The organism is Chitinophaga barathri (assembly GCF_003807585.1).
Classification (GTDB): domain Bacteria; phylum Bacteroidota; class Bacteroidia; order Chitinophagales; family Chitinophagaceae; genus Chitinophaga; species Chitinophaga barathri.
In genome coordinates, this window is sequence record NZ_RMBX01000003.1 from 1 (window position 1) to 57,671 (window position 57,671).

The following is a 57,671-nucleotide window of genomic DNA, read 5'->3' on the forward strand; positions in this document are numbered from 1 at the left end:
GTCCGTAATAAACTCATTTACAGAATGTTTGCTGTCATAAAACGCCAAACGCCTTTTGATAAGAACTATTTAGCAGCGGCCTGAATTTTTTTTTGGTAGTCTCTTTATCTTAGAATACGCAATGACGGACTTTGCGCCAGCTTGGAGCACTAATGTGGAGGTTCAGCATCGAAGCAGGACGTTAGTCCGGATTCCAAACCTCTGCACTTTCATTGCAGAGAATTTTAGTGTTAAAATAGTACCGGGAGGCTCATAAAAAATCAGTAATCAGCTTTAATACCTCATCAAAATTTGTCTCCAGTGCCCAATGGCCACCATCAATGATATAGGTCTGGACATCCGGTAAGTCTTTCTTATAACAAGCAGCTTCTTTTATGTTAAAAAACACGTCATATTTGCCCCAGATAACCAGGGCCGGAGGCTGGTAAGTACGGAAATAGTCCTGGAAGGCAGGGAACATCCTGAGGTTATCCGCAAAATCACAATTCAGTTCCCACTGCATATCAATATTACCCGGCCGCTTCATAAGATCCCAGTCAATCATCCACAATTCCGGGCTGACCGCGGGCAGTAATTCCTCGGGTAATCCCGCTGTATATTGCGACCTGACGCCTTCTTCACTTAAGAACCCGGTCAGTTTTTCCTTTTTTTCGGGAGAGGGATTTTGCCAATAGTCTTTATATTCATCCCATTCCGGGCCAATACCTTCATCGTATGCATTACCGTTCTGGAAAATTAGCTTCTCTATCTTTTCGGGATGGTTGATACACATCCTCAGGCCAATAGGGCATCCATAGTCATGGAGATAAATAGAAAAGCGCTTCAGGCCTATCGCATCCGTAAATTTGTCCATGTACACGGCTATATTCCTGAAAGTATATTCAAACTTATCTTTATCCGGGAAAGCACTGAACCCAAATCCGGGAAAATCAGGGGCAACCAGGTAAAACCGGTCGGACAGGGCGGTCATCAGGTTTTTAAACATGACCGATGAGGTGGGGAATCCATGCAAAAGCAATAGTGCTGGATTTTTTCTGTCTCCGGCCTCCCTGTAGAAAATATCAATGCCGTCAACTTTAATTGATTTATTTAAGATTTGCCTGGCCATATGTTAGGTTATTGGTCCACAAATCTCCGCGAAAAACCATGCCATTTGAAATGTGGAGCTAAGTGCAACAAGTATACCCTGGCGCTACTGACGTTTATGAAGCAGACCGGCAAACAAAACTGCTGTAAAGCCAGCGATTATTCCATTACCCTCTTCAATAATTCCAATCCAAACCCCGAGATCAGCAAACGTTCCTTCCTGTTACCGAGTAATTGTTGTGTCCAGGTGGTGAAGCCGCCGTCCGCGATCTCCCATTCCTGCTCTTTTACCCGGATCACGACTTTGAATTGCAGGCCGGAATAGTAGTTGTTTTCCATGTTGTCCTCAATGGCTTCGACTTGCAGTCCGGGGAGCCGTTCCGTCAAATACCGGGTAATGGTTTCCACAAGGCCCTGGCCGTCCGTATATCCTTCACGGCGTTTAAAACGCAGGTGCATTTCGCCGATGCCATACACCTCTTTCAGCAGGGCCTGCCATGCCAGGGTATGTTTATACATGCTTTCGCATTCGAAGCGGTAACCGCCGCTGTCCGTACCGGCGGACACCAGGCAGGCGATCGTAAAATGCGGGGTAAAAGCTTTGGAGAGCGGCGGTTGCGTGCGGATGTGGCGCTGCACCGTACAAAGATCCATGTCCGAAGTGAAGCCCTGCTGTTTGTGCTCCGCGATGTGCAGCGCGAGCGCATTCGTAGCGTCCGCCAATACCTCCGCTCCTCTCGTGGCGCTCATAACCTTTTCCTGGTTTACGGTACCCAGCACGGAGCAACTGCCCAGCTGGGCCACCGGCGATAAGATCATTGCTTTAAAATGTACACCTTCCAGCACACGGAGCGCAGCCAGCTGTATTTCCGTCAATGCCACGGCATCCATATCCGAGGGTTTCACGAAACGGTTCTGTTTGTACAGGCTCAGCAGGCCCGGCGCAGTAAGGGCGGCCGAGCGGCGGTTGAACACTTCCAGCAGCAGGGAGTTAAAATCAGCCCCTGGCATCTCTGCCAGGGCATCAACGATATTTTTCCCCTTACATTTTTCGATGATGCGGTTTATAATTTGCTGATCCATATGCTATCATTCGTGATCTGAATTAATGTCGGATAATCACAAGGACCTGTGAAAAGCCAGGCATCCATTTACCTGAATTCACGGATCTCCAGCTTAGTAAAATAAGACAAACTTCCAGCGATATGTTTAGACTCGTCTTCACCGAGGTCCCGTACTATAAATATCTTATTATTTTCCCCTGAAACATAAATCCCATATATGGCTCTTCCCCACGAATTACTATATACACTAACCCTGATAAAATATACTGCCGGGTCTAAGGAGTACGCTCTCCCGTTTATATCGTATTCAATCTCACCCTTCCGCTGAATAGAAATATCAACGTCCTGTTTATACCTCCATAATTTGTACAACCAGATAAAAAGAATAATCGTTGCCGGAATCGAAATATTTCGTGTGCTTGTCCAAAACCCTTCAACAGTGAAGCCATTCGTAAACAAATACGAAAAGCCTATGGCCGCAAAGATCAATACTCCTGTAATATATCTAAACTTTCTCCCCCTGCGGGGTTTTGCCAGGCGCCATTCATCGCTCCCCATCGAAATTACATTCGTTATATTCTTTAGATCCATTTTTGCCGTTTCATTATAACTCCTAAAATACCAGATAAATTCATGAATTCAAGTAGTTGGCTTGAATAAAAGCAACAAACAGGATTTTCTTTAATTTTGCCCGCATGGACCCACTGAAGGAAATGTTCAACAAAGAGTTTTACCGGCATTTTGCAAAAGCGTTTGGCGAAGCGGACAGGAATTTTAATACCGGCGCATTTGTAAAAGACGTCACCCGCGACATGGAAGGGCTTTCCCTGAACGGCAGGCTGAGAAATACTTCCGTGGTGCTGCATAAACACTTGCCGGAAGATTTTCAAAAAGCCATCACGATCATCTACAAAGCCGCTCCTTCCCTTCAGACCGGCTACACCGCCCTGGTGCTCCCCGATTTTGTAGCCCTTTACGGTAAAGCTGATTTCGACCTTTCCATGGAAGCGCTCAAACACTTCACCCAACTTGGCTCTTCCGAATTTGCTATCCGCGAGTTCCTGAAAACGGACCTCAGTAAAACGCTGAAAGTGATGAACAAATGGGCGGAAGATAAAAACCCTCACGTCAGGAGGCTCGCCTCAGAAGGCAGCAGGCCCAGGCTGCCCTGGTCTTTTAAGCTGGATGAGATCATCAAAAAACCAACGCTTACACAACCCATCCTGGAGAAACTGAATGCGGACAACGAGCTGTACGTGCGCAAATCCGTGGCCAATCACCTGAACGATCATTCCAAAGACAATACGGCATATATGCTGCAACTGGTGAAAGCCTGGGACAAAAACCACCAGCATACCGCCTGGATCATCAAACACGCCATCCGCACCCTGATCAAAAAAGGTGACAAAGACGCGCTGATGATCTTCGGGTTCGGGGAAGATGTAAAAGTGAAGCTGCAAAAGTTTTCTATCGATAAAACCGCGCTGCGGCTGGGGGAAACGCTGCAATTCAGTTTCCGGCTGGCCAGTGAAAGCGATGCCCCGCAGAAACTCGTGATCGACTACGCCGTGCATTACGCAAAATCCTCCGGCGCTCTATCGAAAAAAGTGTTCAAGCTGAAAGAAGTGACCCTGCAACCGGGGGAAACGATCGATGTCAGCAAAAAGCAGTTATTCCAGGACCTGACCACGCGGAAACATTACGCGGGCAAACACCTGCTGGAGATCATCGTGAACGGGAAAATGATGGGGAGTAAGGGTTTCAGCCTGGAGGTCTGAGTTCTACCAGAATTTCCACCAGGGCCGTTTTGCTCCGGAGGCCTGTTGCGATCCTGCTTCCGGAAATGTCATTTCGGAAATATTTAAATCAACCCCTTCCCATTTTTCAGTTAAAGTTTTGCCGATCACGTCCTGTTTTACGAGATAATAATTCCTGTCCACCGGATCACTGAAGAGCTCAAAACCAAGCCCATTACAGAAATTCTCCAGGTCGCTCTGACCGAACCGCACGTTTGCGAATCCATATTCATCCTCACCGGGGAAAAACGCGCTTTCAAAAGGGAACAATTCGCCGCGGTCGATGTATTCTTCAGGATTATCGCCAAATCCTTCCAGCTCCCGCCTGAATACGCCATCTTCAAAAAGCAGCAGGTAATAATAGTCAGATGTGCTCTGCCCGATTATTTGCAAGGCCTGTGTCCGAAATTGAGCAGACATCATTTTGACCCAATCAGGTAGTTTGGAGAAGGAATTAAGGTGTACGCGCACCCAGCCGTTTTTCATATCCTCCGTTACCAAATAGCTGGGCAATGCCTGTTCATCTTCCAATATCAGCGAATAACAATTATCCAGTTCTTTATCGCCGCATGGCTCCGCTTCGCCGGTACCGGCAAGCTCTTTCAAAAACGAAGCTACTTCCTGATGATTGTCGTGTTTTACAAATAAATGCAGCCAGGTGCCCATAGGTGTATAGAGATTTTATGGGCTGAAAGTAATAAAAAAACCGGGGAAACCTCACAGCTCCCCGGTCGTGCACATTCAAATTTATTTCCTGAAATACTTCGCCTTGGAAGAAGCCGCCTGCTGCAGGGAACTGAGCGCCGCGCCCGATTCAATGCCAAGGTCCGCTTCGATCACATCCGCGCCCTGCCTCACCAGGTTCAGATAACCCGCTTCCAGCTCCGCCGCGGTGATCTTGCCGTTCATAAACTGCCGGTCGATATTGCGGGAGCTGCCCAAAATGCACATCGCTCCGCGTTTGTGTATCTCGCTGAACATGTTTTTGTCCTGTGGCATATCATGGCTCACAAAACCGATCATATTTTCCCAGGGCACGCCGCATTTGTCCAGCTCCGCGATCTGCTCCGGTTTGGCCGCCATTACTTCCATCACGATGTCTTTGCTCACTTTGTAACATTTCTGGATATCTTCGATGGAGTACGCGATAATGATCGCGCTGCCTTCCGCTTTATGCTCCACCACTTTGCCCGCCCGCACATCGATAGGTACATCCTTCGCGTCGATCACGAGGATGGTTTTGCCCTTCGCCCATTCCAACGCTTCATCCAGCGTGGGGATCGTGAAGTTGGTCAGATTGCCTTCCGTGTCTTTCAGGCGAAGTTTTTTCAGCTCGGCCAGCGTATGGTCCACGACTCTGCCGGTGCCGTTCGTAGTGCGTTCCAGGTTGGGGTCATGCATCAGCACGATCTTCCCGTCTTTGGTAAAACGCGGGTCTATCTCCAGCGTGGCCGGGCAATGAGAAAGGGTGTTCTCAAACGTTGCGATACAGTTTTCCGGAAACCCTTTACGCGGGCCGCCGCGGTGAGCGCTCACGAAAGGCAGGCGGTCCGGCGTGTATTTAAAGAAGTCTTTGATCTCCCCTGCGTTGCCGGTATGGATGGTATGCAGCTGCGCGGGCTGGCGGAAACCAAATATCATGGCCTGCATCAGCAGGAAAAGTACCGGTATAATGTATTTACTCTTCAACATGTCTGTTCATTATTTTTTATATGGAAAATACGATGCATCCGCTACTGTGGCTTTTTTCAGTATCTCTTCCACCTGCTTAACCGTTCCGGGATTGGCGGCGGCTACGTCCGTGGTTTCCGATGCATCCGTTGATAGGTCGTATAGCTCAGGTGGATTTATTTTCCCGTCGGGCATACTTTTGATGACGGCCTTCCATTTGCCCATCCTTACAGCGCGGCAGTCCAGCCAGTTCCTCGGCAGCGTGGCGCCAGGTTTGGCCCAGTCGTAATTGTAGGTGTAAAACTCCCAGTAAAGATACGGACGTTCTTTCTGCCCGGGTTTCCCCGTCCAGTTGTTGTACAGCGAGATGCCGTCTAAACCGGCGGGCGCTTTGATGCCGGCCGCTTCGCAGATAGAGGGCAGCAGGTCCCAGGCGGCGGTAGGCTGTGCGGACAGGGTGCCCGGTTCGATCTTCCCGGCCCAGTTCGCGATCAGCGGGCCGCGTATGCCGCCTTCGTACAGGCTGGTCTTTTGTCCCCGTGAAGCGCCGTTGCTTTTGAAGAATTTCCCGAAAGCGGGATTGGCGCCGTTGTCGCTGGTAAAGATGATAAGCGTGTTTTTGTCCAGGCCTTTTTCTTTCAGCGTTTGCAGGATGCGGCCAATGTCCGCGTCCAGCAGGGAGATCATGGCGGCGTAGTTTTTCATCTGCTCCGGCCAGTTTTTATCCGCATACGCTGAATTGTCCGGGATCACGTGTTTGCCATGCGGGATCGTGTAAGGCAGGTACAGGAAAAACGGTTCGTCCTTTTTGGTGTTGCCCAGGAACTGCATCGTTTTTTGTACGAACAAGTGGTGGCTGTATGCGCCTTCTTTTCCATCGGCGTTTTCCGGCAGCATTATTTTCCGGCCGTTCTCGTACAGGAAGGGCGGGTAATAGTTATGCGCCTGGATCTGGTCCAGGTATCCATAACTGTAATCGAAGCCCTGCTTTTCAGGTCCGTGCTGCTCCCCTCCCAGCCCCCATTTGCCGACGAGGCCGGTATGATACCCGGCGCTTTTCAGCAGCTCGGCTACCGTCACCTTTTCCGATGGCATGGGCGGGTCTTCCTGCTGATCCGTCAGGAAGTTGCCGCGTATCGCGGTGTGGCCGGTATGTTTACCGGTGAGCATAGCTTCCCGCGAGGGCGCGCATACTGTACTGCCCGTATAGTGGGAAGTGAACCGCATGCCGCCGCGGGCAAGCGCATCGATGTTTGGCGTGTGTATCATTTGCTGGCCATAGCAGCCCAGGTCCCCATACCCCATATCGTCCGCCAGTATGAGGATGATGTTGGGCTTTTCTGAAACCGTTTTGCCGGCGGGCGTGCCTGAAAAGCACAGCCCGGCCAGCAAAATGATACAGGATCCGCTGAATAATAATCTTTTTTTATGCATGGTTTATGGTTGTCCGTATAACACTCCGCGGCCGCCCGTGCCTACGTACACTTTCCCGAACACGGTCCTGTCCCCTGCCAGCGCTTTCACGCCCGCCGGGAATTTCTGTGTGCCGTTATCGATCTGGTCCCAGCCCGCGCCGAGATTGGTGGAGCGGTACAGCCCTTTGATGCCGCCGACGGTGCCGTAGGCGAACAAAGTGGGTGTGCTGCCGCCGCTGGCCGGTGCGCCCCAGGCAAAGGCCGTGCAGGTGGTGAGCGCGGTTACTTTGGTAAAGGTAGTGCCGCCGTTAGTGGTTTTGTACAAACCGTTCCCGTCCAGGCTCACCCATACTTCATTCGCTGTGCCCGGCCTTGCGGCTACGAACAGGTAGGAATTTTTGTTCGGGATGGCCGTGGCGTTCTGCTGCGACCAGGTGGCGCCGCCGTCTGTACTGGCGTAGAGGAAACCGGTTTTGTAGATGTAAAACTTGTTGCCGTCCACACAATCCGCTGTGATGGAAAAGTCTTTGCTCCACACATCGATGGCGTTTACCGCGCCGGTGGGCGCGCCCGTTGAAGCCGCCCAGCTGCTGCCGCGGTTCGTGCTGTAATACACGCCGCCGCCGGGGCTGCCGCCCGCGATGTACACCATCTTGTCAGGATTGGTGGAAGAGATGCAGATGCGGCCCAGCTTCACGCCGGAAGGCAGGGTGCGCGTGGTCCAGGAGGTACCGCTGTTCGAAGACGTTGCCAGGATGGTGCCGGTGCCGTCATTGCCGGAAGCACCCAGGATGGCAATGTTCGCCGGTTGCGTTTCGCAGTAGGAGATGCTGAAACCTTCGTTGATGTTGTACAATCTCGCGGAAGGATACACATCCACGTTGTCGTGCCTGAAGCCGAATACATCCGCCACGCCTGAGTACAGGGGCACTCCGCCCGGAGCGGAAGCGAGTGTGAGCACTACCGTTTCCTCATCGCCTTTGATACGGGTAGTGAAAGCTACAGAGCCGGTTGCCCATGCATTGGAACTAAACCATACGCCGAACCAGTCGGAATAATAAAGGTCTCCGTGGTGCAATGGATCAAAGGCCAGGCATGAGGTGGCGCTGGAAAACCAGCCGCTGGGCCACCAGGGAGCCTCCAGTGTTTTTACGATGGGAAGGGCCGCAGTGTTCATCTGTTCCCAGCTCGTACCGCCGTTTGCAGAGCGGTAGAGCGGATTATTAAAAGAAGAGTAGCGCTGGCTTACAGCGATTTTATTATGATCATACGTTTCTACCGCGATGCCGCAATAGTTTTTGTTGGTGCCGCCCGCAGGGGTGATGTCCGTCCAGGTGCTGCCGTTCCATACGGTTACGCCGGTGGAGTGCGCCACATACAGTTTACCGCCCATTACCACCATGCGGTTGGGCGAGGTGGGCGCGCCGGCCATGGCGGTGAAGGTGGTGCCACCGTCGGTGCTGCGGTAAATGCCGGTGCCGGGTACGCCTGCGTATACTTTCGCAGAGCGCCCGCTAACCGCGGTGGACGGGTCCGTTACCACGGTACGCACGCCTTTGGTGCCATTGGGCACGGAGGTGATCTTCGTCCAGGCCGCGCCGGTGTTTGTACTGCGGTACAGGCCATCTGTGCGTGTGCCCGCGTACACCACCGTGCTGGTGAGCGAATCTACGCTCAGGCATTCGCCTATCCAGCGGAGATCGCCATTGCCGTCGTAGGTGGTGGACATCAGTTTGGTCCAGTTGCCACCCTGATCGTCCGACCGGTACACACCGTCGTTCAGGGCGAGGTACACCCTGTTGGGCGCGTTGGCATCCAGTGCCATACCATCCACCCTGATAGTGCTGATACCGTCCAGGATGGGGATCCAGCGCTGGTTCGTACCGTCCCAGCGGTAGGCGCCGCCTACGTCCGTACGGGCATACATACGATTGGCCGTGTTCGGGTGGATAGCCAGGCCGGTGATGTACCCGCCGCCGCCGATCGCCACGCTGCCCCAGTTGTAGGGGATCACGGCCTGGATGGATGACACGCCGGAGCGTTTGCCGTCCAGTACTTCTTTTTCCAGTTTTTCACTCATCTTTTTGCATGAGTACGCACCGAGGATGGCCATGCTGATGGCCGCCACGATAGTCGCGGATAGTTTCATAAAACAAACTTTGGAGGTTAATGAATAGTGGTTTTCAGTCATCAGTAATTATCGTTCTGCAGGATCTTCGGGTTTTGTGCAATGACGCTTTGCGGGATGGGCATCAGGTAGTTTTTGGATTTATCGAAGGCGATCTTTCCGCCGCCTGCGTTTACTTTTTCATATACCGGTTTGCCGCCCACGACGGTGATCTTCATGGCGCGGAGCGGTTGCGCGAAAATGGTTTCGGCTGTTTTCCAGCGGCGGATGTCCGAGAATCGTTTGCCTTCAAAAGCCAGTTCCACTCTCCTTTCCCTGCGGATGCGCGCGCGCATCTCTTCTTTGGTAAGGTTCGCGGGCAGCTCGGGCAGGCCGGCCCTGAACCGCACTTTTTTCATGGCGGCATATACGGTCTCGTCCGGGCCCACGGCTTCGTTCTGCGCTTCGGCATAGTTCAGGAGCACTTCCGCGTAACGCCAGATGATGGAGTTGCCGCCGCTGCTGTTGCCGGGCACTACGCCTGGGTCCACCGCTTTTTTCATAAAATATCCGGTGCGGCCTTTACCACCCGCGCCGGAAGCGTCCAGCTCGTTAGGATTGTTTGCCACGCCCAGGCGGGTGTAAATGATCCCGCTTTTCCAGGGGGAGCCGTCGTAAATGATCGTAGCGGCAAAACGTTTGTCGCGGTTGTCGTAAGGGTGCTCGGGATCGTACATCGCGGAGCCTTCCGCTTCGGTCTTGCCATCCAGGAATTCGTAGTCGTCTACGAGGTTCTGCGTGGGGTTCACGGCGCCCCAGCCGCCGCCGTCCGATACCTTTACCGGGTTCCAGTATTTCTCTTTGATATTGCCTTTGATGTTCGCCGCGTACTGGATGTCGAAGATCACTTCCACATTGTTTTCATTGGCGGGCAGGAACAGCGCGCCGTAGTCGGAATAGAGGTCGTACCCGACGCCTGCTTCCATGATCTTTTTGTTGGTCGCGGCAGCGTCCGCCCATTTGGAGGCGTACAGTTCCGTTTCACCTTTTAAAGCCCATGCGGCGCCTTTGGTGGCACGGCCGGCATCTTTGGCCGCTACCTTCAGCGGAAGGTCCGCAGCAGCCTCTTCACACTCTTTCTGGATAAATGCCACACATTCATCCCAGGTGTTGCGGGGATTAAAGATGGCATCGCCCTGTTCCGCCTGGTTCAAAGGAATGGTGATGATGGGCACGCCGCCGTAGATGTCCATCAGGGATTTGTAAAAATAGGCGCGCAGGAACTTTGCCTGTGCCAGCATACCTTTTTTGGTCGCGTCATCGAAGTTTGAAGCGGATACGTTTTTGATGAACACGTTGCACTTCCGGATGTTCGTGTACATGTTTTTCCAATGCGGCGTGAAGATCGGCGTGGAGGGGCCATAGGAGCCCTGCGCGAAATTCTCGTAAGACGGGATGCCCGCCAGCGGGCCGCTGATGCTGTTGTCCGAGAAATTATCCAGCGGGTCGTTGCTGATCTCGGAGGGTACGTTGGTGAACACCGTGCTTTGCGGGCCGGGGTTCAGGTTGTTGTAAATATCGTTGAGGAACAGCCCCGCGTTTGTGGGTGTCTTCCATACGGACGCGTCGGTGAGCTGGTCTGTCGGTTCAATATCCAGTGAGTCGTCGCAGGAGGCCAGCATGATGCAGCAGCCTGCTATATAAAGAAGTTTCCTGAGTTTCATCGTTGTACGTTTGCTGGGTTAGAAATTGACATTTAAACCGAAGGAGAACACCTTCTGCTGGAAATAATAACGGGCTCTTTTGCTGGCGCTGCTTACGCCTATCTCCGGATCGAGGTATTTTTCACCGGAGAAAGTGAGCAGGTTCTGCGCGGCGGCATACAGCCTGAGGTTGGACATTCTCATCCTTTTCATCACGGCCTGGGGCAATGAATACCCCAGCTCGATATTTTTCAGCCTGATATAAGACCCGTCTTTCTGCCAGAAAGAAGATACCTGCTGGCTGTTCGTACTGGGCGAAGGCATGATCACCGGGTATTTGGCGTTCCTGTTCTCAGGCGTCCAGTAATCCAGCTGCTCTTCGAATATTTTTGCGCCGTTGAAAAAAGGCAGCGATGCTTCGTTAGTGAGCTGGAAACTGCTTTGTGTAGCGCCCTGCCACAGCATGCTGAGATCTATGCCTTTCCAGCCGGCGTTCAGGTTGATGCCAAAGATCACCTGCGGAAAGGCGGGATCGCCGATCACCACCTGGTCGTCGTCCGTGATCTTTTTATCCCCGTTCACGTCCTCGTAGCGGATATCGCCGGGGCGCAGGGTGCCGAACTGTTTGGGCGCCGCGTCTATCTCTTCCTGCGACTGGAAGAAACCGATGGCCCGCAGGCCGAACTGTGTATCCAGCGGCCGGCCGGTGCGGCTCCTGTTAGGGTTGTTTTTGGTGGCGGTGTTCTCAAACGTTTCCACCAGCGTGTTTTTGGCGTAGGAGAAGTTGATACCGCCGCCGATGGTGATACCGTTGCGGAGCGTATTGGTCGTATTGATGGAGAAGTCCAGCCCCTTGTTGTCCATAATGCCCGCGTTCACCTGCGAAATGCCGATACCGTATTCCACGGGTACTACCGCGGTAGGCGCCACCAGCATGTCCGAACGGCGTTCTTTGAAGAAGTCCAGCTCCACGCCGATCCTGCCCTGCAGGAACATGCCCTCGATACCGATGTCCGCCTTTTTCGCCGTTTCCCAGGTGATGTTGGGATTGGACTCAGCTCTTTCGAATACGCCCTGTACCTGTGAGAACTGCGTACCGCCAAAACCATAGCTGCTGTTCAGCCCGTAGCTGCTCAGATATTGGAAGGGCGAGCCCGCCAGGTTGCCCGAGATGCCGTAGGAGGCGCGCAGTTTCAGGTTGTCGATCCACTTGTAATTGTCTTTGATGAAATGTTCTTCAGACAGTCTCCAGCCCAGTGAAAAGGCGGGGAAAAACGCGAACCGTTTGCCCGGTGCGAAAAAATAATGCCCGTCGTAACGGCCGGAAAGTTCCACGAGGTATTTCGAAGCGTAGTCATAACCAAACCTGTACACAAAACCGAGTTGTTTGAAAGATCCGGAGGAACCGTTGTTGTCCAGGTCCGCTTTGGAAGAGCTGCCCAGCGACAGTTCATCCAGCGTCACCTGGTAGTTCAGGCGGGAAGCGCCGAAGGTATTGTTATCACCCTGGCGGAGCTCGGCCACACCCAGTGCGTTGATATTATGTTTACCGAAAGTACGTTTGTAAATGATGTACCCCTGCAGCGTGGTATTCACAGATTCGTCGAAGTCCTGGTTCAGCTGCGGTGAAGGCACGCCGGCTTTGGTTTCCACGAATTCATCCTGCGCGTTCAGCGACCAGATGCTATAAGGCAGCTGCCATTGTTTGCTGGTATTATAGTTTTTGTCGTAGGCGCCCACGGCCTTCAGCGAGAGGCCCGGCACAAAAGGCAGCTGCTGCTCGATAGAGAGTTGTGTGAACAGCATATTGCCTTTTCTCCTGTTGTAACCGCTTTCGTAGATGGAAGGCAGCAGGCCGTTGCCGGGCAGGCCGTTGCTGAATTTCAGCTGGTTGAGCAGCAGCGGGGGATTTTTGGTAACGGAGGTGTAAATGCCGGTGCCGCTCGTGGAACCGGGATTGTCCGTTACTTCCAGCGTGCCTTTTACGTCCAGCGATACCACGGTGGTTTTGGTGGCGTTCACGTCCACATTCGAGGCGAGGTTGTAGCGGCGGTATTTGATCACATCCACGGAGCCCTGCTGGTAGAGGTGGCCGAGCGAGCTGAAGAAACGGATCTTGTCCGAGCCGCCGGAGAACGTGAGGTTCTGCGAGGTCATGGGCGCATTAAAATCGATCACGTCCCTGAGCCAGTTGCTGTTCGGATAATGGTCGGGGTCGGAGCCGTCTTTATATTTCTGCAATTGTTCGTCCGTATAAGCGGGCGCCAGTCCGGCGTTTTTGTTGGCCGCGTTCAGCGTGCTGGCAAAGCCGTAGGAATCCAGGTATTTCGGGTACTGGGTGGGCCTTTGTATGCCGTACCAGGTATCAAAGCCAAGCTCTACTTTGCCCTGTTTGCCACGTTTGGTAGTGATGAGCACCACACCGTTTGCCCCGGCCAGGCCGTAAGGCGCAATGGCGGCGGCGTCTTTCAGCACGGAAATGCTTTCAATTTCGTTGGGATTGATCTGCGAAAAAGGACGCGGTACGCCATCCACAATGGTGAGCGCGCCATTCCGGGAACCGGTGGTGCCTACGCCCCTGACCCTGATGGTAGCGGCATCCGCGCCGGGCTCTCCGCTGCCCTGGAAGGCCAGGATGCCGGACACCCTGCCCGCGATGCTGTTATTGATATTCGCCACGGGATTACGGGCGATCTCCTGCCCTTTTAACGTGGACACGGCGGCGGTAGTGGATGCTTTTTTCTGTGTGCCGTAACCTACTACGATCACTTCGCTGAGGCCTTTCAACTCTTCTTCCAGTACAATATCGAGCAGGGTATGCCCGTTCACCGGTATTTCGCGCATCTGGAAACCAACATAGGAAACCATCAGCACCGCGTCTTCCGGCGCATTGATCTCAAAGCGGCCGTCCGGGTTTGTGACCGTACCGGAGGAGGTGCCTTTAACGATGATCGTCACACCGGGGAGGAAAGTACCTTTATTGTCTTTCACCACACCTTTTACGGTCAGGAACTTCATATCCGGAGAGGCAGTGATGGCGATCACGCTGTCTGACAATATCTTGTAATTCAGGTTGGAAGCGGCCAGCAGCGCAGTGAGCACGTCGGTCAGTTTCTGGTCGCCATTTGTACGGTAAGACACGGTCCTGCGCAGCCCGGCTTCCTTCGAGTTATAAAAAAAGCGGCAGCCGGTGGCCGATTCGATCTTTTCAAGTGCGTTGGAGAGTCTTACTTCTTTAACATTCAGCGAAAGCTTTATGTCTTTCTGTGAATATACTTTGGCAGACAACTGCATGCAAAATAGAAAAACAGCAAGTAGCGTCAGTCGCATAGTTCTATCAATTTGCTTGACATTCACATAATGGCATGAGGGACCATTAAGTAGATTTTTTTTCATACTTTTAGCTTTTATTGGTTTTTGGAAGCTGCTTTCTCAAGGGGCTCTTCCAAATAAAAATCAGTATACCGGAAAGGGGGATGTTGACGCATTCCTCTTTCTATTTTTTGTACGGCTGGCGGCTATCCTGCGCCCTTATTGGTGAATGATGATCCTGTCATTTTGTATGCTGTATTTAAACGGTGCTATTACCTGTAGAACTTTCAGCGCTTCTTCCAGGCTTTCATTTTTGAATATGCCGGTGAGCTGGTAATCTTTGATGTCTTCGTTTTTAATGACAATGGATACGTTGTAACGTTTTTCCATCATGGCTGCGAGGTCTTCGAACCGTTCTTCCCTGAATATTAATTTGTTTTCTATCCAGGCGGTTTCCACGATATCGTTGGTCTGCTGGTAAGGGATGATCTCCGTTACTTTCAGTTCCTGCTCCGCCTCCGCCTGTTGGGCTGCAGGTTTGCCCGCGTCCGGCGCGGCATTGCGCAGCACCAGCTTTTCGTTCGGCTTCATTCTTATTTTACGGGAGGGGTCTTTTTTGAGGGATACTTCCAATGCGCCTTCTATCAGCGTGGTTTCCGTGGTGGAGCCGCCGGCGTAGGCTTTTACGTTGAAGGAAGTGCCCAGGTCCGTGATATCCGCTTCCTGCGTATGGACGATAAACGTGTGATGGTCGTTGTGTTTAACTTTAAAAAAGGCCTCTCCCACCAGTGACACTTCCCTGTTCTCCAGGCTGAAATTCTTGGGATAAGTGAGTTTGCTGCCCGCGTTGAGCCATATTTCGGTGCCGTCGGCCAGCGTGATCTGCGTTTTGGAGCCCGGGGGCGCGGCGATCTCGTTCATGCCGTGCACAACCGTAGTTTTGCCGGGTTTGAACAGGGTAAGGCCGGCCCAGGCCGTGACCGCGATGCCCGCCACTACCGCGGCGATACGCACCAGGGGGGAATATTTCCGGATACGTGCAGGAGATGTTTCTTCCGGCCGTTCATCCTCGTATGGCGGAGTTTCCTGCCGTACATCCTCCAGCCTGCCGTTCAGGATGGCGTTCAGCTTCTCAGGCGCGGTGTGTGCATCCAGCAGCAGCTTGATCTCGTCTATAAATCCGTCAGTGACATTGTCCAGGTTGTTCACCGCCTGGATCAGTTCATAGGAATACCAAAGCTCGGGGTCTTGTTTGAGCAGTTCTTTCAGTTCCTTTTCTTCCTCAGCACTGATTGAGCGGGACAGCTGCCTGCCCATCAATAACCATACCCTGTTGGAATCTTTCATCTGGTTCATAATTGATCTGATAACTGTACCAGTTTACTATACGACTGTAAAGTGATTCCATTCTACTAAGGGAAATAAAAAAATATCTGAAGAAATTTTCCGGGGCCGGGAAGCCACTTTGGTAAGGGAGAATTATACTTCTTTGGAGAGGGTGCGTTCTTTGTTAAAGATGTTCACCGCCTGCACCAGCCTTTTGAGGGCTATGGCCAGTTGCACGTCGATGGTGTTCACGGAGATATTCAGTTTTTCGGATACGTCTTTGTTCCGCATGCCTTCCAGGCGCACCATTTCGTAGATCTGGCGGCAGCGGGGCGGCAGGGCGTTGATGGCGTTGCGGATGCAGTCGTACAGCTCCATGGAGATCACGAGGCTTTCAGGGTCCTCTGCCGTAAGATCCCGCAGGGGAATGCCGGAAAGAAGGCGCTGTTCTTTTTTCCAGCGGGCAAGCTGGTCCAGCGAAGCATTCCGCACGGCGGTGAAAAGATAAGCCCGGAGATTGCTTATTTCCACGATATTGCCTTTCATCTGCCAGACCTTCAGCAGCACATCGTTTACAATCTCTTCAGCCGGCTCTCTCGCCTTCAGGTAAGCGGTGGAAAAATCCAGCAGCGTAGCGTGATATTGGCTGTAGAGCAGCTGATAGGCTTCGCTTTCCCTGTTTTCGGCAATAAGATCCGTAAATACTTTGGTGATTGGATCCAACATAAAGTTGATTAGTCTGGTGTGCAATATCCACAATCAATATTAACTGAATGTGAAATGAATTTAAATTGCAACAACTCGCGGGAAACAACGTGGCCGGAAAAATACCGGGATAGATTTTGTGATCAGTCGGTTCAACAAATTTATACGTTTAGCGGAAAAATGCAAGGGGGAAATAAAAATACCCGCAAAAAGGATGCGGGTATTACTTCTTGTTGATGTTAACACCTTTTCAGGGCAGCTTACCCACTTCAATGCTGCTTACCCACTTCACATGCCTTGGCCCGGTCACTTTATCGTTGCTGCAGATCATTACAAAACGGCCGTCTTCAAGGATAGGTCCGCCATTTTCCTCGTAGATCAGGAATACATGATCGCCGGTGGGATTGTTATAAATATCGTTCCAGGCGTACAGCACGGTATAACCGTCTGTGGCCCTGATGGCGATGTAATATTTCCCTCTTTCCTTGGGTTTGGGCATGATGATGCCCGCACTGTCCAGGATGGTTTTGAGACGGATGCCGGTGAAGGAACGCAGCACTTTTTTGGTTTCGCCGGAGGAGCAGACGATATCCAGGTTGTTTCGGGTTTCCGGGCGGAAGGCGGCTACATTCCCCAGGGTGCAGACGAAAGGGTGGCGGATCAGTCCTTTTACGGCCACCTGCCCGGTAGTGTCCGGCAATATAGTGGCGTGGCCGGTAATTACAACCTGCAGCAGCAGGACGGTGAAAATGATCTTTATGTACATCATCGGAAAAATTATAAACGGGAATAATGAATGTTCAATTTAACAAAATAGTTCCTTCCCTGCTCAGGATAACCTTCCACAAGTGAATAGTTTTTATCGAAAAGATTGTTCACCCCCGCGATCACTTTTACCCACCTGTGCAGCGGGATCACGCCGGAAGCGTTGAGCAGGAAAAATCCGGGCGTCTTAACGCCATAACTCGTACTATACCGCGCCGTGTTATATTCCCCGTTCAGCATCACTTCCAGGGCATTGAGCGCATATATAACTGTTCCGGTTACACGATGATCGGGCACGTCGGTGAACCGTATCTGCGGCTCGCTGAGATTGCGGCGGCTGATATAAGCGTAATTGAGGCCCGCGTTCAAACCCTTCGTAACACGGTAATTCACGGATACTTCCGCACCATGAAAGGATGCCCTGCCTTTGTTCTGCATCTGCGAAAGCCAGCGGCCCGCCGCCGTATCGTATCGCACATTGTTCACTCTCTGGATCACGTTGCTGATGCGGGACAGGAATACGGCCGCCTGCAGCCGGAACCTGCCCAGCGCCGCATCGTCGTATTTCAGTTCATAATGCTGTGCATCTTCCGCATTCAGCCCGGGGTTAGGAACCGCAGTGCCGAGACGGTAGGAATAACGGTCTTTCATGGTAGCAAGCCTCGTCATGCGGCCAAAGGATGCTTCGAGGTGGCGGGCCGTGGAAAAATAATGCAGCAGGGCGGCCTGTACGTTCCAGGCGTCGTTCCGGCCATGAGGGAAACTGCTGATGGTTTTGGACTGGCTGTTATAGTCTTCCGCGCGTATGCCTTCCCGGAAATTCCAGCCCAGGCCCGCCTTAACCGTCCAGCGGGCGGATAGCCGGTGCTCATCCGTAATACCCGCGGCCAGGGTCCGGTCCGCCATTTCCCGCTCCGGCTCGCCCAGGTTATGTTCTTTATGCACGTCCTGTTTAAAGTGCACGGATGCCGTAAGATGGTTCGAACCGGACAGCGCTTTGCGGTATTCCGCATTGGCGCCGATATTATGGTCGTTGTACAGGCTGCTGAAGGCATACGGGCGGGTTTGTCTGGTATAGGAACCATCGTCGTAGCTGTCCAGCCGGTTGCGGAACTGGTCGTAATACAGGCGGAGCTTAAGATATCCCGCACTGTCCGTTTGAATATTGGCCAGGAAGTAGGCGCTGCGTTTGTTCCAGTAAGGCCATTGCCAGTAGCGGGGATTTTTGAAAAGGGAGTTCAGCGTATCCTGCCCTGCATATACGGGATTGCCTTTTTCGCCCTGCTGATCCAGGTAACCGAGGGCGTACTCGCTGCGGCGGTTGGGCCTGTATCCCAGTTTGAGGCTGAGTTTCATGTCCTTCGCGTCCACATGGTCCCTGTTGCCGCCGTCTTCGTTTTTTACGGGGGTAAACTTATCGGACAACTGGTAGCCGTTGCGTTTGTATACAGAAAGCCCCGCCTGGGCGTAAAACTTCCCGAAACGGCTACCTGCGTTCAGGAACCCGTCGTGCCCGCCTGAAAACCAGCCGCCGCCGGCCTGGAGATCCAGTTTGTGCACCGGTTGCACGGTGACAATATTAATGGCGCCTCCCATCGTGTTCGGGCCGTATAATACGGAGGCATTGCCTTTACTGACGGTGATCCGGGAAATATCATAGGTGGTGAAACGGGCGAGGTCCACATACCCGTCGTATGGCACGTACACGGGGATACCGTCTACAAAAACGGGGACCTGGCGCAGGTTAAAACCCCGGATGTATAGCACTGATTCGTTCCTGGGGCCAACGTTCCCGATGGTAATACCGGGAATGAGGTCCAGGGCTTTGGCGACATTCAGACGTTGATACCGCAGCATATCTGTTTTGTTGAGGGTGGAAAAGGTATCGGGCTCTGCTCCTTTCACTACTACCTCTCCCAGCCTGAAAACAGCCGGATTTTGGGCTTGGACGCCGGTATATATAATAAAGAAGAGGATCAATAGAAGGGAGCGTTTCATGATTACGTAGGTTTGGTTGATGACGACAAAATATACATAATAATTTATTCTATGTCACATTTTTTAATGATAATATTGTTAAAAAATGATGAAATTGTTTATATATATCATTTTTTTGAATCAATACTTCAGTTTTTCGTACACGTCTCGTTATTTTATTATAAAATTTCGAGGCATCGAAAAAATCAAGACGATCAGCTACAGGTGTCACAACAAAGTCATTTCACCCTTTTCTTCAAAAAAATTCCCAAATTCGAAAATCATTCCGCTTTCGTCATTGGAACTTTGCGCTCTCTTATTTTACACCACTAGAACGTCAGACCAATGATCAAAAGGCTACTTTTACTCTGTACCCTCCTCTTTTCAGTCACTGCAATATTTGCGCAGAACGCCTTTGTAAAAGGCACCATCACCACCAGCGACGGCAAACCCGCCGCCAACGTGACTGTCATGATTGAGCAAACCAAATGGGGCGCCATCAGCAACGAAAAAGGAGAATATCTTATAAAGAACGTGCGCCCGGGCGCCTGGAACCTGAAGGTTTCCGCGATCGCCGTGGCCAGCCAGACCAAACAGATCAGCGTGGCCGCGGGAGAAACCCTCCAGGCGGACTTCGTGCTGAACACCAGCTCCGCCCAGCTGCAGGAGGTGATCATTTCCACTAAAGGCCCTGTTAAGGAAAACAATATCGTGGCGAAAATGCCGCTGAAAAACCTGGAGAATCCGCAAGTGTATAACACGGTTTCCGCCGAGTTGATGAAACAGCAGAACATCACCACTTATGATGATGCGATGCGCAACGTGCCCGGTATCTCCCGCACCTGGGAATCCACCGGCCGCGCCGGCGATGGCGCCGCTTATTTTTCACTGAGAGGTTTTGACGCACAGCCCGCGCTGACCAACGGCCTGCCCGGTATGGTGAGCGGAAACCTGGACCCTGCCAACGTTGAAGCCATCGAAGTGATCAAAGGCCCTTCCGGTACCCTGTTCGGCGGCGCTTTTTACAGCTACGGCGGTATTATCAACACCATTACCAAAAAACCTTACCACAGCTTCGGCGGCGAAGTAGCTTACACTTTCGGCAGCTACGGGCTGAACAGGATAACAGCTGACATCAATACCCCGCTGAGCAAAACCGAAAAGATCGCGCTGCGTGTAAACACCGCTTATCATACTGAAAATACCTTCCAGGATGCCGGCTTCAAAAAATCCTTCTTCGTTGCCCCGGCCCTGAGCTACGAGGTGAACGATCGCCTGTCCTTCAGCCTGATGGCAGAAATCTACCAGGAAGAAAGATCGGTTGCCCCGGTGTTTTTCCATTCGGACCGTGTGACCCCGCTGGTATTTAAAAACATACAGGAGCTGGGCCTGAACGACAAACTGTCTTTCACCAGCAACGACCTCACCATCCGCAACCCGCGATTCAACATCCAGGGACAGATGGTCTATAAATTATCTGATGTGTGGACTTCCCAGACCGTGGTATCCCGCGCCCAGGTAAAATCCGACGGCTATTATTCCTACATCTGGGATGGCGCCGGCGGTGACGAATGGTTTGAACATTACATCCACAATGAAAACCAGACCACCTATACCACAGACATCCAGCAGAACTTCAATGCCGACTTCAAAATAGGCAGCCTGCGCAACCGCCTGCTCGTAGGCCTCGACTACTACGGCCGCAAAGTCATCGACAACGGCGGCGGCTGGGGCGTCATCCGGCAGGTAACACCCTGGGGCGATTCAAGGGATATCGATCCGGACAACCCGGTGTATCTCACCCGCGCTTCCGTGGACAACATGCTGAGTGGCCTGGACCCGATGATCGGTTCCAACATCGATAACTATTCTTACAGCGCATATGTTTCCGACGTACTGAACATCACGCCCGCACTGAGCGTAATGGCCAGCCTTCGCGCGGATTATTTTTATACGCCCGGCGATGGTGACGACGCCACTGAAGGTGACGAATACGATCAGTTCGCCCTCTCTCCCAAGTTCGGCATCGTATACCAGCCGATCCTGAACAAACTGTCCGTCTTCGCAAACTACATGAACGCTTTCATCAACGTAGCGCCGCAACAGAATTTCAACAGCCCCCAATACCAGGCTTTCAAACCCGAGCAGGCGAACCAGTGGGAAGCCGGCGTTAAGGCAAATCTTTTCTCCGACAAACTCCAGGCTATCTTGTCTTATTATGACATTACCGTATCGGACAGGGTACTGTATCCCCCGGCGGCAGATGCTTTCCAGGGCGGCAAAGCAGGCAGCAAAGGTATTGAGGTGGAATTAACCGCACAGCCCGTACATGGCTTTAACATCCTTGCGGGTTACAGCCATAACAAAACCGAAGTGCTGGAAGGCATGGGCACCGATTTCTACGCGGAAAAAGGCCGCGCTACCGGTGGCCAGGGCCCGCAGAACCTTGCGAACCTCTGGGCAACCTACAAGTTCAGCAACGGCACCCTCCGCAATTTCGGTCTGGGCATCGGCGGAAACTACGCCAGCGAATACCTGGTGGTAGACAACAGCGTGACCGGCCAGTTCTTCCTGCCCAGCTACACCCTGCTGAACGGAAGCGTGTTCTACAACGCAGACCACTTCCGTTTCACCCTGAACGTAAATAACATTACCAACGAACAATACTACATCGGCTACTGGTCCGTAAACCCGCAGAGAAGGCGGAACTTCGCCTGCAGCTTTGCGTACAAGTTCTAGGCAGCTCATTAACATTTGCAGAAAAGCCGTATGAAACGATTGATTCATACGGCTTTTTTGTATCTTGAAAGGCAGAATGCCATCTGAATGACAGCAGCACTAGCCAGAACAACCGGGGGCAAAAAAGCTTATTTTCGCCATCATAATACTACTGAAGGCAACGGCCGGGGAAGCCCTGGACATGGTAATGCCCTTTGCAAAAATAATCGTACCGCTCATGCTGCTCACCTGGTTCTGGACGGCATGGCGCATCAAACAGGAAACGGAACAGGAGGAAAAGTCAGAATAATATGGTAAAAATTACCTTTCAGATCACCGATACACCCACCGCAGACACTGGTCTGGATGCACTGGCATATATGGAGGGAGACATGCAGATCCACCTGCACAATACTTTATTTGTCAGCCTGCCGCGCACGCTCCTGCTGGACTTTGCGGGTTTCGCGCAGCGCTGGCTGGACAATCATGAAACTTCCCCCTCGGCCTACCTCCCCATGAACCAGGAAGAAGCCGTGCTCAGCATCGAAAAAGCCGGGGCCGGCCACTACCGGATCACGGCCGCTAATGCGGAGAAGGGGGATTTCCCACCGGTGAAGGAAGAACACGTTGCCGAAGCTTTCGCGAAGTTCCTGGATGAACTCGAAAAAGAACTCAGGAAATAAACACGCGGTAACGCCGGCGTGTATACGATATAGAGAAAACGAAAGAGGAGTTAATGTTATCCATTAACTCCTCTTTCGTTTATATCATTCGCCGGTAATTACTCTTCTTTGGCTTCAGCCAGGAAACTTACCACATCGCGTATTTCTTTTTTGGACAGCACAGCTTTCATATCCGGCATGGAAGAAGGCGAAAAGGTCTTTTTCACAATGTCCGCATTCGCGATCTCCTTTTCCGGTTCCAGCCCGTCCTTGATCTTCAGGCCATTTTTGGTTTCGCCATGCACAATGCCGGAGATCTTTTTACCGTCTTTCAGTTCCAGCGTTACCATCCCAAAACCAGGCGCCAGCCTTGCGCTGGGGGAAATGATCGATTCCAGTATCTGCTCGCGGGAAATGCGCTTCGCCACACCATTCAGGCGCGGGCCGGCGTTGCCTCCCCTGTCGTCGTAGGCATGGCATTTCATACACTGCGCGTTCTGATTACGGTAAAATATCTGCCTGCCGCGGTTCGGATCGCCGCCTTGCAGGCTGCTGGCATAAGAAGCCATCACTTCGTCCGGGGAAAGTTTGTTGCTGATCTCTTTATAACGGGCGGCCAGCGGACCGGAACGGGTGCTGTCTATCGCTTCGCCCAGCTCCAGGTAAAGGTCCGGGCCCAGCTTACCGGCGGCCATTTTATCCAGCAGCGCTTCAATGGCTTTGCCACTGTTGTCCAGCGGGAGTTTGCCCAGCGTGAGCATGGCGGCCTGCTGCTCTTCCCTGGTGCGGGTGTTGATCACATTGGCGAGCAGGCTCACGATCATGTCTTTCGGGATCGTCATTTTTTCCATCAGGTCCAGGCCAGTTACGCGCACGGACTTTTCCCTGTCCGCGAGCGCGTGCCTGATGCCTTTTTCCACCAGCGGGTCATTCAGCGCCACCAGCGATATTAATGATTCGGAGCGCATGGAGGGCTCGCGGTCCGACTGCAAAGCTGCCAGCAGCGGAGCGGCGGCGGATTTAATATCCAGCTGCCGGATGGCTTTCGCGGCGCTGATACGCACGGCCAATGATTTGTTTTTCAGCAAAGCGGTGAGCGCCCCAGCCGATTTGCCCGCCACCATCGCGGGATCCTTTTCCACGGGGCCACGCAGGCGGCCATCCACCCTGTCCAGCACGGATGGTTTAGCCCATACGGCTATCACATCCACGGCTTCGGCACGCATGGTATCGGGATTTTTATCGTTCAGGGAATAGTCTGTCAATGCCTGTAAAGCGGCTTCATTGCCCACGCGCAGGTTTGCACTGATCACGCGGCGGAGCAGCGCTTCATTGGTAAAATTTGTGGTGTTCAGCAGGCCTGCCAGCGCGGGCAGCGCATCTTTAATAGAAAGGTCGTCGTTGATCGCGCGGGCTGTTTCCGTTACGATGAACTCATCCTGGTCCTGCAGGAACACCGCGATGCCGGGATGGCTCATTCTTCTCAATGCCACTACCGCCGCGATCCTGACGGCTCTTGACGGGCTTTTGGACAGCGCAATCACAGGCTCCGCTTTGCCGATCCTTGCGAGGGCAAGGCTGCCGGCGTGGCGCAGATATACATCTTCGTCATTGTTCAGCTCCAGCATGGCTATAATGGGCTGAATGGCGGGCTCATACTGAATCCTGCCCAACGCCTCGGCGGCAAAGAAACGCGCGCGGCTGGCCGTGTCTTTCAGTACGGGAATGAGCGCGGCGCCCGCTTCACGGTATTTGATATCGCCCAGCCATTTGGCCGCCTGCGCCCTGATCTCGGGATCCGCATCTTTCAGCAGCGGCAGCAAAGCCGTAGCGTATTGTTTGTCTTTGCGCGCCAGCTGGCTGATGCCCCAGATGGCGTGTATCCTGCTCAGCTGGTTGTCCCCGGGCTGGAGTGCCTGTTTAAACAACTCCGCTCCTTTTTCGCCCCGTTTTACCAGTTCAAACTGCGCTTTCATTCTCACACGCATATCGGGGCTGCTGAGCAGCTTGCCCAGGTCTGTTTCTTTGCGGCTGCTAAAATCCGCTGCCAGCAGGGTTTTTACTTCATTGCGTATAGCCGTGCCCGCTGCATCTTTATGATCCAGCTTCCAGATGCGGCCATAGTTGTGCGTATCCCATCCTTCGATCCAGTCCGCCACGTACAACGCACCATCCGGGCCAAAGTCAAGACCGGTGGGCAATACGCCGCCCAGTACTTTTTTGTGATCGCCCAGTTCAAAACCCGCGCCTTTGGCGTTCAGCTTAAAACTGTGGATGCCGGAGCTGAAAGGCGAGCCTACAAACTCGGCGATAAAGAAAGTGTTTTTATATTCAGGGCTCAATGCGGTACCGGGATTGTACACCATACCGGCCGGACCGCTCACGAAGTTTGCAATGCAGGGCAAAATGTAAGCCGCCTGGCCTTCCCAGCGGGGCAGGTACATTTTTTCCTCCATCCACACTTTGTAGCTGTTGTTCAGCGGGTCGCGGTATTTACCGTACTGCCAGTTGCTACGCCAGCCAATGTCCGCGCCGTTCACCACGTACACCAGGCGTTCTTTTTCGCCGGGGTGGTCGCCGTCATTGTCTTCGCTGATGAGGTTACCATATTCGTCGAATACAAATTCATGGGTATTGCGGTTGCCATAGGCGAATACTTCAAAGTCGCTGCCATCCGGGTTCGAGCGGGCTATCACGCCACTGTTCGGATGTTCCCACTTCTGCCCGTCAGGGCCTGTGCCGTTAAAACCGATATCGCCGATCTGCCAGTAGATCCTTCCATCGGGCCCCATTTCCACACCGCTCATGCCATGCCCGCTGAAACCTACGTGAATGCCATAGCCATGGGAAAGAGATATTTTTTCATCCGCTATCCCGTCTTTGTTTTTATCTTTCATTTTCCACAGATCCGGGGCGATGGCAACATAGAGATCATCCCCATCCGCCAGCACGCCGCCGGCCACATCGTCCACTTCATTATTAAAGTCATCCACGACCAGCTGCGACTGATCGGCCACACCATCGCCGTTAATATCTTCCAGGCGGAATACATTGTCTTTTTCAATGGTAAGATCGCGCCAGTCGTGAGAACTGTCGCCGTTCAGGTCTTCCAGCCATTTGTTCCTGTCGCTGTTTTCGGGGGATAATTCCTTGTGCAGGAAAGCGCGGCGGTCTTCCACCGTTTGCAGGCTGATGGAGGGTATCTCCCAGTCGCGGTGGCCGCGGATGTCGAACTCGGAGTGTTTCTGACGGTTCGTGGTCGTGTAATACAACCTTCCCTGGTCATCGATATCAATGGCGATCGGTGAGATCACGAGGGAATCGATGCCCCAGAGTTTGAGCGTGAGGCCTTCGGCCAGTTCCGGTTTTACGGAAGCGGTGATCGAATCGGCAAAACGCGCGGTAAAGGAGGAATCCATCAGTTTGATGCGCCTGTCCTCAGCGGTCGGCTGTTTGCAACCGGGCAGGCATGCGGCCGCTATCGGCAATGAAAGAAGAAAGAGAGCGTGTAGTTTTCTGTGCAACGTGGAGCTTTGTACCATTGTAGATTTACTGTTTTGACGTAAGGGCTTTACAATGGTTAAAGTATAAAGAAATATGTCCAAATGCAAGAGAACCGTATCAAATACGCTTAATTTAATTCCTGTTTAACCGGTGATACGTTCTTCCAGCACCACGGTCACCTTATCCCCTTCCGATTTGCCGATGGCTTCGCGGAGGTCCGCTTTTACGGGCAGCTTGTGAGTACCGTCTCCCAGGGCCATAAACGAGCTGCGGAACGGATGACCGTCTATCGTGCCGCGAACCTTTACCAGGCCACGCGTACCGAAGAACTCCACGGATCCGGGCCAAATAAGGTAAGTCCAGCCGCCTTTGGCGGCGCTTTTGAGGAGTTTGGCGGAGAATGTCCTGGGCAGGCTGGTTACTTGAATAGTGTGTGCCATAAGACGCTATTTTAGTATACCATAAAGTTATGCCGGATTATCGGGGCCGAAGCGTGGTGAAAACGACATTCTGAAGGGCGGTTTACGACATCTTTACCGGTACAAGTGAAGGAAATTCTCCATGCGGGTACCGGCGTTAGCGGAAACAAAATACAAACCGGCTGAAATACAGAAGGCTGTCCTTAAGAGACCAGGGTGAATGGGATTAGAGGCCGTATGAGGCCGGTATGAGGGAAGTATGAGGGAAGCATAAGGGAAGTATCACCGGGTGGTCATAGGAGTATACTTGGACTTACCCCGGACTTACCCTGGACTTACCTTGGACTTACCCCGGACTTAGAAAGGCAAAAAATGCAGTTTTTATGCTTTTTTCGCCGCGAGCACCGCGAGATAATGCGCGTTATACATTACGCCCAGTATATTCCCGAAAGGGTCTATTACGGAAGCGGTCACAAAACCTTCACCACGTTTGGTCACAGGCTCGTATTCCTTCCCACCATGAGCCAGTAGCCTGGCAAACGCTGCGTCCACATCGTCCACATGCCAGTAAGTGACGGAGCCGCCCGGCCCGGGAGCCATGGCTTTGGGAGCGTAAGCCGCGTCTATGATGCCGAATTCGTGCTGGTAGTCTCCGATGCGGAATTCGATGTAGCCGGGCACTTCGAAGTAAGGTTTCACGCCAAATAATTCGGTGTACCATTCCTTGGCGGCATCCAGGTCCGCCGCATAAAAGCTGATGTTTGCAAGGCCGCGTAAGGGGTGTTGTGTCTTGGGCATATAGTTTCTGTTTTTGTTAGGTCAAAGATAAAACCAGGGTTTGACAGCCTTATGTCAGCAGGAACCGGGCCGGTTCTATTTATTTTTAACAAAAAAGCCGGTGATGAACAACTATATCGTGATCCGCTTCAGTTTCTCCGGATCTATAATGGAGTTGATCTGCATGATCATACCTGTTTCCGGTGAAATGTCGAATACCTGGCAGGACGCGAGCCGGTCGCCGTCGTAGAACAGGAAAGCGGGCTGGTGATTGATCCCGGTGATTTTGATAGTGTTTGCCGTTTGATAGGTATGATAAACGTAAGCGAGCAGTTCCGCCACTTCGGTAAAGCCGGTGCATATTTTGCGTACCACGTTGATCTTCCCGCCGCTGTCCGCATAAAAGGCAATGTCTTCCGCCAGCAGGCCTTCCAGCTTTTCCATATTCCGGCCCCGGATGGCGTCTATGTAATTTTGCAGCATGGCATTGGTGCGTTCGCTGCGGATGCTCATCTCCGGTGTTTCGCTGGGTTTGAACAGTTTTGTTTTGGCCCTGCTGAGCAGTTTGCGGGAATGTTCTTCTGTTATGTCCAGTATACCGGCGATTTCATCGTGCGGATAGTCGAAACTTTCTTTGAGGATAAACACCGCGCGTTCTTTAGCATTCAGTTTTTCCAGCAGCACCAGCAGTGAATAAGACAGGATATCTTTCAGATGCACATTCGCGTCCGCGGATTCTGTGGCCACCGGCTCAGGCAGCCACACTTCCGGTTGTACGGCCAGTTTTCGGCGGTTTTTCCGGTTGATGGAAAGGTTTATCACGCTCCTGATGAGATAAGCCTTTTCGTTTTCAATCCCCTCGCGCGCATCGGTGTAATATTTCGTCAGCACATCCTGGATCACGTCCTGCGCATCTTCGGCGGAGCCGAGAATATTGTATGCGTAAGGGAAAAGAATTTTCTGGTAGTCTTTCACAGTTTCATTTTTTAAAACAGCATGTCAAAGGTAATGATAAAGGCAACCCGCGGGCCATGCTGAGGGGAGGCCATTACCGCAATGCGGCGCGTGACGGGAAATGAAAGTTTTTTCAAAAAACTTTGGAGAGGGCCCGTTTTGGGAAGGAAAACAAAGGACAGAACCTTCATTTCGGTAAATTCGTTTATGCAACAGAACAAATACGACGACCCGTCCTTTTTCGAAAATTACAGCCGGCTGCCCCGCTCCACGGCCGGGCTGGAAGGGGCCGGGGAATGGCCCGTATTCAGCGCCATGCTGCCGCCTCTTGCAGGAAAAACCGTACTGGACCTCGGTTGCGGTTATGGCTGGCATTGCCGGTATGCGAGGGAGCAGGGTGCGAAACATGTGACAGGTGTGGACATTTCCGCCAAAATGATTGAACTGGCCACCAGCAGCACAAGCGATCCCGCTATTGAATACCTTAGGATGGCGGTCGAAGACATCAGCTTTGAGCCCGGCAGTTTTGATGTAGTGATCAGTTCGCTGACCCTGCATTATATTCAAAACCTCGGTGCTGTCACCGGCAAAGTATTCCAGTGCCTCCGGCCCGGCGGATCTTTTGTATTCTCGGTGGAGCATCCCATATTCACCTCCAGGCCCGAGCAGGACTGGCATTACGGCCCAAACGGGGAACGGCTGCATTGGCCGCTGGATCATTACCAGTCCGAAGGGCTGCGCCATACGCATTTCCTGGACAGCGACGATGTGATCAAATACCATAGAACCGTTTCCACTTATATCAATACGCTTACAGATGCGGGATTCCGCATCAAAAAACTGGCGGAGCCCGGTCCGGCACCGGAAGTGCTGGCCAGGTACCCTGAAATGAAAGATGAAAACCGCCGCCCGATCTTTTTGCTGGCGGCCGCGGATAAAACGTAAAAGTTTCCCCGGCTCATGGCCGAAATTCTACAACCCGTTGGATTTTTCTATGCGGGCAGCTCCCCTCCCGGCATCTTTGCCGGAAACGAACCACCCATGCTGATAATCATGATCGTACTTGCGCTGAGGCGGATACTGGCAAAACAGAAAAATGCCTGAAACAGCCGTTTAAAGGCGCGCTTCCACAGCCAGGAGGTACAGCTGCATACCCCGGCCTTCATTGGCCAGCCATGCATCGTAAGCAATAATAGCCGCCTGCCTTTCAGCCTCGGTGATGTAATTGTCTTTCACCAGCTGGTGGCCGCGGGTTTCGGCCACTTCCGCCCATATCCGCGCTTTGCTGACGAAATGGGCGTCGCTCCTTTGGGTGAGCTCCAAATGCGGTTCCGTGGTGATGGCTGAAAAGCCCAATGCGGTGAACATATCGTGGAGATGGTCCGCCACCTGGTTATCAAAACCGGCGTCTTTCCGCCATTGCAGGAATGCGTCGTAAAACCGCCGCATTTCCGGCGGCGGCGCAGGGTCCCAGGTTATTTTCTCATGGTTGTAATCGAGGATGGCCAGTACACCGGTCTCCTTCAGCAGCCCTTTCATTTTCTGTAATACCTCAAGCGGATTGGCCAGCCATTGCAGCACCCGGGCAGCCGTCACGATATCATACCGTTCTCCTTCATCAAATGTATGGACGTCCGCTACTTTGAATACCAGGCCGGGAACATCCCTATAGTTTGCCTGCGCCTGCGCGATCAGCGCTTCGCCGGGATCGATGCCGGTCACTTTGCCGCCGGGGCCGGCGATCTCAGCCATGCCTTTTGTAATGGAGCCTGAGCCGCAGCCAACGTCCAACACATGTTTGCCGGGTTGCAGGTATTTGAGGAGGTTTTTATTGTCGGCTACCAGCGTTCTTTTATCCAGCACCTTTTGTGTGCCTTCCGGCATCCGCGCCCTGTCTGTTGCGATATTATCCGCCATTTCTCTTTATTTTATTTTCCTGAAACGTTGTACATCATTCGTGCGGAGGGTAAAACCGTCTTTTCCAAATTCCACATCCATCGGCTCGTTTTCCGACCAGAAAAATTTCGTTTCGGTAGCGGGCTTCAGCGGTAGCGTATGTCTGCCTGTATTGGCCTGTAAAACGCCGTTTGCCAGGCTGATCTGTACCGTGTCCTTGCCGTTCACATACCGGCCGGTGTGGGAGGCCAGCTGTTTTTCGCTAAGCGTAATGGCTTTGAACCGGTGGCGGCTGTGGGAAAGCAGCCAGGTATAAAGGCTGTCGTTGTTATAGGTTTCCGTCCAGCTGTCGTGGCCGGCTTCGGGATATACGGTGAACTTTACTTCAGGATTAAGAGGCTTTAGCGCGGTGATCATATTTTCACTGGCGGACAGCGGCACTACATTGTCCTTCGCGCCATGAAAACACCATACGGGCGTATACCGCAGCTTCCAGGCTGCATCCGGCTGCCCGCCGCCGCAAATGGGCGCGATGGCTGCGAACGCTCCCGGGTGTTTGGCGGCCAGCGCCCAGGTGCCAAAGCCGCCCATGCTCAGGCCGGTGAGATATACCCTGTCCTGGTCCACCCGGTATTTACCTGCGATATCGCGCAGCATGCCGAACAACTGTTCAGGGTCCCAGCCGTTACCGCCGGATTGCGGACTTACCACGATGAAAGGGAATTTTTTCCCGGCTTCCACCAGTTTGGGAAGGCCATGTACTTTTACTTTATTCAGGTCATTCCCGCTTTCGCCGGAACCATGGAGGAACAATACCAGCGGCCACTTCTTCGCGGTATCCGCGGCATATCCTTCAGGGAGGGCCAGCAGGTAGTTGATTTCGAGGGTGAATTTACCGGGCGTCTGTTGCGCGCGGGCCTGTATGAGGGTGAACAGGAGAATAACAAGGGACAATGTCTTTTTCATGACATTGAATTTACTAAAATAAACGGATCAGCCCTGCTTTCTTACCTACCTGGTAAGTATCACGATCAGCTGCCCGGTCATTTCCAGGGCTGGTAAAACTTCTCTTTCCTGGCAAGCCGCAGCATAGCTTTAGCCAGCCGGCTCACACGTGTTTCTTCGCGTTTGGCGCCATACACCCAGGTAACATAATACCCCTGCTCCGTTTCCGAAAGGGACGAAAAAAACGTCTGTGCTTCGGGATCGTATTCGAGGCATTCTTTCATTTCGGCGGGGATCAGCAATGGGTCATTGTCGTGGTAAAGAATGATATGCACCTTCTCCCCTGCTTTTTTCCATATCTTTTTCCTGATCTCGGCTTTTACGGGCAGGAACAATTCTCCGCCGCCCAACGGCATCAGGTGCGCTTTGGATATCTCATAACCGTCTATGGTCCCTTTTACCCTGAAGAGGCCGAAGAGTACCTTGCCGTGCGGTATTTCGGGGATGCGTGCGTAAGTCCAGCCGCCTTTTCCGGGGAAACGTTCGAGGAGATATACTTTATTCGTCAATGGTTCCATCCGGGCAAATATAATTTATTCCGCCAGCCTGATCATACATTTTACATCCTTGTCGCTGGTGTACCATTCCACGCAATACCCCTGCGGATCAAGGTCTTCCCGCTCCAGTATTTCATTGAAAGTATGGCCGATGGCGGTAAGGTCTTTCATATAATCGTGGATGTCCACGGCGGCGTATTTCCCTTTTTTCAGCACCAGCGATTCCAGCTTCAGTTTGTCGAACTCACCCGGCTCCAGCTCCGTGGCCGCGGCACGGTAAACGATGCCTCCGCCGCCTTCGGGCCGCGAAATGCCCAGGTATTTCCTGTTCCTTGAAAAAGGCACCATCGAATGCAGTTTTTCATGTGCGTCTTTGATACCGTCCGGGAAAGAAGAAGCGGTTACGTAAAAGGCTTTGATATCCTTATCGACAGTAAAGGTTTCCATCGTGCAAATGTTTGATGTAAATGTATCATTGTACAGCGAATGACCCAGGGGCCGAAGGAGACAATTAAAGGGGTGTATTGTGACAGCGTTTCAACATTCGTTGGGTTATTTTCCGTAAGCGGCGCGGAGTTTGTTCAGGTCCAGTTTTTTGGAGCTCAGCACTTCTTTGGTCACTCTTGATAATGCTTCCTTGTCTTCGGTCTGCATCATCTCCGTCAGTTCCAGGGGCACTACCTGCCAGGATACGCCGAACTTATCCTTCAGCCAGCCGCACATCTGCGATTCAGCAGGGCCACCCTCGGTGAGTTTGTCCCAGTAATAATCCACTTCTTCCTGGCTGTCGCAATTGATCACGAAAGAGATCGCCTCGTTGAACTGGAAATACGGGCCGCCATTCAGTGCAAGGAACTCCTGCCCTGCCAGGTAAAATTCCTGGGTCATCAATGTGCCCGCAGGTATTTTGTGTATCTCAAACCCTTCTTCACCATAATAAGAAGAGCGGCCTTTTTTACCGTCTTTGAAAATGGTCATGTAAAAGTTGATCGCTTCTTCCGCGTTCATTGTAAACCAGAGATTGGGGGTGATCTTTTGTGTGCCTATTCTCTTTTCCATGTTGAATGTTTTTTAGAATTATTTACTGAGGTTGCTGATACAAAAGTAATCCGGGTATTTTACTCAGATGGGGTGTATCCACGACTTTTGAAGGGTCGTTTACGACAATCGGCGAATCTGGCAGGAATTGAGTACATTCATTCCCGAATTAACCCGTACTTCCTTATTCCTTAACCCTCAAATCTCAGACCAATGAATGTGAAACCCAATCTGAACGGGCAGCCCGCCCTTGCAAAAACTGCTGTTTTACTTTGCGCCGTGAGTTACGCCACCGACCCTGTAACACAGATCGGCACCTACCTCAACGGATGGACAGTCGTGTGGAACGGCGCCCAGAGCGATGATGGCAATTATGCTTTTATTGCCACCGATCCCGATAATGAATATTATGCAGTGGCCATCCGCGGCTCCCTCCCTCCTTTTGAAGTATTTAAAGAGTGGGCCGCCTTTGCCAACTGGGTGCTGGAGGACCTGGACGTGATCACCCGCGTGAACTGGCCCTATGTGGCTTCCGGCAGCGCATTGATCAGCAGCGGCGCCAATCGTGCTTTTAACAACATCCTGGACATGACGGACACACTGGGGTCAGGCCTCAGCATTGACGATTATCTCAGCCAGAACGCGGTAAAGAACAACAAACAGGTGATCGTCACCGGCCACAGCCTGGGCGGCAACTGCGCCAATGTGTACGCATCCTATTTTGTGACTTCACTGGCACAGGCCGGCAGCACTTTCAGCAATATATCGCTGTTCACCTTTGCAGCGCCCTCGGCGGGCGACAGCGGCTTCGCCACGGACCTTGACAACAAACTGCCCGATGCATGGCATTATGAAAACGACAACGATATTGTACCGAAGTTCCCCGTGACGGATACGGTCTTCCTCGTTGCCTGGTTGTATATCACCGCGCCTTCCGCCGGCGCCATCACGGTCACGTATAAGGGCCATACCATCAGCCTCCGGGAAGCATTTATATTGTTGTCCGGCATACTCTACGCATACGGCTACCAGCAGCAAAGCCTGCACTATTCCGTATTCGGCACACAGGTGAACCCTGATTATGTACAGAATACTTTCTCCGACTGGTTTCAGCAGGCAGGCGCGCAACACGCGCTCGTGAATTACGCGAACGATCTCGGGCAGAAGCTGCCCGCAGAACTGGCGGAAGCCAGCAGCCCTGTATAAACAAAAAAGCCCCGCCGATCCGCGGGGCTTTTTTTATGGAAAGCAGTATTAGAATTTCACGATCACTCTTATCACCTTATCCGCACCGTCGCTGATGTGGAGGTAATAAATACCGTCCTGCATATTGCTGATGTTAAACGGCACTTCAAACATCTTGGGGCCGCGCCTGTTGACCGCGGAGGCTACTACGTTCCCCCTGTGATCGAACAAAAGGAAAGTATGGTCTTTGTCGCTGGCGTTGGAGATGCGCACTTTGAACTGGCCGCTGGTAGGGTTCGGGTACACAAAAGCGTTGATCTCCGGCCTGAGATAACCGAGGCCCAGCACCAGGATGGTTTGTTCCACACTGTCCGCCGCGAGGAAATTATCATTTCCCGGCTGGCGGGCGCGGATAGTCACGGGGCCTTCGGCGGTGAAGCGCAGGCTGTTGCCCGTCAGTTCAGCGGTGCCGCTTACGATACCGAAACTTACCGGCAACCCGCTGGAAGCCGCAGCGGAGAGGTTGACCCTTTCAAACTTCAATTTAGGCGATATCGGACCGAAAGCAATGGTCTGAACCGCCTTATTCACCACGATGCCGATCTCCGTTGTATCGGGCAGATAATTATCATTCCCGGCCTGTATGCCCCTTACCGTGATCACACCTGCGCCATTAAGAGCGAGCAGGGAATCGTTCAGAACGCCCGGGCCTGCAACAACGTCCAGCGTTACCGGCAGTCCGGCTGAGCTGGCGGCGGTCACCGGTACCGGCACATCACCGTAGGTAAGCACGGGCAGTTCCGCGAATGTAACGTCCTGCGTGGCTTTCTGTACCGTTATGCTGATCTCCGCCGTGGCGGGGAAAAACCTGTCGTTCCCCGCCTGGCCCGCTCTTATCAGGATGGTGCCCCCGCCGGTGATGGTGATCAGCGAATCCACGATAACGCCGGGACCTGAAATAACCTCCATGGTTACGGGAAGGCCCGAAGTGCTCCCGGCCACCAGTTCAAACGGTTCATCGCCATAGGTAAGCTCCGGGGGCTCGCTGAAAGAAATGTTCTGCTGCCTGCGTTCAAACAGTTCCCATTCGGCAAACTGGGTGCCCGTATGCCCGTTGTTCGCCGTAATATTCAGCCGGTAATACAGGAACACCTGCCGGTTGCTGTCTATCCTGAACGTCTGCCGCTGGCGGCGCCCGCTGAAGCTGCGGTTCACCTGCGAATCAAGCACCGCCCATGTAACGCCGTCGTTCGAGCCTGCCAGGTTCCAGTCCTTCGGGTCACGTTCGGCCACATCATTGGCAGAGGTGATGGTATAACTGGTAACGATGGCGGGTTTTACGGACTGGTACTGCACCCACAGCGCCGTTCTGCCGCTGCGGTAATATTTGGTGGCTGTATTGTTGTCTATCAGGCTGGGCACGTCTTCCGAGGGTTTGGAAGTATTCGGGTACTGCGCGGTGATGGCGCCGCCATGATCTGTAATATCAAAAGAAGACAGGGTATCCGCGGGCGCATACCTTACCGGCGCCTCGGCGGCAATACGTTTGGAACGTGCGCGCAGCGTGTCCCAGAGGCGGCCCTGCAATTGTTCGGGTGTGGCGATGTACTGCACGGCCTGTGCGCCAAGGCGTTCTTCCAGCTGCTGCAGGTACAGGCTGCGGGGAAGCACATGCGCGCCCCAGCTTTCCCAGTAACCGTTGCCCACTTTTTTCTGGCCTATGACGCCAATGCCCCAGTTCCTTCCGGCTATGGGGCTTTCCACTTCCACGTCGCTCTGGTAACTGTATGCGTTCCAAAACATGGTCTGCGCGCCCGCCCAGCCATGGCCGGTACCGGAAGCGCCACGGTTCTGCACGCGGATGCGGCCGCCGTAGATGTTGTCGAACAGCAGGCCGGTAGCCCAGCGGTGATGCGGGCCGATGTCGTCCTTGGTATTTTCGGATGCGCAATCCAGGAACACATTCGGGCCGGGCACCTGCGAACCGGTCACCAGGTCGTGACGGCCGCCCCAGGTCATACAGCGCTGGATAAGGTTGCAGTTGGAGCCGCTTTCTATCGCGAAGGAATACTTGCGGCCGCCGGTGGTGACAGACTTCGCGTCTATCATTGCGCAGTCTTCCACGGTGATGTGCCGCGTCTGCGTGGAAAGATTGATGAGGCCGTAACCAAAAAATTTGCCGGTTACATTTTTCACCCAGCCCTGCTCTGCCCGCGAAAAGATGATCGCGATCCAGGCATGGCTTTCGTCTTCATTGTCGGCAAATGCGGATTCCAGCCGCATGTTCTCCACGCCATTTTCTTTTATGCGCCCGCTGATATTGGTCTTCACTACTTCTCCGCCGCCAAAGGCCGTTTCCATGGGGTCCATCACCGGCGCGTCCAGCGTAAGGGTATTACCGGATACGCTGACCACCTCCCGTTCAAATTCAGTTTTATAACCGGAAGCCGTCCAGCCGTACTGGGCCATTTTTAAAGTGTCTATCCATGCCTGGTTCGGCGTGCGGATCACGATCACCCGGTCTCCCGGCTGAAAACTGTGCCCGGCCGCCACATCAAAAGATCTTGCGCCGGTGCCTACAAACGGGGTGGTGATACGCGCCCTGCTGGCGGATATTTCACCATAGCCGCTACCGCTGCCCCGGATCTGGATGAAGTTGTGATTGGTCTTTTGCGTGGCAACCAGTATGGTGCCGTTCAGGCCATTGCCTTCTCCGCGAAGTACCACGCCGCCGGCCCTGATGTTCAGCACACCTTCAACGGGGTAAATACCCGCTTTGAGCAGCAGCACGCCACGCATGCCATTGGCATCGGGCGCCAGGGCGGCAATACGGTCTATCGCCGCCTGGATGTGCGCGCGGTTGTCCCCTTCCACCGGCTGGATGGAATCCGTGGCGGCCAGCACCGGCAAAGGCATGCCGCCGCCATGATAACCGGCATTGGAAAAGTCCGGCACCTGGTTATCTTCATTGCTCTGGCCCTGGTTCGCATATCTGCCATATACGATCCGGCCGTTCTCAATAGAGACCAGCTGTGCTTTGGACGGAAAGGCTAACAGGGTGAACAGTAAAATAAGGGTACACGGAATGGACAGGAATTGTGTAGAATTCTGTGTTTTCATAACTGGAATTTTGTGTATTCCAATTACGTAAAGAAAAAGAAAATAACATGATAGGATTTTCGCTAATGTTAAGCGTAAACGCACAGCCGCCACGATTCCTGACGGATCATTCAGACCTGGATACGTTAGGGTGTTTGTCTAGGGATACAGCACGTATTTTTTCCGCATCTGCTTATACTGGCTCAGGCCGGGCTCCCAGCTTTTGCGGATTTCTGCTTCGCTGGTACCGGCAATGATCTGTTGCTTAAACTTTTTTACGCCAGCCAGCCCGTCGATGTTGCCTATTTGTTGGCTCTGGCTGCGGTCAAAAAATTTGCCTTTATAAGGGTACGCCTTGTACATATCCATGATCCAGCGGATGTTCACTTTGCCTTTTGCGTGCAGGGCTTTGATGTCGTATTTGCGGAGATCAAGGCCATAGCAGGTCTGGTCCTGGTGAAGCGGTGTCTCCGATTTGCCGGGGATGCTCACCGGTTTGAAGGAAAAGTCAAACTTGCCCTTCAGCGCCGGCGCGCCCAATACGGTAAAAGGCATGTAAGTGCCCCTGCCCTGGCTCACAATGGTGCCTTCAAACAGGCATAGCGATGGGTACAGTATCACCGATTCCTGCGTATTCAGGTTCGGCGAGGGGCCTACCGGCAGTGTGTAATACATGTCGTGCCGGTAGTCTTTTATTTTGATCACCCTGATCTTACATTTTGTTTTGTTGGGCAGCCAGCCTTCGCCGTTCAGCATTTGCGCAAATTCGCCAATGGTCATGCCATGCGTGATGGGAATGGGAAACCTGCCGATGCCGGATCTATTCTCCATGTCCAGGATTGGCCCGTCCACAAAAGCGTTCGGGTTCGGCCGGTCGAATATGATCAGCTCTTTGCCGGCTTTGGCGCAGGCGTCCATCACTTCGGCCAGCGTATTGATGTTCGTATAAAAACGGCAGCCCACATCCTGAATGTCGAATATGAGCACATCCAGCGCGGCCATTTCCTGGGGCGTAGGTTGTCTTTTAGCGCCGTAAAGGGAAATGATGGGAATACCCGTAGCCCGGTCCTTTTCATCGCCTACTTCCGCCCCGTTCGAGGCATTGCCGCGAAAGCCGTGCTCAGGGCCAAAGACCATTCTGATATCCACGCCCAGGGCATGCAGGCTGTCCACGCTCAGGCGGTCGCCGATCACGGAAGTCTGGTTTACCACCATGCCTACCTTTTTGCCTTTCAGCAAAGGAAGATATACGCCGGTCTGGTCAGCGCCGGTGGTTTGCGCCTGGCTGAAAAAAGGAAAGGTTATTAACAGGAAAATCAGGGACTGTAGCTGCATTGCAATGATTTAGATGTTGATAAGAACTTACACGTCGATAGCGTCGTAAACGATCACTTTGTCCCAAAGCGGGCTGCAGTTTTTGATGAATTCCACGTGGATGGGATGCGTCTGGTAAGCCTCCTGCCCTGCCAGGTCTTCGAAGAACATAAGCTCCGATACGCCCCAGCTGACGTCTACCACATCACGTTGTTCCGTGCTGGCCACTACGCCTACACGCAGTTCTTTCACGGAAGGTATTTTGGAGAGGGATTTTACGCCTGCTACCAGTTTGTCGCGGTCTTCTTTGGAACCGGGGTTCTTCAGCCAGAAGAATACATGGTGTACCAGCGGGTATTTGCCTTTGGCAGCGGGCAACGGCATGGCGGATGCGGCGGTGCCGGCTGCGAGTGCCGCGGCGGTGCCAAGAAATTTTCGTCTGTTCGATCTTTGCATGGGAGTTCGGGTTGAGGCCCTGAAAATAATAAACAACCCGCAGAAAAGGAAATCAACATCCCGGGCCAGCCTGAATGAGGCCAGGGCATGGGCTTTAACAGGCCGTCAGCGTTCGGTACGCTCCAGCAGGGCCATTTTGATGCGTTTGTACATGCTCTTTTCATCCAGTGAGGTTTCCAGCTCGGTGAGCACGCTCAGCAAATTGTGCCGGGCAGTGGCCAGCCATTTGCGGTTCTCTTCGCGGATCACGGCCAGCATAGGCCCTATCTTTTTATGCATCTGCCTTCCCGAGGGCGTAAGCGAAATGAGGCGGCGGCGGGCGTCCTTCTCATCCACAGAGGCTTTGATAAGGCCCTGGGCCAGCATCTGGTCCGCCAGCTGCACTACCGCAGGGTGACTGATACCCAGCGACTCGGAGATCTCCGTGATGCCCAGCACTTTTTCGCGGCTCAGCAGCTCCAGTATGAGGAACCACTTGGCCTCAAAGTCCAGCTCCGATTCCTTGTAGACCCTGCTTACATCAGCAGAGAGGCGGTCCGCCAACCTTTTCAGCCGGGTGGCCAGCGCCAGTTCTTCCAGTTGATTCACGATGCTCATAGTTTAAAAGTACTCAATTTTTAACCTGCCCTGCGCTTTTCATCTTCCGCGCCGCCTGTTCGCCTCCGGGGCGCCGCGCCCTGCATTTTGCCGAACTTATAGGTGAAGGTGAGCGTGGCCACTCTCGTATCGCGGTACTGGATAAAATGTTCCCCGTAGCCGGTGAGGCGCGTGTCCGCATCTGTCCGGTTGGTGAAAAAGATATCGTTGATACTCAGCTTCACGGACGCTTTTTTGTTCCAGAGCTGGCGTTGCGCGCCAACGTTCACGCTCCAGTAATCCTGCAGGTCCAGGAAGCCGTAATAGGCCCGGCTCTGGTAGCTGCCGATGATCTCCAGGCTGGTGTTGGGGTTCAGGGTGATGGTGTTGTTGGAATTCAGGTTGAAGGTCACGCGGCTCACGTTCAGGTCCGTATTCACCAGGTTGCCTTTGTATTCACCGTAATACACCAGCAGGTTATTACTGCTGCTCAGCCATTTGCCTACGCTCACCGGTATCCCGAAGTTCATGCTGTAGTAGTTGAACACCGCGAGGTTGCGGCCGGTTTGCAATACGCTGTTCGGCTCCGTGTCCGGGCTCAGCACCATGAGGATGTTGTCCGTCGTGCGGCTGTATGCGGCTTTTGCGGTGTAACGTTGCAGCAAAGTATAGGTCAGCTCAAAGGAATACGTGATCTCCGGGTTCAGGAACGGGTTGCCCGCGGATGACGTGAGCGGGTCCAGGAATACCTTAAAGGGGTTCAGCTGGCGGTAACTCGGGCGGTTGATGCGCCGGCTGAGGCTCAGGCCCAGATCGTGTTTGTCCGAGAATGCATATCCCACATAACCGCTCGGGAAAAACTGCGTGTAATTCCTGTCGAAGTTTTCTTTGTTGGTCACCTGGTTGCCTTTGGCATTGGTGTTCTCCACCCGCAGGCCCAGCTGCAGGCTGAGTTTCTGCCATTTACGCGAACCGTTCAGGTAAGCCGCGTTGATATTTTCCTTATAAATAAACCGGTTGCTTTTGCCCACATCCAATACGTCTGTACCGTTGCTGCGGTCGAAGAACTGTACGTCATTGTCCGACTCCACCCAGCTGCTTTTGATGCCGGCTTCCATTTTAAAACCGATGGGTTTGATCAGTTGGGTATAATCCGCTTTGAAGGATTTGATGCTGAGGTTGCCGCTCAGATCGCCGAAAAGTTTGTAGGCCGGGCGGTTGGGCGCATGGTCCGCGTCGTAATAATCCGTGTGGTAGTTCTGCAGCTCGTTGCTGTTAAACCGCGCATAATCCAGGTCCGCCGTCAGTTCGGTGCCCGTGGTGTCCAGGGTGTGTTTATAGTTGAAGTTAAAACTGCTGTTGTTCCGTTTGGGATTGTTGTCTCCCAGCGTGGTGAAATAACCGGTACGTTGCTGCTGCCCGTTCAGCGATTCCGCCTGGCTGTTGGAAGCTACATTGCCGCGGGTAAAAATACCATTGGCCACCAGCCCCAGCACGATGCGGGAATTGATATTGTAATCCGCGCCGGCGCGGAGGTTGTGGTTGTGAAAACCGTAGCGGAAGTAGTTGTCGTAGTTGTTACTGCCCGTTATTTCTTTTTGTGCGTTATAAAAATCACGGTAAATGGTCAGGTCGTTCATATCCTGCCGGTACAGGTAGTTGTAGGAGCCGAAGAGGTTCAGTTTACCCGTTTTATGATTGATGTTCAGTGAAGGGTTCAGCTTGGGATACACGCCCTGGCCGATACTGAGCGAGGCATTGCCGTTGGTGCCGTTGGCCCTGCCTTTTTTCATCCTAATGTCTATGATCCCCGCATTGCCGGATGCGTCATATTTGGCGGAAGGGTTGGTGATAAGCTCTATCCTTTCGATCTGGTTGGCGGCCATGCCACGTAGCAGGTTTGCAAGGTCCTGCCCCGTCATGGGCACCAGTTTGCCGTCTATCATGAACAGTACGCCCTGTCGGCCGCGCATCGCGATATTGTCGTTCTGGTCGATCGTGATGCCGGGCGCCTTTTCCAGCACTTCCAGCGCCGTGCTTCCGGCGGCGGTCACGGAACTGGCTACGTTCAGCACCGTCTTGTCATATTGCTGCTGCACAAAGGGTTTAACCGCCGTTACGGAAGTTTCTTTTAAGTTGGTGCTGGCCGCGCTGAGTGTAATAATGCCCAGATCGGTACCGCCGCTATGGTCAAACGGCGCGGATTCATATTTCGTAAAGGCCATGCCCTGCGTGACGATCACATACCGCCCCGCGGGGATATTGTCAAATACAAACTCGCCCTTTGCATTGGGGTATTCTATTTTCACCAGTTTTTTGTGCTGCGCCTGAAGCAGCTGGATGATCACTTCGCTGGTTTTCAGGGCATCACCGGTGGTAAGTCTGCCTTTGATGGCGGAAGGAGACGGTACGGTTTGGGCGGTTGTATTTACGTAAGCAATTACATATAATGAAAGAATACAGGAAAGGCGTATAAATTTATTCATGACAGTCTTATTTGGAGGTTTACGATACAAAACTAAAAGGAAATATCCTGAATTATACGTAACTACTTACCTATTTACATGAAAGGCAAAAAAGAAAGGAATTGAGTGAAGCCGGTTTGATAGCCGGGGAGAAAAAAGGGCTTGTCCGGAATTGGACAAACGTTCAAACCATTCCGTCATGGCATAAAAAAAACCGGCGAAACGCTACAGGAGCGCCTCACCGGTGGCACAGGTCAAATCAGTCAGTTATTGGGGTTCCGTGGCGCCGTTTAATATCCAGGGGAGATTAAACTTGTGGAACTCGATGGATTTATTGCTGGTGGCGCTGGCATGCACGTTTTCGTTGATCTCTATCAGCGCGGCCACGGCATAATCGGAGGTTTTTATCATGCTGCTGTAGCCGCCTTTGGCCACGGTGATCGGCGCGTAATCGCAGGTATTCCAGTTGAACACGGCACGGCTGATAGGCCAGGTGGCGCCGTCGTCATAACTGATGCGCACGGTCATGTTGCAGCGCTGGGAAGTACTGTTCGGGTTGAGGAAAATGATACGGTCGGGCGCATCGGTATTGTAGCGGATCATGGAGCCTTCGCACTTGGGATCGTTGAGGGTATTGTCTATGCTCCATGCGCCGAAGGTGCCGGGTATGCTGCCGACGGATTTACGCCTTCTTTTGGATGCGTTCCATTCGGTGGTGCCGGGCCGGTCGTTGCGCAGCAGCGTGCCGTCCATGCGCTCCACGATCGTGCCTTCGTCCGTACCGCCGGGTATCAGCTGGTATTGCCAGGTGGTACCGTTGTTGTCGCTGTAAATGTTGCGGCCGTAAGCGGGAATGATCAGCCGGCCGGCTGTGCTGCCCTGCATGGTCTGTATCCCGATGCCGGGGCCCATGGCGTCCCATTTGTAGTTCGGGGGCAGCAGGGTGGCGCTCATGTCCTGCGGGGTGCTCCAGGTGGCGCCATGATCGTCGCTGTAGGAGGAGAACACGCGGCGGTCCCCCCAGGCCTGGATGTCGCTCCAGGCGGTTTTGGTGCCGTCGTTCCAGCTCATGAACACCCACACGCGGCCATTGGTGCCTTTGTTCCAGTCATACACAGCGGTAGGATTGCCCCAGGTGCCGTTGCCGCTGCCCACTACTTCGCCAAGGGCGGTCCAGGTGCTGCCATTGTCAAAGGAACGTTTAAACACTAGGTTGATGTCTCCCCAGTCGCTGGGGCTCCAGCGCCGGCCTTCCGCAAACGCGATCAGCGTGCCGTTTTTGGTCTTGACGATGGAAGGGATGCGGAAGGAATGATAAATGCTTTCGTTGCCGCCGTTGAACAGCACCTGGCTGTTGTGATAAGGCGCCGCGGCAATAGCGGCCGCCGCCGCTTTGGCTTCTAAGGATGATGAAGGCTGCAGGCTGTCCTGCGGCGTGCTCTTTTTGGCACAGGCTGCATGCAGAAACAGGAGGGTGAGCAGATAGATGGAACTTTTCATAACAACGTGGGTTTTGAGGGTAAAGTAGATATGTTCTACATATTAAATATAAACCCGTTTGTCCAAAACCCCAAATTCCGGGAACAAAATGATACACTATCCACTGTACAGCAGATAAAGGAAGAATACCAGTATATTGATTTTCAGAATGAAAGGGAATTATATGTATGACATATAGGGTAAAACGAAGAATAGGTGTTTAAAACCCTTCTTTAACCCCGCCTGCTGCTACCGGGCTCCCTGGTGAAATATTAACCGGATCAACTCCGGATCAAGTCCACCTCATCTCCGCCTCAACTCCACCTTGGCTATATCTCTCCTATAGCTACCATGGCTGTTCCCCGGTTACTCCCCGGTGATGAACAGGTCATTCCGGGTAAAAAAGCAAAATACTACCATATTCTTACATCCCAACAATCACCCCCCGCTTCTCACCCTTCCCCTGAGATCTTCGCTGCCGGAAGACCGTTCCCGTGATTCGAAGTGTTTACCAAAGCGGTAGGTAACGGAAAGGTTCAGCACCCGGCTGTCCGGCCTGATCAGCATCTTCATATCCACCCCGTTGCTGTTGATCCTCTGGTTGTAATTCTTCGTACGGAAAATGTCGCTGAAAGCCAGTTTGACGGTTGCTTTTTTGTTCAGCAGCAGTTTTTGTATACCCAGTGAAATAGTGTGGTAGGGCCTGGAAACCGCCGAACCATAGTTGGAAGCGGACTCATAATAACCGTTCAGCTCAGCGGAAAAGTCCGCAGGCAGCTTGATCGTGTTTTGCAGGTAGATGGTCCAGGCGGTGATGCTGTTATCCAACCCTTCGTCTTTATACGCGTTGTGAAAAACATTAACGAAGCCGTTAAAAGCCCACCAGGGCAAAGGTTCCAGGGTAGCGGACAAACTGATGCCATAACTGGTGAAACGGCGCAGGTTCACCGGGCGTTCGTAGGTGGTATTGATAGAATCAACCTGACCGGTCATCCAGTTCATCACATCCGATGTGCTGCTGTAGTTCAGAGTGGTCACCAGCATAGACTTGTAATCATGGCTCAGCTCCACCGTATGCGTCAGCTCCGGTTGCAGGAAAGGATTGCCTTCAAAATAAAGATACGGATCGCGGAACACACGGAAAGGGTTCAGCTCTTCATACCCCGGGCGGCTCACGCGTCGGCTGTAGGCAAGTTGCAGCTTGTTGTTGTCATCCAGCGGTTTCTCCAGCGACAGGCTGGGGAACAACTGGAAATAATTCCTTTTCACCAGCGAATCGATAGTGATCTGCCGGCCTTCCGTGAAGGTGTGCTCCCCACGCAGGCCCGCCTGTAAAGTGAAGCCGGTGAACTCTTTCCTGAAATTGAGATAAGCCGCGCTGATCACTTCTTTATAACGGAAGTGGTTGGTGGCGGAAAGGTCTTTTACCCAGTGGCCATTGGCCTGCAGCGTATCATAAGCCAGGTTGTTATCCGAGTTCACAAAGCTGCCTTTCAGCCCTGCTTCCAGCTTCGCTTTTTCACCCAACGGGCGCGCATAATCCGTCTTAAATACATACACATCCGTATTGGAAGGGATACGGCCTTTCCTTTGCGAAGTAAGCCCGTTGTGCCCCAGGAAAAGCGTGTGCAGGAACTGGTTGGAGCGGAAAGTATTGCCCGAATAATCCAGGTCCGCGCTCAGTTCATGGCCTTTTGTGTCAAACCGGTGGAGGAAATTCAGGTTGTAATTATAATTGCCCCAGCGTTCGTGGTTTTCGCTTTCGGAAACGGTATGGGTCAGAATGCCACCATGGTAGCGGCTGAGCAGGTTATCTGTCCGGCTGATGTTTGAATAGGTGCCCGCGCTCCCGTTCATAAGCAAACCAATGGTATTTTTCTCATTCAGCGTATAGTCGATGCCTGCTTTGAAGGTATGCGTGCTCAGCGGCTCATCCGTGGCGGTTTGCTGCACGGACACACGATCCGGGATATTGTTCTCATAAAACTTTCTTTCAAAATCCAGGTATTCAATTTCGCCACGGTTCCAGTAATCGTAGCTGCCGTATACGTTTATTTTGCCGGCCCGGTAGTTCAGGCTGGCGCCCCCTCCTGCCCTGCTTTTGCGGGTAACGCCGTAGTTCCCGTTCACGGAGCCGTTCAGTCCCGCTTTGTTCTGTTTTTTCATCACGATATTGATGATGCCGGAATTACCGGCTGCATCGTATTTCGCAGACGGCGCGGTCATGATCTCGATGCGCGCGATATTGCCGGAAGGCGTGCCTTTCAGCAGCTGTGAAAGTTCTCTTTCGGAGAGATAGGTAAGTTTGCCATTGAGCATAACGGTCACGCCGGGTTTGCCTTTCAGGGAGATATTGCCGTCTTTGTCCACGTTCACACCGGGTGATCTTTCCAGTATCTCCAGCGCATTGCTTCCTTCCGCCATCACGCTGTTCTCCACGTTCACAATGGTGCGGCCGGCCTTTACCTGTACCAGCGGTTTCCGGGAAGTGATCACCACGCCGCCCAGGTCGCTGCTGCCTTTCATGATGATCGCGGTGTCCCCGGCATCGGCGGCCTCTTTGGGAACGATGGTATCTTTAACCCTTTGTACGGGGAATGTGGTATCGGGCTGCCCCGGCCTTACCGCTTTTGGAAGCGTATCCGTGGGCATTTGCGCTGCTGTGGCGAGGGATATAAGCATAAGGGCGCATACTGCGCCGGTAGTCAGGTTGCATGGTTTCATTCCGTTCTGATGTGCCTTGGTTATAAACCACAAAGATGGAACATTACGGAAAGCCGGGTTTGCCGGATCGGGAAAATGATTATGCGAAACGGGAAAATAAAAAAGTACAGACCACGCGGCCTGTACTTTCCTCCGTATCGGATGTTATGCTTATAAAAACTTCAGTACTTCTTCACCGATCCTGTCTGTGCCGAGGATCTTATCCGCCGGGGTGCTGCTATCCGCAATATCCCTCGTACGCCAGCCTTCTTTCAGCACTTTGTCCACCGCGCCTATCACCGCTTCGGATTCCGCTTTCATGCCGAAAGAGATATCCAGCAGCAGGGCCGCGGAAAGGATGGATGCCAGCGGGTTGGCCACGCCTTTGCCGGTGATGTCGTGCGCGGAGCCGTGAATAGGCTCGTATACGCCGGTGCCGTCACCGATGGATGCGGAGGCCAGCATGCCCATGGAACCGGCGATCTGGGAGGCTTCGTCCGTGAGGATGTCACCAAAGAGGTTCGCGGTCACCACCACGTCAAAACGGCGCGGGTCTTTGATCAGCAGCATGGCGGTAGCGTCTACGAACTGGTGTTCCACTTCCACGTCAGGATATTCCGGGGCGATCTTCTGGATCACTTCCCTCCAGAGACGGGAGGTTTCGATCACGTTCGCTTTGTCCACGGAGCAGAGTTTTTTGCGGCGGGTACGCGCTGCGTCAAACGCTTTGCGGGCAATGCGCTCTACTTCGTAGCGACTGTATTCCGCAATGTCGTAAGCGGTATCACCATTGTTTTTGCGGCCTTTTTCACCAAAATAAATATCGCCGGTGAGCTCGCGGAAAAACAGGATGTCCGCGCCTTTCAGTATCTCAGGTTTGATGCTGGAAGCGCCCAGCAGCTCGTCGAATAATTTGATGGGGCGAAGGTTCGCATACAGGCCCAGTTCTTTGCGCATCTTCAGCAGGCCCTGTTCGGGGCGCACTTTCGCGGAAGGGTCATTGTCGTATTTCGGGTGGCCCACGGCGCCGAATAATACGGCGTCGCTGTTACGCATTTTTTCCAGCGACTCGTCCGGCAACGGGTTGCCGGTGGCTTCGATGGCTACATGGCCGATCAGCGCTTCATCGTAGGTGAATGTGTGGCCGAACTTCGCGGCGATCCTGTCCAGCACTTTTTTGCCGACTGCCGTTACTTCCTGCCCGATTCCGTCTCCCGGAACAATAAGGATGTGTTTTGTTGCCATGATATTGTTAGATGAATAAATTCCTGGATTAAATTGATCGCGCGGTCAGATCAGGTTCAGCATTTTTTGCGTGGCCTTGATCGCGGAAACGGTCTGATCGCTGTCCAGCCCGCGGGTTTTGAACTCGCGGTTGTTGTAGCGCCAGGTGATGATGGTTTCGCAAAGGGCGTCGCTTTTGCCGCCGGGCGGGATGCGCACGGCATAGTCCGTGAGCATGGGCAGCTCCTGTTTGCGGGCTTTGTACACTTTTTTGAGCGCGTTCATAAAAGCGTCGTACTGGCCGTCGCCCTGGGAATGTTCTTCGTACAGCTCGCCTTTTATGGAAATGCGCAACGTTACGGAGGGTTTAAAGGCTTTGGAATGGGTCAGCACGTAATTCTCTATTTTCACTTTTTCCTCGATAGTGTTGCTGTCGAGAATATCGGAGATGATGTAGGGAAGGTCCGCCTGTGTCACCACTTCTTTTTTGTCGCCCAGCTCAATGATGCGCTGGGTCACTTTTTTGAGATCTGGTTCGGAGAGCTGGATACCCAGCTGCGCGAGGTTGTTCTCGATATTGGCCTTGCCGCTGGTTTTACCGAGCGCGTATTTGCGCTGGCGGCCGAACCGTTCGGGCATCAGGTCGCTGAAATAGAGTTTGTTCTTTTTATCCCCGTCCGCATGGATGCCGGCGGTCTGTGTGAACACGTTTTCCCCCACCACCGGCTTGTTCGCCGGTATACGGAAGCCGGAGAAGGTTTCCACGAGTTTGCTTACACTGTAGAGCGAACTTTCCGCCACACCGGTTTTAACGGTTGGCAGAAAGTCGTTCATCACCGCAATGGCGCTCGCCAGCGGGGCATTGCCCGCTCGTTCGCCCATGCCGTTGATAGTCAGGTGAATGCCGTGTGCCCCGGCTTTTAAGCCTTCCAGCACATTGGCGGTGCCCAGGTCGTAATCGTTATGGGCGTGAAAATCGAAATGCAGCTGCGGGTAGCGCTGTACTGTTTCGGAAATGTATGCATATACTTCAGAGGGAATCAGCACGCCTAAGGTATCCGGCAGCATCACGCGTTTCACGGGCTGCGTTTGCAGGAAGTCCAGGTATTGCCATACGTACTCGCGGGAATGCCGCATGCCGTTGCTCCAGTCTTCCAGGTACACGTTGCACTCCAGCCCCTTTTTCCGGGCGAGCTTTATCACCGCGGCGATTTCCGCGAAGTGCTGCTCGGGTTTCTTTTTGAGCTGGTGCGTGAGATGGTTGAGGGACCCTTTGGTAAGCAGGTTCATCACTTTGGCGCCGGCTTTCAGCATCCAGTCTACGGATACGTCGCCGTCCACGAAGGTGAGCACCTCCACTTTGTTCAGGAACCCTGATGCTTTCGCCCATTTGGTAATGGCTTTTACGGCGGCAAATTCTCCTTCGGATACGCGGGCCGAAGCGATCTCGATCCGGTCCACCTTCACTTCCGTTAAAAGCAGCTGCGCGATAGTCAGCTTTTCAGAGGGGGAAAAAGACACCCCGCTGGTCTGCTCTCCATCACGGAGCGTGGTATCCATTACCTCTATATATCGTGGGGAAACTGGCATAACTGTTTTTCGCGTTTTTTATGCACATGCCCGACGCTGTTCAGGCAAGGCAAGTGCACTGCGCATTAATACAAACTTTTCTCAGCAAAGGCTGCTATCTCACCTTTCATGGCCTGCAGATAATCGATATCGTCAAAGCCGTTCGTCAGGTTGTGTTTTTTGTAGCTGTTGATGTCGAAAGACTCGCTTTCGCCGGTAGCCACAATGGTAATGGATTGTTTCTCCAGGTCCACGGTCAGCTCAGCTTTCGGGTCCGCTTCGATGGCAGTGAAGATCTTGTCCAGGAACGCGGGGCTCACGGTTACCGGCAGGATGCCGATGTTCAGCGAGTTGTTCTTGAAGATGTCCGCAAAAAAGCTGCTCACCACGCAACGGAAACCGTAGTCATAGATAGCCCATGCCGCGTGTTCGCGGCTGCTGCCGCTGCCGAAATTCTTACCGCCTACCAGTATTTTACCGGAGTAGATGGGATTGTTCAGCACAAAATCCTGTTTGGGAGTATTGTCTCCATTGTAGCGCCAGTCGCGGAAAAGATTGTCGCCAAAACCTTTACGTTCCGTTGCTTTCAGAAAGCGTGCGGGAATGATCTGGTCTGTGTCCACATTTTCAATTGGCATAGGCACCGCAGTGCTCGTTAATACCGTGAATTTATCGTAAGCCATTGTATTGCTGTTCGCGTCTTTTTAATTGTTCAGAATTTAACCGTCTGTGAAGATGCAATTCCCCGCTGCAAACCGCCGGGAATTCCGCATGCCTTCCTACTACGCCATCAAAGTACGGGGGTCCGTCACTACGCCGGTCACCGCCGCCGCTGCCGCTACCAGCGGGCTGGCCAGCATGGTGCGTGAGCCGGGGCCCTGCCTTCCTTCGAAGTTGCGGTTGCTGGTGCTCACGGCATATTTGCCCGCGGGCACTTTGTCGTCGTTCATGGCCAGGCAGGCTGAACAGCCCGGCTGGCGCAGCTGGAAGCCGGCTTCGGTCAGGATGTCGAGGATGCCTTCTTCTTTGATCTGCTGCTCTACGATATGTGAACCGGGCACGATCCAGGCGGTTACGTGTTCTGCTTTTTTGCGGCCTTTCACGATGGCTGCAAACGCACGGAAGTCTTCAATACGGCCGTTTGTACAGCTGCCGATGAATACGTAGTCCACTTTTTTGCCCAGCATGCTGTCTTCTTCCGCGAACCCCATGTACTGCAGGGATTTTTCGTAGCTGGCTTTGCTGCCGCCGCCTTCTTCGGATGAAGGGATGTGCTGGGTGATACCCATGCCCATACCCGGATTGGTTCCGTAAGTGATCATCGGCTCGATCTCAGCCGCATCGTAGGTATATTCTTTGTCGAAGGTGGCGCCTTCGTCTGTTTTCAGTGTTTTCCAGTACGCCAGCGCTTTGTCCCATGCAGCGCCCTGCGGAGCTTTTTCACGGCCGTTGATATAAGCGAAGGTGGTTTCGTCCGGGGCAATGATGCCGCCGCGTGCGCCCATCTCGATGCTCATGTTACAAACCGTCATACGGCCTTCCATGCTCATGTTCTCAAACACCTCTCCGGCGTACTCCACAAAATAACCGGTAGCGCCCGCGGCTGTAAGGCGGGAGATGATGTACAGGGTCACGTCTTTGGGCGTAACGCCTTTACCCAGCTTACCTTTTACGTTGATGCGCATTTTCTTCGGCTTGGGCTGCATGATACATTGGGAGGACAGTACCATTTCCACTTCGGAGGTGCCGATACCAAAAGCGATAGCGCCAAACGCGCCATGGGTGGAGGTATGTGAGTCTCCGCATACGATGGTCATACCCGGGAGGGTGATGCCGTTTTCCGGGCCTACCACGTGCACAATGCCGTTCTTCGGGTTACCAAGGCCCCAGTGGGAAATGCCGTACTTGGCGCTATTGGTTTCCAGGGCTTTCAGCTGGTTGGCGGAAAGCGGGTCCTGTACGGGCAAATGCTGGTTGATGGTGGGTGTATTGTGATCCGCCGTGGCGAATGTCTTCTCAGGGAACATCACTTTCACGCCGCGGCCTTCCAATCCCAGGAACGCGACCGGGCTGGTCACTTCATGAATAAAATGCCGGTCGATAAAGAATACATCCGGTCCGTCTTCAATTTTTCTGACTACGTGCGAATCCCATACTTTGTCAAATAAGGTAGCGGGTACTTGGCTCATTTTGTATATTTTAAAACGTAACCCCTAAATTCTTAAATTTTATCCAGATTTTCTGCATTTTAGGTGTACTTCTTCTAAAGAAGGGTAAAAAAACATGTATGGGTCTTTTTATACATGTTTTCTATGTACTTGATTATCAACATACATTAAAATTATTCGCCGCTAGTCATTACCTTCGGCCTTTCCAAAATGCCCTGCATGAAACCTGTGCCTTTTCTTTTATCCTTCTTCCTGCTTTTTTCCCCGGCCGCCTTTTCGCAACCGGTACTTACCCAGAAGGATTTTGTCCTCTCCAAAGAAGGCTATCCCCTGTTCACCAAAAAACAATACATCGACGTCTGCAAAAAAGACCTGGGCGCCGACAAAAACAGCCCCGAGGCCAATGCCATCTGCGAATGTATGGTTACGCGGCTGGACAGGCGTTACACCCTGAAGCAGATCAAAGCCTATGAAAAACACCATGAAACGGACGCGGTCATTGTGCTGATGAAACAGGATACCCTGCTGGCAAGGGAATTCCAGCAGTGTTACGAAGCCGGCAGCCAGGCGAACATCTTCTTTCCCCCTGCCTATGCCAGGGCGTTCCGGGACAAAATGGCGGAGCGTTACCTCTTCGAGGAAAAGGATTCCAGCCAGCGGGAACGTATTGAAAAGTATTGCGACTGCGCCATCCGCATCATGCAGAAAAAGAAAATGACGTTGAAAATGCTGGACGAACTGGTGGATGAAAACGCGCTGCTCAGCAATGAGATCAGGTACAACTGCGGAGATATTCTCAAGACCACGGCCAATAACACCGTATGGAACGCCGGTATGCGAAACGATATTTCGGGCCCTGAAACAGATACCGTGTATGTGCTGCAATTGCAGAACAGCACCAAGGTAAAAGTAAAGATAGGCCCGCTCATCAGCGCCTGGACGCTGGACAGCGGGGCGGACGACCTCCTCGTGTCCGACTCCCTGGTGAATAAACTGATGGAAATGAAACTGCTCAGCCCGCAGGACTTTATAGGCGAAGGATATTACCGTGTGGCGAACGATCAGCCCATGCAGGTAAAAATATACCGGTTGCCGCAGCTCCAGGTGGGGAAATTTACTTTGCGCAATGTGATACTTACCGCCAACAAAGACGTAAGGGGTTACCTGCTGGGCAAGGGTTTCCTGAACAAATTCAGCCGCTGGACGCTGGACAACCGGAAAGAAGTGCTGATACTGGAGAAATAAATATTACAGCGCCGCCGATGTCTTTTTCAGCCAGTCGCCCAGCTGTTTGTAATCCACCTTCTGCCCTTCGGTGATGGTGGCCGTTTTCCTGTCGGGGGCGCTCATAGACTTTAAAAATCCTTTTACTTCCGGCAGCTCCGTGGCGTTAAAAAGCATAAAAGACACCTTGTCTTTCGCTACGTGGATCACCGCCGCATAATGCCCGTTCTTCAGGTAATGCGGTTTGCCATATTGTAATCTCTCTTCCGCGCCGGGAATGGTTTTTAAGATCATCTTCCGCAAGGTTTCGCTCACCTCTACCTGCCAGGGCTGGAGTTTTTCAATATAGGCTGTTACTTCCTGGTTCATAGTGTTGTGTTTTTTGTTGAAACAAATCTACGCAGGGTTATTTTACCGCTTGCGGTGCGGCTACGACATTATAGGGGCGGATTGCGACAGGTACTATCCGTTCCGCACCGTATCAATCACGCCCGCTTCGTACTCCGCCGGCCTGAAATTAAAACGCCGGTTGAATTTGCCGCTGTCGAAGATATAGTCACGGTCGTACTGGTAAAACATCTCGGCCAGTTCTTTCATGATCGGAACGAACAAACCCACCGCGCTGGCCATCCACTGCGGCATCACGGAGAGTTTTGCATCCATCTTCATGTGTTTGCCGAACAGCGCCACGAATTCCCTGCCGGTAAGCCCGTTCGGATTTGTGGGCAGGTGCCATACCTGGTTGTAGGCGTCCGCGGTATTGCCCAGTATGGCCGTGCCTTTTGCGGCGTCCGGCACATAGGTGTAGGTATGTTTTTTATCCGCGCTGGCGAACCAGTTTGCGCGTTTGCCTTTTTGAAGGTTTTTAAATACCAGCTCGTTCAGTACGGAGGTATTGCCTTTCACGGGGCCGTAGAAGTCCGCCGCGCGGGCTATCAGGGCGGTGAGGCCGCCTTGTTTGATTTCGTCCAGCAGCAACTGCGCTATTTCCGCGCGTACCCTTCCTTTTTTGCTGGAAGGGTTGATGGGCGATTCCTCCGTCATGTGAGGAATGGCGTTGCGGTCGTACATATATACGTTGTCGAAAAAGACAAGCCTGGCCTTGTATTGTTTACAGGCGTCGATGGTGTTGCGCATCAGCGCCGGCCATTCTTTGCTCCATATTTTGATGTTGTAGGGAAAACCGATGACGAGATAGACTACTTCGGAGCCTTCCACCGCCCTGAATACTTCGTTGCGATCCGTCAGGTCCGCGGGATGAAGGATGTCCCCTTCGTTTACTTTTTGCGGTTTGCGGCTCACCAGCCTGATCTGGTCCGTATAAGCCCTGAGTTCTTTTGCCAGGGGCCCGCCGATGGCGCCGCCTGCTCCGAGGATGGTTTGCATAGGTTTCCTGTTTAGGACCGCAAGTTAGGGGAAATTGCTTTTCCCGGCCATCCCAAACCGCTTATATGCTCGTTAATTTTTCCTATTTTTCTGCCGGACCTAACTCGCCTACGTATGATCAACCTGAACCTGAAGGCAAAAGATGCTAATACTTACGATGCTATTGTGATCGGCTCCGGCATCAGCGGCGGATGGGCAGCCAAAGAGCTTTGCGAAAAAGGCCTGAAAGTGATCATGCTTGAGCGCGGCCGGCAGCTGGAACATGTAAAGGATTACACCACCGCCAACAAAGATCCCTGGGATGTAACCCACCGGGGGCGCCTTACCAATGATCAGAAAAAAGAACATCCCTACCTGATCCGCGAACGCGTATACAATGAATTCAACGAGAGTTATTGGCTGAAGGATACGGACAGCCCGTATAAAGAAGAAAAACGTTTTGACTGGACGCGCCCGGACATCGTCGGCGGCCGCTCCATCATGTGGGGCCGGGGCTCCCTGCGGATGGGAGAAATGGATTTTGAAGCCAATGCAAAAGAAGGCATTGGTATAGACTGGCCCATCCGTTACAAAGACCTCGCGCCCTGGTACGATCATGTAGAGGCATTTGCCGGCATCAGCGGCCAGGCGGAAGGGCTGGCGCAGGTTCCGGACGGAGTGTTTCAGCCGCCGATGGAGATGAACTGTTTTGAAAAGGAAGTAAAAAAACGAATTGAAAAAGCATTCCCGGCCAGGAGGATGACCATGTTCCGCACGGCCAATCTCACACAACCTATTGGCGACAGGGGCTCCTGCCAGTACCGGGACAAATGCGCAAGAGGCTGCCCCTTCGGCGCGTATTTCAGCACACAAAGCAGCACGCTGCCGGCCGCCGTCAAAACCGGCAACCTGACGCTCCGGCCGGACTCCATCGTCAATGCTATTATCTACGACAAAGACAAGGGGCTGGCTACCGGCGTGAAGGTGATCGATAAACACAGCAAACAGGTGACGGAATACCATGCCCGCATCATTTTCCTGAATGCGTCCGCGCTGGGCAGCACGTTCCTGCTGCTGAACTCTGTTTCTGAAAGGTTCCCGAACGGCCTGGGCAACGATAACGGCATACTGGGCCACTACCTGATGGATCATCATTTTCATGCGGGCGCCAGCGGGATTTCGGAGGAGTTCCAGGACAAATATTATTACGGCAAACGCCCGGCGGGATTTTTTATTCCCCGGTTCAGGAACATCGGCGGGGACAAGCAGCCATACCTCCGCGGGTTCCAGTACACCGGTTACAGCAGCCGGACGGACTGGGCAAGGGGTATTGCGGAACTGGGCGTGGGTGCAGCTTTCAAAGACTACATCTCCGAGCCGGGGCCATGGCAGATGGGGCTGATGGGCTTCGGGGAATGCCTGCCGTATTACGAAAACCAGGTGTCCCTCGATCACAGCATACAGGATGCATGGGGCCAGCCCGTGCTGAAATTTAACTGCGAATTCAAAGAAAACGAAAAGCTGATGCGTAAACACATGGACGGAGATGCCGCCGCCATGCTGGAAGCCGCGGGGCTGAAGAACGTTACGCCTTTTAACAGGGATTCATACCCCGGCATGGCCATTCATGAAATGGGCACGGCGCGGATGGGAAAAGATCCTAAAACGTCCATCCTCAATGAATGGAACCAGGTGCATACCGCGAAGAACGTGTTTGTGACAGATGGCGCCTGCATGACTTCCTCCGCCTGCCAGAACCCCTCGCTCACGTACATGGCGCTCACAGCACGCGCGGCGGATCATGCGGTAAAGGAACTGAAGAAAATGAACATTTGAGCGGTTAAAGGCTCAGAGGAACAGGTCCGGCTGCAACCTGCCGCCGGGCACTACGGCATAACCGCTGAAATCCGTGATCCCTTCGGACCGCAGCACATCTTCATCTGTAAAATTATTCCCCGTACAGGAGGCCGATGGCCGTTTCAGGATATGAAACACGGCATCCGCCACGATATCCGGCTTACGGCTCATATTGATCAGCGTTTCGCCGCCCAGGAGATTACGCACTGCAGCCGTAGCGATGGTAGTCGCCGGCCAGAGGGAATTAGCGGCAACGCCGTCTTTCTTCAACTCTTCCGCCCATCCGAGCGTGAACATACTCATGTTGTATTTACTCACGGTATAGGCCACATGCGCGCCCAGCCACTGCGGCGCAAGGTTCACCGGCGGGGACAAGGTGAGGATATGCGGGTTGACGCCTTTTTTCAGGAAAGGAATGCAATGCTGGGTCATTAAGAAAGTACCCCGCACATTGATGTCGTACATCAGGTCGAAACGTTTGGCGGGTGTTTGTTCTGTACCGGTCAGCTGGATGGCGGAAGCATTGTTGATCAGGATATCGATGCCGCCGAAATGATCCGCCACCTGCTGTACCGCGGCTTGTATCTGTGCTTCGTCCCGGATGTCCACCTGGAGCGGGAGCGCTTTGCCGCCCGCCGCTTCCACCGCTTTGGCGGCGGAATAGATGGTGCCTCCCAACCTGGGATCCTCCGTGACGCTTTTGGCGGCAATAACGATGTTTGCCCCTTCGGCGGCCAGCTTCAGCGCAATGGCCTCCCCGATGCCCCTGCTGGCGCCGGTGATGAATATAGTACGGTTCTTGAACTGCATGTACGGTCGTTTTGGTGTCAACAGCAATTTACGATAAATAACCCCGCAACAGCCATGGCAAAATCCCCCCGTGATTTGTCGCGTATCAACCCTTTCCTTTTCAAAAAAACATGTCACATTTGTAAGACCATCAAACTATACGGTTATGCAACACATTACCTTCAACATCACCATCAATGCACCCCGCGAAAAGGTCTGGCAGGTATTATGGGGTAACGACACTTACCCTGAATGGACCCGCGCGTTCAACGAAAACGGCTCCACCGCCGAAACAGACTGGAAAAAAGGCAGCAAGGTGCGCTTCCTGGACAACAACGGCGAGGGCATGATCTCCAGCATCTCGGATAATATTCCCAACGAATACATGGAGATCACCCACGAAGGCACCATCATGAATGGCAAGGAAGACTATTCAGCCGCGGAATCGGGCGGCTGGGCCGGCGCTAAAGAAACCTACACGCTGAAAGATGCCGGCGGCAAAACGGAATTGAGCATCTACTCGGATATCACTGAGGAATACGTGGACATGTTCAACAAGATGTGGCCCAAAGCCCTGGACAGCGTTAAACAGCTCTCTGAAAACTGATCTTCATGAAACCGTTACATAAAACCGCAACAGGCGTGGCTATCCCTGAAAACATCGGGAAGCCCGCCTGGCGCGCGTTACATAACGAAGGATACCAGACCCTGCACGACATCACCCGCGTGAGCGCCGCGGGATTACTGAAACTCCATGGCGTAGGCCCCAAAGCGATCAGGCTTTTGCAGGCCGCGCTGGCGGAGCAGGGATTATCATTTGCGGAAGACGAAGTAAAATAGACGCAACGCGTATACCTCCCGCTATCCCGCTCTCAAAGACAGCACACCCCGCCTGGTTTACAATACATAATATTTTTCCTCTTCTTCCGCCATCACCGTTTCTACCTGGCCGGTTTCTTCCAGCATCTGCAGCAGGTCGCGCTCCACGCGCCGCGCAATGCTGGTCATCGGCGTGTCCGTAGGTTTGTTCTCAAACGGGTCCTGCAGGTTCACCGCCATCTTTTCGATCAGCAGGAAGGAAGCCGAAATAGCGGCTACCAGCGGCACTTCCACGATACCCAGCGAGTCGATCAGCGCAAAAGGCAGCAGCAGGATAAAAAAGATCACGGTGAAATGTGTGTAAAGGCTGTAAGTGGCCGGGAACACCGTGTTTTTGATGCGTTCGCACTTGCCCATCGCATCGCAGAGGCGCGTGAGCGTGCGGTCCAGCTCTACCTGCTGGTATGCGTTCACCCATTCATGCCGGAGGGCGTATTTCAGGTCGCGGCTGTGCATCTGCAGCAGGCCGGCGGGTATGTTGTCGAACCGTGCAAGGTAATTCAGTTCACGCCGCGAAAGCAGCTTATCCAGCCCGCGCAGCGGGTCTTTCCGCCGGAGCGACTGCCCCAGGGCGTAATTCCAGGCGATCTGTCTTTTGACGAACTGCTGCCGGAAATGCGCCAGTTCCTCCGTCTCCTCCGCCCCGTCCAGCAGGCTCATCAGCTGCCTCACCAGCGTACGCGAATCGTTCACGATAGCGCCCCAGATATTACGCGCTTCCCACCAGCGGTCATACGCCTGGTTCGACCGGAAGGCCAGCAGCAACGAAAGCACCGTGCCCAGCACCATCGGTACCGCCAGCGGGATGGAAATCTCCTTCAGCCCGTATTGATAATAGAGCACATTGATCGCCAGCGTGTAAACCGTCACCGCCAGTATTTCATACTTGATCTTCCCGAATATATATCCCATAGGGATGCCT

At 53.0% G+C, this 57,671-nt stretch carries 47 protein-coding genes (1 of these 47 running past the window's edge); 10 read left to right on the forward strand and 37 right to left on the reverse strand.

The features are described 5' to 3' along the window. Positions 1–250 precede the first annotated feature (250 nt). From EG028_RS05755 to EG028_RS05765, 3 genes are all read right to left on the reverse strand, one after another. The gene (locus tag EG028_RS05755) at positions 251–1,108 is read right to left on the reverse strand and encodes an alpha/beta fold hydrolase (protein WP_120514624.1); all 858 of its coding nucleotides are present in this window, start codon (positions 1,106–1,108) and stop codon (positions 251–253) included. A gap of 137 nt (positions 1,109–1,245) precedes the next feature. Continuing rightward, on the reverse strand, positions 1,246–2,169 hold the full coding sequence (locus EG028_RS05760) for a hypothetical protein (RefSeq protein WP_120514625.1): 924 nt from the start codon (positions 2,167–2,169) through the stop codon (positions 1,246–1,248). A 68-nt stretch (positions 2,170–2,237) separates the two neighbouring features. Then, the gene (locus tag EG028_RS05765) at positions 2,238–2,741 is read right to left on the reverse strand and encodes a hypothetical protein (RefSeq protein ID WP_120514626.1); all 504 of its coding nucleotides are present in this window, start codon (positions 2,739–2,741) and stop codon (positions 2,238–2,240) included. Positions 2,742–2,845: 104 nt separating this feature from the next. Here EG028_RS05765 and EG028_RS05770 point away from each other — a divergent pair, with 104 nt between their 5' ends. Then, positions 2,846–3,928 carry a DNA alkylation repair protein gene (locus EG028_RS05770; protein ID WP_120514627.1) on the forward strand — a complete coding sequence of 361 codons (1,083 nt, stop codon included), beginning with the start codon at positions 2,846–2,848 and terminating at the stop codon, positions 3,926–3,928. Positions 3,929–3,931: 3 nt separating this feature from the next. Here the strand turns inward: EG028_RS05770 and EG028_RS05775 are convergent, their stop codons facing one another. The 10 genes from EG028_RS05775 to EG028_RS05820 form a co-directional block, all read right to left on the reverse strand. Beyond that, entirely contained in the window at positions 3,932–4,612 is a 681-nt protein-coding gene (locus tag EG028_RS05775) for a hypothetical protein (protein ID WP_120514628.1), read from the reverse strand. Between the two features lie 81 nt (positions 4,613–4,693). Continuing rightward, entirely contained in the window at positions 4,694–5,638 is a 945-nt protein-coding gene (locus tag EG028_RS05780; RefSeq protein ID WP_120514629.1) for a glycerophosphodiester phosphodiesterase family protein, read from the reverse strand. Between the two features lie 9 nt (positions 5,639–5,647). Next, the gene (locus EG028_RS05785) at positions 5,648–7,051 is read right to left on the reverse strand and encodes an arylsulfatase (protein WP_120514630.1); all 1,404 of its coding nucleotides are present in this window, start codon (positions 7,049–7,051) and stop codon (positions 5,648–5,650) included. 3 nt (positions 7,052–7,054) lie between these two features. Continuing rightward, complete coding sequence (locus EG028_RS05790) at positions 7,055–9,181, reverse strand: WD40/YVTN/BNR-like repeat-containing protein (RefSeq protein WP_123864581.1); 2,127 nt, start codon at positions 9,179–9,181, stop codon at positions 7,055–7,057. A gap of 41 nt (positions 9,182–9,222) precedes the next feature. After that, positions 9,223–10,863, reverse strand: a complete 1,641-nt coding sequence (locus tag EG028_RS05795; RefSeq protein WP_120514632.1) for a RagB/SusD family nutrient uptake outer membrane protein — start codon at positions 10,861–10,863, stop codon at positions 9,223–9,225. Positions 10,864–10,881: 18 nt separating this feature from the next. Next, positions 10,882–14,172, reverse strand: a complete 3,291-nt coding sequence (locus tag EG028_RS05800) for a SusC/RagA family TonB-linked outer membrane protein (RefSeq protein WP_221198098.1) — start codon at positions 14,170–14,172, stop codon at positions 10,882–10,884. A gap of 201 nt (positions 14,173–14,373) precedes the next feature. Beyond that, a complete protein-coding gene (locus EG028_RS05805; protein WP_120514634.1) occupies positions 14,374–15,510 on the reverse strand; it encodes a FecR family protein in 1,137 nt (378 codons plus the stop codon). Positions 15,511–15,633: 123 nt separating this feature from the next. Next, positions 15,634–16,206, reverse strand: a complete 573-nt coding sequence (locus tag EG028_RS05810) for an RNA polymerase sigma-70 factor (protein ID WP_120514635.1) — start codon at positions 16,204–16,206, stop codon at positions 15,634–15,636. A 229-nt stretch (positions 16,207–16,435) separates the two neighbouring features. Further along, positions 16,436–16,954 carry a molybdopterin-dependent oxidoreductase gene (locus EG028_RS05815; protein ID WP_120514636.1) on the reverse strand — a complete coding sequence of 173 codons (519 nt, stop codon included), beginning with the start codon at positions 16,952–16,954 and terminating at the stop codon, positions 16,436–16,438. Positions 16,955–16,962: 8 nt separating this feature from the next. Beyond that, entirely contained in the window at positions 16,963–18,948 is a 1,986-nt protein-coding gene (locus EG028_RS05820; protein ID WP_120514637.1) for a TonB-dependent receptor plug domain-containing protein, read from the reverse strand. Positions 18,949–19,272: 324 nt separating this feature from the next. On the opposite strand from EG028_RS05820, the gene EG028_RS05825 reads away from it, so the two are divergent. Further along, positions 19,273–21,666 (forward strand): TonB-dependent receptor, encoded by a 2,394-nt coding sequence (locus EG028_RS05825; RefSeq protein ID WP_120514639.1) that lies wholly within the window; start codon positions 19,273–19,275, stop codon positions 21,664–21,666. A 290-nt stretch (positions 21,667–21,956) separates the two neighbouring features. Continuing rightward, on the forward strand, positions 21,957–22,328 hold the full coding sequence (locus tag EG028_RS05830; RefSeq protein WP_120514640.1) for a DUF7878 domain-containing protein: 372 nt from the start codon (positions 21,957–21,959) through the stop codon (positions 22,326–22,328). Between the two features lie 98 nt (positions 22,329–22,426). On the opposite strand, the gene EG028_RS05835 is transcribed toward EG028_RS05830, so the two are convergent. The 4 genes from EG028_RS05835 to EG028_RS05850 form a co-directional block, all read right to left on the reverse strand. Beyond that, positions 22,427–25,849, reverse strand: coding sequence for a DUF7133 domain-containing protein (locus tag EG028_RS05835; RefSeq protein ID WP_120514641.1), 3,423 nt, complete (start codon positions 25,847–25,849; stop codon positions 22,427–22,429). A 105-nt stretch (positions 25,850–25,954) separates the two neighbouring features. Further along, positions 25,955–26,251: a DUF1905 domain-containing protein gene (locus tag EG028_RS05840; protein WP_120514642.1), complete on the reverse strand. Its 297-nt coding sequence runs from the start codon at positions 26,249–26,251 to the stop codon at positions 25,955–25,957. Positions 26,252–26,611: 360 nt separating this feature from the next. Further along, positions 26,612–27,028 (reverse strand): VOC family protein, encoded by a 417-nt coding sequence (locus tag EG028_RS05845; RefSeq protein ID WP_120514643.1) that lies wholly within the window; start codon positions 27,026–27,028, stop codon positions 26,612–26,614. Positions 27,029–27,139: 111 nt separating this feature from the next. Then, entirely contained in the window at positions 27,140–27,982 is an 843-nt protein-coding gene (locus EG028_RS05850) for a sigma-70 family RNA polymerase sigma factor (protein ID WP_120514644.1), read from the reverse strand. Positions 27,983–28,168: 186 nt separating this feature from the next. Between EG028_RS05850 and EG028_RS05855 the strand changes: the two genes are divergently transcribed. Together EG028_RS05855 and EG028_RS27635 are read left to right on the forward strand one after the other, a co-directional pair. After that, positions 28,169–28,906, forward strand: coding sequence for a class I SAM-dependent methyltransferase (locus EG028_RS05855; RefSeq protein ID WP_120514645.1), 738 nt, complete (start codon positions 28,169–28,171; stop codon positions 28,904–28,906). A 15-nt stretch (positions 28,907–28,921) separates the two neighbouring features. Next, positions 28,922–29,065 carry a hypothetical protein gene (locus tag EG028_RS27635; RefSeq protein WP_162946226.1) on the forward strand — a complete coding sequence of 48 codons (144 nt, stop codon included), beginning with the start codon at positions 28,922–28,924 and terminating at the stop codon, positions 29,063–29,065. A 9-nt stretch (positions 29,066–29,074) separates the two neighbouring features. On the opposite strand, the gene EG028_RS05860 is transcribed toward EG028_RS27635, so the two are convergent. From EG028_RS05860 to EG028_RS05880, 5 genes are all read right to left on the reverse strand, one after another. Continuing rightward, positions 29,075–29,878 carry a class I SAM-dependent methyltransferase gene (locus EG028_RS05860; protein WP_120514646.1) on the reverse strand — a complete coding sequence of 268 codons (804 nt, stop codon included), beginning with the start codon at positions 29,876–29,878 and terminating at the stop codon, positions 29,075–29,077. Between the two features lie 6 nt (positions 29,879–29,884). Further along, complete coding sequence (locus tag EG028_RS05865; protein WP_120514647.1) at positions 29,885–30,823, reverse strand: carboxylesterase family protein; 939 nt, start codon at positions 30,821–30,823, stop codon at positions 29,885–29,887. Between the two features lie 77 nt (positions 30,824–30,900). After that, positions 30,901–31,380, reverse strand: coding sequence for a YdeI/OmpD-associated family protein (locus EG028_RS05870; protein WP_120514648.1), 480 nt, complete (start codon positions 31,378–31,380; stop codon positions 30,901–30,903). A gap of 15 nt (positions 31,381–31,395) precedes the next feature. Continuing rightward, positions 31,396–31,806: a transcriptional regulator gene (locus EG028_RS05875; RefSeq protein ID WP_120514649.1), complete on the reverse strand. Its 411-nt coding sequence runs from the start codon at positions 31,804–31,806 to the stop codon at positions 31,396–31,398. A 105-nt stretch (positions 31,807–31,911) separates the two neighbouring features. Then, a complete protein-coding gene (locus EG028_RS05880; RefSeq protein ID WP_120514650.1) occupies positions 31,912–32,418 on the reverse strand; it encodes a VOC family protein in 507 nt (168 codons plus the stop codon). Between the two features lie 192 nt (positions 32,419–32,610). Here EG028_RS05880 and EG028_RS05885 point away from each other — a divergent pair, with 192 nt between their 5' ends. After that, positions 32,611–33,603, forward strand: coding sequence for a lipase family protein (locus EG028_RS05885; RefSeq protein WP_120514651.1), 993 nt, complete (start codon positions 32,611–32,613; stop codon positions 33,601–33,603). Positions 33,604–33,651: 48 nt separating this feature from the next. Here EG028_RS05885 and EG028_RS05890 read toward each other — a convergent pair whose 3' ends face one another. The 11 genes from EG028_RS05890 to leuC all read right to left on the reverse strand — a co-directional run bounded on the left by EG028_RS05890 (position 33,652) and on the right by leuC (position 50,656). Next, positions 33,652–36,702 (reverse strand): T9SS type A sorting domain-containing protein, encoded by a 3,051-nt coding sequence (locus tag EG028_RS05890; RefSeq protein ID WP_120514652.1) that lies wholly within the window; start codon positions 36,700–36,702, stop codon positions 33,652–33,654. Between the two features lie 138 nt (positions 36,703–36,840). Continuing rightward, positions 36,841–38,016, reverse strand: a complete 1,176-nt coding sequence (locus EG028_RS05895) for an exo-beta-N-acetylmuramidase NamZ family protein (RefSeq protein ID WP_120514653.1) — start codon at positions 38,014–38,016, stop codon at positions 36,841–36,843. A 27-nt stretch (positions 38,017–38,043) separates the two neighbouring features. Further along, entirely contained in the window at positions 38,044–38,451 is a 408-nt protein-coding gene (locus tag EG028_RS05900; protein WP_120514654.1) for a Dabb family protein, read from the reverse strand. Between the two features lie 105 nt (positions 38,452–38,556). Beyond that, complete coding sequence (locus EG028_RS05905) at positions 38,557–39,048, reverse strand: MarR family winged helix-turn-helix transcriptional regulator (RefSeq protein ID WP_120514655.1); 492 nt, start codon at positions 39,046–39,048, stop codon at positions 38,557–38,559. 20 nt (positions 39,049–39,068) lie between these two features. Then, the gene (locus tag EG028_RS05910) at positions 39,069–41,513 is read right to left on the reverse strand and encodes a TonB-dependent receptor domain-containing protein (RefSeq protein ID WP_120514656.1); all 2,445 of its coding nucleotides are present in this window, start codon (positions 41,511–41,513) and stop codon (positions 39,069–39,071) included. Between the two features lie 246 nt (positions 41,514–41,759). Beyond that, positions 41,760–42,992: a sialidase family protein gene (locus tag EG028_RS05915; RefSeq protein ID WP_120514657.1), complete on the reverse strand. Its 1,233-nt coding sequence runs from the start codon at positions 42,990–42,992 to the stop codon at positions 41,760–41,762. 417 nt (positions 42,993–43,409) lie between these two features. Beyond that, positions 43,410–45,695, reverse strand: a complete 2,286-nt coding sequence (locus tag EG028_RS05920) for an outer membrane beta-barrel protein (RefSeq protein WP_120514658.1) — start codon at positions 45,693–45,695, stop codon at positions 43,410–43,412. A gap of 150 nt (positions 45,696–45,845) precedes the next feature. Beyond that, on the reverse strand, positions 45,846–46,919 hold the full coding sequence (gene leuB / locus EG028_RS05925) for a 3-isopropylmalate dehydrogenase (RefSeq protein ID WP_120514659.1): 1,074 nt from the start codon (positions 46,917–46,919) through the stop codon (positions 45,846–45,848). Between the two features lie 45 nt (positions 46,920–46,964). Further along, the gene (locus tag EG028_RS05930) at positions 46,965–48,488 is read right to left on the reverse strand and encodes an alpha-isopropylmalate synthase regulatory domain-containing protein (protein WP_120514660.1); all 1,524 of its coding nucleotides are present in this window, start codon (positions 48,486–48,488) and stop codon (positions 46,965–46,967) included. A 65-nt stretch (positions 48,489–48,553) separates the two neighbouring features. Further along, complete coding sequence (gene leuD, locus EG028_RS05935; RefSeq protein ID WP_120514661.1) at positions 48,554–49,150, reverse strand: 3-isopropylmalate dehydratase small subunit; 597 nt, start codon at positions 49,148–49,150, stop codon at positions 48,554–48,556. Between the two features lie 99 nt (positions 49,151–49,249). Next, complete coding sequence (gene leuC, locus EG028_RS05940; protein WP_120514662.1) at positions 49,250–50,656, reverse strand: 3-isopropylmalate dehydratase large subunit; 1,407 nt, start codon at positions 50,654–50,656, stop codon at positions 49,250–49,252. 198 nt (positions 50,657–50,854) lie between these two features. On the opposite strand from leuC, the gene EG028_RS05945 reads away from it, so the two are divergent. Beyond that, positions 50,855–51,880 carry a pepsin/retropepsin-like aspartic protease family protein gene (locus EG028_RS05945; protein WP_162946227.1) on the forward strand — a complete coding sequence of 342 codons (1,026 nt, stop codon included), beginning with the start codon at positions 50,855–50,857 and terminating at the stop codon, positions 51,878–51,880. 3 nt (positions 51,881–51,883) lie between these two features. Here EG028_RS05945 and EG028_RS05950 read toward each other — a convergent pair whose 3' ends face one another. Both EG028_RS05950 and EG028_RS05955 read right to left on the reverse strand, forming a co-directional pair. After that, entirely contained in the window at positions 51,884–52,228 is a 345-nt protein-coding gene (locus EG028_RS05950; protein ID WP_120514664.1) for a DUF1801 domain-containing protein, read from the reverse strand. Positions 52,229–52,321: 93 nt separating this feature from the next. Further along, complete coding sequence (locus EG028_RS05955) at positions 52,322–53,245, reverse strand: NAD-dependent epimerase/dehydratase family protein (protein WP_120514665.1); 924 nt, start codon at positions 53,243–53,245, stop codon at positions 52,322–52,324. A 114-nt stretch (positions 53,246–53,359) separates the two neighbouring features. Here EG028_RS05955 and EG028_RS05960 point away from each other — a divergent pair, with 114 nt between their 5' ends. Beyond that, entirely contained in the window at positions 53,360–55,060 is a 1,701-nt protein-coding gene (locus EG028_RS05960) for a GMC oxidoreductase (RefSeq protein ID WP_120514666.1), read from the forward strand. A 12-nt stretch (positions 55,061–55,072) separates the two neighbouring features. Here EG028_RS05960 and EG028_RS05965 read toward each other — a convergent pair whose 3' ends face one another. Further along, positions 55,073–55,891 carry an SDR family oxidoreductase gene (locus EG028_RS05965; RefSeq protein WP_120514667.1) on the reverse strand — a complete coding sequence of 273 codons (819 nt, stop codon included), beginning with the start codon at positions 55,889–55,891 and terminating at the stop codon, positions 55,073–55,075. A gap of 145 nt (positions 55,892–56,036) precedes the next feature. Between EG028_RS05965 and EG028_RS05970 the strand changes: the two genes are divergently transcribed. Both EG028_RS05970 and EG028_RS05975 read left to right on the forward strand, forming a co-directional pair. After that, positions 56,037–56,477: an SRPBCC family protein gene (locus tag EG028_RS05970; RefSeq protein WP_120514668.1), complete on the forward strand. Its 441-nt coding sequence runs from the start codon at positions 56,037–56,039 to the stop codon at positions 56,475–56,477. 5 nt (positions 56,478–56,482) lie between these two features. Continuing rightward, on the forward strand, positions 56,483–56,710 hold the full coding sequence (locus EG028_RS05975) for a helix-hairpin-helix domain-containing protein (protein WP_120514669.1): 228 nt from the start codon (positions 56,483–56,485) through the stop codon (positions 56,708–56,710). 57 nt (positions 56,711–56,767) lie between these two features. Here EG028_RS05975 and EG028_RS05980 read toward each other — a convergent pair whose 3' ends face one another. Continuing rightward, positions 56,768–57,671: the 3' portion of a bestrophin family protein gene (locus EG028_RS05980; protein WP_120514670.1), read on the reverse strand. The gene runs 14 nt beyond the window's last position; 904 of the gene's 918 nt are visible here — the last part of the coding sequence; its start codon lies beyond the right edge, outside the window; it ends in the stop codon at positions 56,768–56,770.

Coding starts and splice junctions, on each gene's coding strand:
- EG028_RS05755 (WP_120514624.1), bottom strand. CDS start 1,108: ATGGCCAGGCAAATCTTAAATAAATCAATTAAAGTTGACGGCATTGAT.
- EG028_RS05760 (WP_120514625.1), bottom strand. CDS start 2,169: ATGGATCAGCAAATTATAAACCGCATCATCGAAAAATGTAAGGGGAAA.
- EG028_RS05765 (WP_120514626.1), bottom strand. CDS start 2,741: ATGGATCTAAAGAATATAACGAATGTAATTTCGATGGGGAGCGATGAA.
- EG028_RS05770 (WP_120514627.1), top strand. CDS start 2,846: ATGGACCCACTGAAGGAAATGTTCAACAAAGAGTTTTACCGGCATTTT.
- EG028_RS05775 (WP_120514628.1), bottom strand. CDS start 4,612: ATGGGCACCTGGCTGCATTTATTTGTAAAACACGACAATCATCAGGAA.
- EG028_RS05780 (WP_120514629.1), bottom strand. CDS start 5,638: ATGTTGAAGAGTAAATACATTATACCGGTACTTTTCCTGCTGATGCAG.
- EG028_RS05785 (WP_120514630.1), bottom strand. CDS start 7,051: ATGCATAAAAAAAGATTATTATTCAGCGGATCCTGTATCATTTTGCTG.
- EG028_RS05790 (WP_123864581.1), bottom strand. CDS start 9,181: ATGAAACTATCCGCGACTATCGTGGCGGCCATCAGCATGGCCATCCTC.
- EG028_RS05795 (WP_120514632.1), bottom strand. CDS start 10,863: ATGAAACTCAGGAAACTTCTTTATATAGCAGGCTGCTGCATCATGCTG.
- EG028_RS05800 (WP_221198098.1), bottom strand. CDS start 14,172: ATGCGACTGACGCTACTTGCTGTTTTTCTATTTTGCATGCAGTTGTCT.
- EG028_RS05805 (WP_120514634.1), bottom strand. CDS start 15,510: ATGAACCAGATGAAAGATTCCAACAGGGTATGGTTATTGATGGGCAGG.
- EG028_RS05810 (WP_120514635.1), bottom strand. CDS start 16,206: ATGTTGGATCCAATCACCAAAGTATTTACGGATCTTATTGCCGAAAAC.
- EG028_RS05815 (WP_120514636.1), bottom strand. CDS start 16,954: ATGATGTACATAAAGATCATTTTCACCGTCCTGCTGCTGCAGGTTGTA.
- EG028_RS05820 (WP_120514637.1), bottom strand. CDS start 18,948: ATGAAACGCTCCCTTCTATTGATCCTCTTCTTTATTATATATACCGGC.
- EG028_RS05825 (WP_120514639.1), top strand. CDS start 19,273: ATGATCAAAAGGCTACTTTTACTCTGTACCCTCCTCTTTTCAGTCACT.
- EG028_RS05830 (WP_120514640.1), top strand. CDS start 21,957: ATGGTAAAAATTACCTTTCAGATCACCGATACACCCACCGCAGACACT.
- EG028_RS05835 (WP_120514641.1), bottom strand. CDS start 25,849: ATGGTACAAAGCTCCACGTTGCACAGAAAACTACACGCTCTCTTTCTT.
- EG028_RS05840 (WP_120514642.1), bottom strand. CDS start 26,251: ATGGCACACACTATTCAAGTAACCAGCCTGCCCAGGACATTCTCCGCC.
- EG028_RS05845 (WP_120514643.1), bottom strand. CDS start 27,028: ATGCCCAAGACACAACACCCCTTACGCGGCCTTGCAAACATCAGCTTT.
- EG028_RS05855 (WP_120514645.1), top strand. CDS start 28,169: ATGCAACAGAACAAATACGACGACCCGTCCTTTTTCGAAAATTACAGC.
- EG028_RS27635 (WP_162946226.1), top strand. CDS start 28,922: ATGGCCGAAATTCTACAACCCGTTGGATTTTTCTATGCGGGCAGCTCC.
- EG028_RS05860 (WP_120514646.1), bottom strand. CDS start 29,878: ATGGCGGATAATATCGCAACAGACAGGGCGCGGATGCCGGAAGGCACA.
- EG028_RS05865 (WP_120514647.1), bottom strand. CDS start 30,823: ATGAAAAAGACATTGTCCCTTGTTATTCTCCTGTTCACCCTCATACAG.
- EG028_RS05870 (WP_120514648.1), bottom strand. CDS start 31,380: ATGGAACCATTGACGAATAAAGTATATCTCCTCGAACGTTTCCCCGGA.
- EG028_RS05875 (WP_120514649.1), bottom strand. CDS start 31,806: ATGGAAACCTTTACTGTCGATAAGGATATCAAAGCCTTTTACGTAACC.
- EG028_RS05880 (WP_120514650.1), bottom strand. CDS start 32,418: ATGGAAAAGAGAATAGGCACACAAAAGATCACCCCCAATCTCTGGTTT.
- EG028_RS05885 (WP_120514651.1), top strand. CDS start 32,611: ATGAATGTGAAACCCAATCTGAACGGGCAGCCCGCCCTTGCAAAAACT.
- EG028_RS05890 (WP_120514652.1), bottom strand. CDS start 36,702: ATGAAAACACAGAATTCTACACAATTCCTGTCCATTCCGTGTACCCTT.
- EG028_RS05895 (WP_120514653.1), bottom strand. CDS start 38,016: ATGCAGCTACAGTCCCTGATTTTCCTGTTAATAACCTTTCCTTTTTTC.
- EG028_RS05900 (WP_120514654.1), bottom strand. CDS start 38,451: ATGCAAAGATCGAACAGACGAAAATTTCTTGGCACCGCCGCGGCACTC.
- EG028_RS05905 (WP_120514655.1), bottom strand. CDS start 39,048: ATGAGCATCGTGAATCAACTGGAAGAACTGGCGCTGGCCACCCGGCTG.
- EG028_RS05910 (WP_120514656.1), bottom strand. CDS start 41,513: ATGAATAAATTTATACGCCTTTCCTGTATTCTTTCATTATATGTAATT.
- EG028_RS05915 (WP_120514657.1), bottom strand. CDS start 42,992: ATGAAAAGTTCCATCTATCTGCTCACCCTCCTGTTTCTGCATGCAGCC.
- EG028_RS05920 (WP_120514658.1), bottom strand. CDS start 45,695: ATGAAACCATGCAACCTGACTACCGGCGCAGTATGCGCCCTTATGCTT.
- leuB (WP_120514659.1), bottom strand. CDS start 46,919: ATGGCAACAAAACACATCCTTATTGTTCCGGGAGACGGAATCGGGCAG.
- EG028_RS05930 (WP_120514660.1), bottom strand. CDS start 48,488: ATGCCAGTTTCCCCACGATATATAGAGGTAATGGATACCACGCTCCGT.
- leuD (WP_120514661.1), bottom strand. CDS start 49,150: ATGGCTTACGATAAATTCACGGTATTAACGAGCACTGCGGTGCCTATG.
- leuC (WP_120514662.1), bottom strand. CDS start 50,656: ATGAGCCAAGTACCCGCTACCTTATTTGACAAAGTATGGGATTCGCAC.
- EG028_RS05945 (WP_162946227.1), top strand. CDS start 50,855: ATGAAACCTGTGCCTTTTCTTTTATCCTTCTTCCTGCTTTTTTCCCCG.
- EG028_RS05950 (WP_120514664.1), bottom strand. CDS start 52,228: ATGAACCAGGAAGTAACAGCCTATATTGAAAAACTCCAGCCCTGGCAG.
- EG028_RS05955 (WP_120514665.1), bottom strand. CDS start 53,245: ATGCAAACCATCCTCGGAGCAGGCGGCGCCATCGGCGGGCCCCTGGCA.
- EG028_RS05960 (WP_120514666.1), top strand. CDS start 53,360: ATGATCAACCTGAACCTGAAGGCAAAAGATGCTAATACTTACGATGCT.
- EG028_RS05965 (WP_120514667.1), bottom strand. CDS start 55,891: ATGCAGTTCAAGAACCGTACTATATTCATCACCGGCGCCAGCAGGGGC.
- EG028_RS05970 (WP_120514668.1), top strand. CDS start 56,037: ATGCAACACATTACCTTCAACATCACCATCAATGCACCCCGCGAAAAG.
- EG028_RS05975 (WP_120514669.1), top strand. CDS start 56,483: ATGAAACCGTTACATAAAACCGCAACAGGCGTGGCTATCCCTGAAAAC.